Genomic DNA, 57671 nt, shown 5'->3' on the forward strand with positions numbered 1-57671 from the left:
GGGATTTTGGGATTCCCCGCCCAAAAACCGTGTTTTCATTTTCGCTGAAAAGCACGAGCCCCATTTTTCAAAGGTCCTTTTGGGTTCTGCTGCGCCAACATTTACTTAAGCCAACTTGCCGTTAACGTTTATGTGTATGGACCGTTGCGTGTTAAAGCACGAGCCATTAAAGATACAAAACTGCGCTGGAAAATTCCCAAGAATTTTCCAGATGAGGACAGACCCAGCAATGGTTTATACACGGTGTTGTGCATAGTGTTTTTCTATCCGTTTTGTTTATAATTTCGTCCAGTTTTAAATCCGCAATAAGTTAAGAAAATCAACGATATTATTTGGATTAAAAACAAAGCGCTCGATAAAATTTCAAGATTATTTTCTTTCGGTTCAATTTCAGGAATACTTTGTCCAGCACTTAAAGGCGGATAAATTGTCCAACTTGAGGTTTGTCGGATTAGAGCGTCTACTATTGAATCAATTCCGATTAAAACTAATATCAGGAGAATTGTAGAAATCATTAGAATTAAATTTGCCGTCAAATTTTTAAAATTCCGTTTTAATGTTCGGAAGAGATAAACGCCGAATAAAATTAGAACTGAAAATAGTAGGACAAAATGAATGTTCGCTATAACAAAATATGTGTCGTGAATATTAATGTCAACATTTGAGTCCGATTTAAATCCGTCAGTCCCAAAAACAACAAAATTCATAATCAATACAAACACGATTGTTCCAATTAGCCAATAAATTTCAGTTCTTTTCAAATTTCGGTTTAGTTTTAGTTAGTCCGCTTTTAATTCAGAAGGATTTTTCTCGCTTGCAGAATGTTGGTTTACATTATGCACAACGTTTATGTGTATGGACCGTTGCGTGTTTCATACACGAACCAATCCAAATATAAACAAACTTTTGGGCATTTCCATAATATTCCAAATAAAGCACAGACCCAGCAATGGTCTATACACGGTGTTATCTTGCGTTTTTATCTATCCGCAATTTTTGTTTTTCGACGATCTTATAAATTCCGTCGTATTGTTTTTTAAAATTCTAATTTAATAATTTCCATTTAGATTCCATTCCGGTTTTCCGCATTCAGTTTTTAAATATTTTTTCGGATAAATCTAATTTGGTCGGGAAACACAAAGTTTCGGTTTTGCACTTATAAACCAAAAAAAATTTCGATTTAATTTCCGCGTTATTATTCCGTAAGAGTAAATTTCGGCGTAATGCTTTTAAAATAATTTGCAATTGCCTTGCGGCAAGCTCAATGTCTCCCGTGCTGCAACTTAACATTGGAAAGCGGGGAAATTAAATTATTCGTATGAGTGATAATTTCGGCGTAATGATTTTTTAAATTTCTATTTCAGTTTCAGTTTATTTTTGGTATTTCTATGCGTAATGTCTTGAATTTCAGCACGATTTTTGTTAAATGCAAGATAACATGTGTATATATAACATGGGAGTGACGTATATATCGCACTTGTACACCATGTTATTTCGGTTTGTCCTTCACAAATCTAGTTGATTCATATAAAGTATCCAAAGGACTTGTTAAAGTTTTACTGTTTATGCTTAATACCCGTGTGTAGACTTCCGTTGTTTTGGTGCTGGAATGCCCCATAGAACTTTGAATATAGCGGATGTTTACACCGTGTTCCATAAGATGGGTGGCATAACTATGTCGTAAAGTGTGCGGGGTGCTCCAAGGATTACTTTTTGTTTCCTTTACAGCTTTGCGATATACGCGCTGTATGCTCTGAGTGGTGTACTGGCCACCATCTTGACCCTCAAATAACCAATAACTTGGCTTGAACTGTCGATAGTATTCCCGTAAAACATCCAAAAGCAAAGGGCTAAGGGTACAATGCCTATCTTTCTTTCCTTTGCTGTCTTTTATAAAAAGATAACCATCATCACTTCGCACGTCGGCAACCCGCAAACGCACTACTTCGCCTACTCTTAGGCCAGCAGCATAAAGTACATGCAATATAGCCTTATGTTTTATGTTGCGCGGATAATTTAAAATAGCAGCCACCTCTTCCTTGCTCAAGACATCTGGAAGATCCTTGCTCTTTTTGGGTCGGGTGATGTTGTAATATTCCCGTGGCATTCCCAAAGTGTGCTCGTAATAGCATTTGATGGCGTTTATCAATTGGTTTTGCTTTTGTTCACTTATTTTATACTTGCTAATTAAATAATATACAAACCCTTCTATCTGTTCTTTGGTTACTTCACGAAATTCAACAGCTTCAAAATATTGGAAAAACTGTATCAAATTGCTTTGGTAATTACGGATAGTTGCCTGGCTAAAGCCTTTTAGAATCATTTTCTGGTGGTTGCGATCTAGTTCGCTCTGTATTGTTTCCGAAATTTCCACCTGTGGAATAACAGTAGAGGTTTTCGAGGCTTCTTTACATAGTTTTGCGCCAAAAAGCAATTCGATTTTTTTTATATTTTCTGTAGTATTGACAATGCTCCACAGCTTCTGATGGAAATGGTAATAAGTACTGTTGAGCTTTTTAAAAGCCTCTCGCTCCTTAATCATTTCGTAAGGGATGAAGAGCTTGATTCGGCCAGCTTTAGCTTGGGGAATATACATTATAACATGAGTTTTATCCTTCCTTTCCATTAATGACGATTTATAGGTTTACTCAAATTTAGAAAGAAGAACTATTCAAATAGTATAGTAAATGCTTGTAAACGACTATAAACGTATTTAACCGTTAGAAACGGATACGTATATTTGTAAGTATAACAAAGGTTTGTATGGAACATAAATGTAAAATATGTGAAAAGTCTATCAAGGGACGATCAGATAAGATTTTCTGTTCTAGCCAATGCAAAAATCTGTATCATAAAAAACTTCGCTATGCTTCAAAGATTGCTGCAATAGAAATTAACGGTTATCTAAAACGCAATTATGCCATTCTTTTGGAGGAATTGGGAAAGAATAAAAAACAGATAAAAATATATAGAAACTTACTAGAAAAGAAAGGCTTCCGTTTTAAGTACCATACCCATTTTCATATAAACTCAAAAAACAAAATGTTCCACTATATCTATGATCTAGCATGGATGGAATTTTCAGACGATGAGATTCTGATCGTACGCAAGATATAATTCCTCTCACCTAGCACACCGAAAATTAAAAGGATTTATCCATGTAAAAATCGATCTGACTTCTTAATAAAAGTCATTTGATCCCACAAGCATTAAGATAGTTTGTGAGGAGCATCTGCCTTCTAAGCAGACGGTCGAAGGTTCGAATCCTTCTGCGACCACAACCTCGGGAAGCCAATCCCACATTGACATACGGACGATTTCATACATAAAAAAATCAAAAGTGCAGTTAATAATACAGTTAATAATATGGCAAAGAAAATTATACTACCAAACAGGTGCTCAATGAGAACCCCATCCGTAAACCCAAAAGATTGGAAAACAGGCGATTCAACACTAACAAACATACCATTTCGAATGAAGGTCTTTTTGGGTGTTTCGTAAAATATAATCAGCTGTAGGTTAGGTAATTACGATTACTAAAACTTGTGACTTGTCCCTTTTAAGGAGGTGGTCCTGGGTTCGAGCCCCAGCCAGGTCACAAAAAGGATTACTATTTTACAATAAAACCCTGCTAATTTATAATTAGCAGGGTTTTTCGAATTTTAGGATATGATATAATATAAACGGTTCAAAACACTTAACTGATTAACACTTCACTTTCCCAACATCCTTAGACCAAGCTGTATTATCAGAAACCTGACGAACGCACGAATAAAAATCATGAAAAGGAAAATCATGTCATGTTCACCGAGCAGCAGGTTTTCCAGTCACAATCCAATTGCAGGAACCACAAATAAACTTCATTAAATTTTAAACTAATTCAGTTAATCATTTATGAGGCAATTTTGTTGTTTTATGTTCCGTAATTCTTGGCATCTTCTCCCCCGATCAGTACTCATTATCCGCCGCATATCTAAGCTTTGATATAAATGCAATTATAATTCTTTATTCTAACATACGTTATTTTGGTCTTTTAAACAGTGATAGTTGCCTGATAACAGCACGGCTTTCGAACCCACCCGCCAGTGCACCAGTAGTTACCCCCACAGTGCTAATGAATGCAGCCAGGCGTACTAAATCGGTTAATTCTACTGCTTGTTTATTTAAGGTGGGCCACGTTTGTATAAGATCTGAAGGGAAAACATAAAGTTCCATAAACAACATAAGCAAACCGACCATTAAGAATAGCCCTATGCATCCAAGAAATATGCTGAGATAAATAGTTGTATTTGCCACGGCAAGATGTTCTGTCAAAATTCTTTTTTCTTTTCGCGGTAAAAAAAGTGACTGGATGGTAACGAGATAAAAGCTAGCTCCCATAATACTCATTACCGCAAACATAATGGCAACAGAGTTCGGCATATTGATCCCAACATCCCATATTTCGGCAGTGAACAGTAAGATAAATGACGGACTCACGGCTGCGGTTACAAGCTTTGGAAGCGACAGTGGAAGCAAAATCGCCTTATTTCTCAACAGCGGCCTGAATAGTTGTTTGGGATGACGAAATGCCATTAAAAGGTGAAATATAAAACTCTCTAACCCACTTCCACCTCGTAACTCCCGTTCGGGCAGTTGCTTATTTCCCTTTTTCAACTGGTCCTTCTCTGCTTGTGTGAAAGCAGGAACCGTCTTGCGATCTGGTATGAACTCGTATGTGGACATAATTTTAGAACGCCTTTATTGGTATTGCTAAGCCCCACTATCTCTCCTACCAAGTGCAATAATAACGTTGCGGCATTATACCGTACCGATTCATCATTTAAAGAAAGCATCGGCTGTTTTCTCCCTGTTGTCACCAGCTTTCGTGTGGATATCATTGCGATACGAGCTACGGTAGAAATAAAGCCTGCGTCCACTCTGTTTCTTACTGTTGCAAGGGCTACATCTGTTATAACCAGCATCATATCATAGGGGCCTTCGGCCATTCGCAGGCTGGTATCATCCAGAAAGTCTGAAGGCCTCCGGGCCTTGTCAGTGGCTAACTGTGATGGATCCGTGATGTCGAAACTCCACGGAATGCCAGTAGCATCCTGCAATGGAGATTTAACATCTGATATTAACTGCTCGGCAAACAGCTTTAATTCGTCTTTCAATTCCTTTTTACTGTATTCAATTAAAATACCGATATTCATTTCAGGCTCTGGTTGCGGTCCCTTTGCTTCTTTTAATGCTGCTAAAAATCTTCTTCCCGAAGTTAAGGAACGTACAACGTTTGTGGAAGAAATAAAACTGGCCGATCGCAAAATGCGTATGGCGTTCAACAACCGAAACACCCTAAAGGCGGGTATTACTAATGCGAGGAGCGTAATCCAGTTTTGTTGAATATAAGACCATTTGTTTGCCGCGAGGTATAGCTTTAAGAGTTATTCGAAGATAAATATTCCCCAGATTATATAAAAAATAGTGCCTTCAATGGCGCCCAATCCTCTTACCAAATCTATAATAAGCAGGTAAAGCCAAACGAGTGACAAAAGGAACATGGGAATTTCAAGCCCTGCCTCGAGTTTGTATAAAGCCCTGTACTTTTTACGCTTATAGGAAATAGTATGCGCGTTTTTCATCTTTATTAGGTTAGATAGCAAATATTCGTCCGCAGACATTGTGAAGTTGATAGGTCGATTACAATCATTGTCATTATCATTTTTTCAACTTAAGTTGTTATGGCTTTCATACGAAAGCAATACAGAGTTTCCGCCGCAAGTTTCAAGGACAACTGCAAAGATTTGTTCATAGTTTAGCACATTTGCTTCCCGTAGTTTAGTTATTAGTTGTTCTTCTTCAAATTGAACTACGAAACCTTTAGATTGAACTTTGTTGATTGTATTAAGTATGAAATTATTAAAATTCCTAAAAAATAAATAACAATATATCGAAAATTCTTTCTTTCAGGAGATGTTACAAGAAAAGAATTAATTGGAATTAATTAATAAAAACCATTGCGATTATTTTGATTCATCTTCCTCGCTTTCATCTTCGTTTAGCAAAGAATTATTTTCATCTAGACCCACTATAGCTATAATATTGATTACTGTAGAATACAATAAAAGTATCACAGTGACCATCAATCCGCTCAGCACGGATGAGAAGAATAGCGTGGACCAATAAATATATGCAAACCAAGATGTGGGCAGACTATCAGACTCGGCAATGGGAATATTAAAAAGTTGAAAAAGCATCAAAGCACCGACAAACAGTATAGTATCAAATTTAGCTATGGTCAAGACTTGCTCATAGTGCGCCTTTTTAAATTGTGAATCGGTTCCACTACTTATTCCTAACAAGGTTAGTAAAAGTGCCAGAATAGTTGCAGAAGCTAAAACTATGGTATTACACAACATATTGATACCGTCTAGAGAACTTGTGATCAAAGATTTTGCTTCGTATCCAGAAATATCTCCTAATAAAAAAGCTCCTAATCCAGCAAAGATAGTTGTTGCCAAACCTCCGTATAATGAACGTTTGTGTTTAGTGAAAAAGTTTTTCATATTTATAGGGTTTATGGTTCTTGGTTAGAATGTTTAATTGAGAATTTTATAGTTCTTCATTAATATGATTATAGTCTGCAACAAAAAAACTTTATGACAATAACTATAATAAGGTTCCACGTTTTAAAAACTTTTTTAGGTCCGGTTTAGCTATAAGTTTTGAGCTTGGCCTTTTACATTTATTGAATCTAATGAAAAATTATTCATGGAGGTATACTTTCTGTTTTTGTTGGTGAAATTTTTAATGAAAAAGCCGTCAAAAGTGACGGCCTTACTCTTAAATAGATTTCGACATCGCAAAAATTTGTGAAGCCACTAAGATTTATAAACCTTGCATTTTTTTAGCTGAAATTAATAATCGGAAACAAAACAATTCACTTTATAAAAATAAGGAATTATTTCTTTGCCTTCTTATTTAGCCTATCTTCAGCCATATCGTTTAATTTTTCATCTGCGCCGTATTCTTCGTCCAGGGTAGACTGTAATAGCTTTACAATTTTATCGTGGCCTAATTCTTTTGCGTAGCGAACGGCAGTTCCATAACCTGATATCTCGTAATGCTCTACACGTTGTGCTTCAGCAATTAGTCCTGCGTCACGAACTTCTTCACTAGCGTCTTCTTTAATATAACCTTCAGCTTCGGCAATTAAGCCTTTCATGGCTTTACAAGTTTCACCATTAGGTTTGATGTCTAATTCTTCGCATACCTTCTCGAGGCGCTCTTTATGTTTTTTGGTTTCTTCAAGATGGTCCTCAAATGCTTTTTTCAACTTTTTATCGTTAGCATGTTTTGCCATTTTGGGCAAGGCCTCTATTAATTGGCTCTCAGCACTGTACAAATCTTTTAATTGATGTTCGAATAAATCTTCTAAGGTTTTCATAGTTATCTTTTTTTGAAATTAATATCTTAAAAATAGCTTGAATTTATTTTTAAAAAAAGAATTTTATAGCAACCTTAACCTAAAGTGTTAAGATTTCTAAAATCCAAATGCATATAGATTAGGTCATTAAATCAAAAATCGTTTTTTAACATAGTAACTTTAAAAAAGTTTTAAAAGTAATATTGCACAGACACCAAATATTACGTGCGCAATTACTAACTGCGCATAAAACGGTACTCTTTTTAAAGATGGTGGGTTTGGGTGAAGCAAAAATGTAAAATGCCATATAAAAACACCACCTAAGCCACCAATGATTCCTAATAGGATACCGGATAAAATTGAAGTTTCGAAATTAAAATGGTCTTGTAAAATAAGATATAGAAAAATAAAGAAAAAACCAGTACACAAGTGTACCGACCAACCTAGAATGTGTTCTCTCGATATTTTTGATTTTATAAATGGAAGCCTATCTATTAAAATATTCAATAATTGCGGTTCCTCAAATTTACTATTGGTAAAATATGCAAGAACGTAGCTGAAAACGGTCATAGCTAAAGTAGCTAAAAGACCAACAGTTATTATTTGTGATAATAAAGCCATAACAATTTCTATGAGTAATTATGAAATATCAACATCTTCTATTAACCAGTCAGCTAATTTTTTTTCGGAATGGGTTGAATGTAAAACTACTATATCTCCGGTAGTTTCAAAAACCACAGCTCTTACTTCAGATAAATCCAAAACATTGGCTTGTCTCAATTTAGATCGCAAGTCACCTTTTGATAATCTCGCTTTACGTAGATTATCTTCCAAAATTTCACTCCCGCTCATTAATAATAATGGACTATTATCAATAGCTTTTCTAAAGATTTTCCATCTCCTAAAATATGCGGCTCCCAATTGAAAGAGATAAACCATAAACATACCAACAATTCCATCCATTAGACTCACTGAATGGGACAAGGCAGTTGTAGCTATTAATGAACCTACGGCAACGGTCATAGCAAAATCGAAACTAGACATTTTGGAGAGGCTCCTTTTTCCAAAAATTCGTGTAAAAACAATTACAGAAATATATATTCCCAATGTTGAAAGCGCAATTGCTAATAGGGATTCGGGTGTAGATGTAAACCATTTTTCCATTGTAGTGACGATTTAGAAATTATATTATTTTAAAATTTTTCAATAATAGTAATCCTATTCCTGAAAACTGAGAATTATAACCTTCATTAATGATGAATTACAGAACTTACAACTTGTCTAAAACTTCATAATGGATTGGTTTAAAAGTTCCTCCATTACTATCTTCTGCAGAACAAGCTGTAAGACCCACTATCATATCGAACTCAGGTTTAAAAAGAATAAAATCACCCGCTTTCGATAATGGCTTAAGTACAGATAATTTTCCTTTTTCATTGAATTGCACATTCATAAATATGTTGAAAGCAGTTGGAACATCATCGGGTGCGATATTGAAAGACGCTAAGTTTTTGTATAAATTCTCAAAACAGCTGGGATGATATTCTGGATTGTTATACATAATTCGAAATGTATCAGGAGAGCAAGGAGCCAAAAGAATATCATTCCGTCCATTAGTATCTTCAATTATTTCCATCATTTTTCGTGAACGATTGCTCCATAAAAAATTAGATTTCGTTATTAGTATAGATTCTTCAAAATCCATTGTTTTTCCCGCTGAAATTTTTTCGCGAGTATCTTTAGCATTAAAAAGTACCATATCGCACACTTGACCACCTAATGGATCAATAACTTTCAGAAATTGATTTTTCTTAAGAATGAAAGCGCGTCCACTTTGTTTGTCTATTTTTTCAACCATTATCTGTAATAAATTTTCTTTCGTTAATTGTAACGCTGGCTAATTTAATTCGGAACTCAATTGAATATCAGTCGCGACCGCCAACGAAAAACAAAATATCAAAATCTGAAGCCGAATCTTCGTCTAACCGCAATGTATTATTAATAGCTTTCTGTTTTTAGTAGCATTCGGAAATCTTAGATTCGAGAACGTTTTTATTTTCAGTAAATTCACTCATTTACTTCTTAATCCATTCATAGAATGAAGGATTCTAAACCATACTATTTTTAATTCTGGTGAAAAGGACATTTCCAATTTTCTCCTACATTTCTTCCACTGTATTGTAATGCTTCACTAGCTTCTCCAAAATCTTTTAAAACCGGATTCACAGAACCCTGTAATTTTATATCGCGTTTTCTAATTCTATTTTTTACACGTTGATATGTTCCCATTTCCCGTAACTTCTCAAATTGTAAGTGTAGATTGAAAACTAAAGCGGGATATGGAGCTTGCCTAGCCTTTCGAGAGCTATTGGGATGCAATCCTACAATATAAAAAGCCGTACCCAAGATACTAAAACTGAATTTGGTACTTGTAGGGTCATTAGCTACACTAGAATCCCAAGGAGTGCTGTCTAGCTCATTTATGGTTTTCAATTGTGACCATAGTGCTTTTTCGAATGTTATTTCGTCTTCAAAATTTTCACTGGGGAAGATTGCTATAAATGTTTCAAAATTGTTTGATGTAAAGTCATATTTATCAATATAGTTCCTTAAATCTTTTAAAATTTCAGCAGCAGTTTCTTTAGAACCCAAGCTGTTGTATTCCTTAATAGAATATTCATCCATTTTAAATACAGTTTGAGCCATAATACAGGGGTGGCTTTTTTTTAGTATAAAATCCTTAAACTGCGCAATAAGAGAAGGCTTGTCAAGAATTGGTGAAGTTTTCATTAGAAAATTTTTAAATGGTAAGACTCAAAACTAATATTCGTCTTTGCTAAAAACATTTAATTAAATACTAAAATAAAGCCAAAATAATTCAAGTAAAATTCTTCACGTTTCAATTTTGGTCACGCTCACCTAAAAATGGCACTAATAAATAATAACTGATTGAAAATCAATATTTTTAACATTTTTTGTGCTAATTAATTTAAACTTTTCTTAAATATCTAGCTATAGATTTATGATTCCCTTAATTTTAAAGAAATGAATTTTCATAATTTAATTATGACTACTAAAAAATGTTTTTGTGGAATTCTTAAAAATCCCTTTTCGAAACCCAGAGAAATAAATGGAGTAGATCATAATAATAAATTTTTAATGTCGAATAACAATTAGGATTTAACAATTCAATATTTCGATAAAATGAAAAAAAATAATCAACTAAAAATATGAAACAGACAGAAGAAATTTCGGAAAAGATTAATGCATTGATTGAAAAAAACAATGATGCCTATAAAGGTTTTAAAAAAGCTTCAGAAAATGCGGAAAGTAAACATCTAAGAGATTATCTCATTCAACAAGCAAGCGAGCGCCAAGCTTTCGCAAAAAAACTAACAGGAAGTTTAATGATGTATAATCCCGACTTCGACGTAGACACGACCGGAAGTGTTACAGGTTCCCTACATAGAACCTGGATAGATGGTAAAGCAGCACTTTCCATGGATGATGATGAGTCGATTCTAGAAGAGTGCATTCGCGGTGATAAAGCAAGTGTTGAAGAATATCAAGAGTTTTTGGAGGACTATCCTTCAACATCAACAGAAGTAAGCAATACAATCCGAGAGCAATTACATAACATCAAATCTACTTTAGAAAGAGTTTCACGTCTAGAAGATTTACATTAAAAATTAACAGTAACCGTATTTTGAAAAAATCGGTATTTTTTATTAACCAATAATTCTAAAATTATGAGAAATCAGTACATTGAAATTATTAATGACAAAAACAAATTTTCCCGAATTTCTTGGGGTGCTGTTTTTGCTGGTGCATTAACGGCATTAGTGGTCCTATTTTTATTAAATCTTCTAGGATTTGGTATCGGATTAACCACAATAGATCCCATGACAGAGAATAATCCGTTTGACGGTTTAGGAACTGGAACCATTGTATGGTGGGCAATCGCAAATGTAGCGGCTCTTTTTATTGGAGGAATGGTGGCAGGAAGAATGTCTGGGCTCCCTTCAAATTCAGATGGTGGTTTACACGGCTTTTTAGCGTGGGCCTTATATACCCTACTTTCAATATTCTTCGTAACTTCTACCATCGGCAGTATTTTTAACGGTCTTGCTAATACCACTCAAGCCATTTTTAGTGATTCTACGGGCAAGAATATTGCGCAAGAATTAAAATCTGCCCAAGATAAAGGGCAAGATGATACTACATTTTCTTTAGACCAGTTAAAGCGTGAGGCATTTCAGTTAATCAATAAAGCTGAAAAATATAATATCTTACCTAATGATGCTTCTGAAGAAGTTAGATCTACGCTTAACCAAACGCAACGAGAGAGTCAACAGTTTCTAAACGATCTAAATTTAGATGAAAATATAGATGAGTTTTTTAATGAACTAACTGTGGATCTTGACGAAAATGGAGATTTATCCATTTCTGCTGGAAGCGCAGATAATCTACTAAATCGTGAAAAAATTAAAGATTATCTTGCTCAGAACACTGAATTAAGCGAGGCTGAAATAAACGGTGTTATTGAAAAATGGGATCGTAAAATCAATAAAGCTGTAGATAAAGCTGAGCAGTATTATGCCGAGGTTAAACGAGAAGCTATTGAAGCCGCAGATAAAACAGCAGATGCTGTAGGTAAATTTTCAATCATTGCATTTTTCTTACTTCTTTTAGGCGCAGGTGCCGCATTTGGTGGAGGAGCAACAGGTTCTCCCATACTCACTGTAGATGAAGAGCATAGAGAAGATATGATGGAAGACAGTCAATCGTAAAATTAATCAATAATTTAAAAAATTATATATGTCACTTTTAACAATAATACTCAATATTTTATTACCACCCGTAGCTGTATTTATGAAGCATGGCTTAGGAGGAACATTCCTTCTAAATTTGTTGTTAACGCTTGTGGGATGGTTGCCAGGAGTAATTCACGCTTTTTTAGTAAATGACTAACAAAGCAATATACCCGGCTCAGTATCTACCTGTAAATCCTTTATATCACTAGAGTTTAGAGTTATGGATTTATTAATGCTCTTGGGAATGTTAGCTGGTATATTAACCACGAGTGGAATTATTCCACAGATTTATAAGGCACACCGAACAAAAAAGACTAATGATGTGTCTAAAGGAATGTTGTACACACTAATTTCTGGAGTATTACTTTGGACTATTTATGGAATAATTAAAAACGACATTCCAATTATTGCAACAAATTCATTATCCTTTATATTAAATGGGTATATGTTGTTTTTACTCTATAAATTAGAACCAAATAATACAGCAAGAAATGATTTATAAAAAAGTTTTTTTCGTTCTGGAATAATGTCCAAAATAGATTTGTCAAATTTTACGGTGAGAATATTAAATCCTATATTTGTAATTCGAAAGTAAAATTTGACATATTTAGTTGAACGATAGTTCACAATTCGTCAGTACGAATTGAAAAATTTAGCAGATGACCTGTTTGACTGGGCTAATAAGTTTAGATTCAAACCTCAGCAGGTCAAAAAAAGTTAAGCCTCCGTGGTTTAACTTTTTTAATTTAGAGCATTTCTGAAAACGCTTTAAACGCTTTCAAAGGTTAAGTATCCACCCGGGTGCTGGAATTGGTAGACAGGCATGGTTGAGGGCCATGTGTCCTTTGGGCGTGTGGGTTCAAGTCCCATCCCGGGTACTATTTTTATTTATGTTTAAAGAATTTTACTTTTATCTAAACAAATTCACTTCTTTTTAGTACTTTCACCCGGTAACATTAAATTATTCTTCTGTGGTCAAAAATCAATTTGGCATTAAGGATCTCGAAAATCTTTCAAACGTCAAAGCCCATACCATAAGGATATGGGAGAAAAGGTACAATCTTTTGGAACCGGACCGTACTGATACTAACATCAGAAAGTACGATCTGGAAAACCTCAAAAAGTTGTTGAATATTGCCTATTTGTATAACTCCGGACACAAGATTTCAAAACTTGCAAGTTTAGATTCAAGACAGATTCAGGCACTTATCAAGGAAAGCATTAATGAACTCGATTCTGAATATATGCTTAATATTTTCAAATCAGCTATGTTTGAATTTGATGGAGAGCTTTTTGACACTACCATAGAGAAATTGCTGGAGAAGAAATCCTTCGGAGAAATATTTGCAGAGGTATTTGTCCCTTTACTTAACGAAATGGGGATTCTATGGCACGCCGGGACCATAGATCCATCGCATGAACATTTTGTTTCAGAAAAAATAAAACACTCCATTATCCAGCATTCCATCAAGCAAAAGGAAAATGCTTCGGAAAAAAATGACCAAGTATTTGCGCTTTATCTTCCATATCAGGAAATTCATGAAATTGGACTGCTATATGCTAATTACGAACTAATTTCCGCTGGTTTTACTACCATATTTTTAGGTGCTAATATTCCTTTGGACAGCTTGAAATACGTTCTCAAAACAAGAACAAAAGTTATTTTCGTAACATATTTCACAGTGCGCCCGGAAAAAGACAATCTTGAAACCTATGTGAATGAATTCCAAAATGAAGTGTCTTCAAAAGAACCCTCTGAACTTTGGGTATTGGGGAGAAAGGTGGGGAGAAAGGTGGGGAAAAAGATGAAAAATACTGAAAACATCAAGTTTTTTAAAGACTTAAAAGAATTTACCGATCAGGTTAAAAGTTTAACTAACGTTTGATAATCAAAACATTTAGCTCTCTCTTTTTCAATTGAAAATTTCCTAATATTATTGGCAATAGTTAAAATCTATAAGAGTCCTGAAAAAATAGATTCTGTAAATTTCTTTTTTGTTTAAATAAAATGTAAATTTGTTAAACATTATGAAAAAAAACATTGCGGTTATCGGTTCTGGCTTTTCGTCTCTTGCTGCTTCGTGCTATTTGGCACAAGCTGGAAATAAAGTAACCATTTACGAAAAAAACCAAACAATTGGAGGCAGGGCCAGACAATTCAAAAAAGATGGATTCACTTTTGACATGGGACCCACTTGGTACTGGATGCCAGATGTTTTTGAACGGTTTTTTCAAGACTTCGGAAAAGCGCCATCAGATTTTTATGAACTTGAAAAGTTGAATCCTGCTTACCGTGTGTATTTTGGAGCTGATGATTATATAACTATTGAAGACACTCTTGAGAAAATATGTGCCGCCTTTGAAAATGAAGAATCAGGAAGTTCAATAAAACTGCGCAAATTTATGGATCAGGCATTGGATAACTACAATATTGCAATCAAAGATTTGGTATATAGACCAGGGGTTTCGCCATTGGAATTGGTGACGGCAACAACTATGAAAAAGATAGGACAGTTTTTCAGCACTATAAGTAAAGATGTTCGACGTGAGTTCACCAATCCCAAATTGATTTCAATCTTAGAATTTCCAGTTTTGTTTTTAGGAGCAAAGCCTTCCAACACTCCAGCATTTTATAGTTTTATGAATTATGCAGATTTTGGACTTGGCACCTTTCACCCAAAAAAGGGAATGTATTCTGTGATTGATGGAATAAAAACACTAGCCGAAGAACTTGGAGTCACTATAAAAACTAATCAGAATGTAGAAAAGATAAGTGTTGAAAATGGAAAAGCTTCTGCATTAATCGTTAATGGTGAAAAAATAAATGTTGACGTAATTCTTAGCGGGGCAGATTATCATCACACCGAAACACTACTCGATAAAAATTACAGGCAATATTCTGAAACTTATTGGGAACATAAAACTTTCGCTCCCTCGGCACTACTCTTTTACGTTGGCTTTGATAAAAAGATTGAAAATGTAGATCATCATACTTTGTTTTTTGATGTAGATTTTCAAAAGCATTCTCAAGAAATATACGATTCACCACGTTGGCCGGAAGAGCCGCTTTTTTATGCTAGTTTTCCTTCAAAAACAGATTCTTCCGTTTCGCCTCTGGGCAAAGAAGCAGGGATATTTTTGATTCCGTTGGCGCCAGGACTAGATGATATTCCCGAAATACGTGAGGAATATTTTGAAAAAATAATGGTCCGTTTTGAAAAAATCACCAACCAAGAGATTAAAAAATACGTTATATTTAAGGAGTCTTATTGTATAAAAGACTTTGTTGACGACTATAATAGCTATAAAGGAAACGCTTACGGACTCGCCAACACACTGATGCAGACTGCTTTTTTAAGACCAAAACTGAAAAGCGGTAAAGTAAAAAATCTATTTTTTACGGGACAACTTACAGTACCCGGACCCGGAGTTCCCCCAGCGTTAATTTCTGGAAAATTAGTAGCTGGATTAATTGAAAAAGAAAAGAAAAATTGAAAGAGCTTTTTGACATAGTATCCAAAAAATGCAGCAAAAATGTTACTGAAACCTACAGTACCTCCTTTTCGTTAGCTACGCGAATGCTTGGCCCCTCCATTCGCCAAGATATTTACAACATTTATGGTTTTGTTCGTTTTGCAGATGAGATTGTGGATTCCTTTCACGATTACGACAAAGAAACACTGTTTAAACGCTTTGAAAATGCACTTGAAGAAGCATTGCAAGACCGCATTAGCCTTAACCCCATTCTAAATTCATTTCAGGAAACGGTTTTCAAATACAATATAGATAAAGATTTGATTGATGCATTTATGTCCAGTATGCGATTGGATCTCACAAAAAGCGTTTACAGCACTACCGAAGAGTTCAATGGTTATATTTACGGTTCGGCTGATGTGGTTGGGCTTATGTGTTTGAAAGTATTTGTAAAAGGTGATGCCGATAAGTACAATCAACTAAAAGAGCCTGCAATGAATTTGGGTTCTGCTTTTCAAAAAGTGAATTTTCTGCGAGACTTAAAAGAAGATTTCGAAAATTTAAGCCGAACTTATTTTCCAAATACCAATTTAAATGCCTTGGATGAAGATTCAAAAGAGAAGATAATTCAAGAAATAGAAGAAAACTTCAACCGCGGATATCTAGGTATTTTACAATTACCGCACGATTCAAAACTAGGTGTTTTCGTGGCTTACAGATATTATAAACGCTTGCTGAAAAAACTTCAGCAAACTCCTGCAACAGAAATTAAAAATGCCCGGATACGTGTTCCAAATGTCGAAAAAATTGGACTTTTAACACGCAGCTACGTAAAATATCAATTAAATTTGGTAAAATAAAGGGCGCTCGAACATGGACGACCCATGCGGGATGATTCTAAAATTTTCTTATGCTAAAATTCAGACTCAAAATCTCTAATCCCAAATTAACGAATTAACATATATTAATGACGACGGTTTTCTGGATATTAATTCTTATTACTACATTCTGCGCAATGGAATTTATGGCGTGGTTTACCCATAAATTCATTATGCACGGCTTTTTGTGGAAATTACACAAAGATCATCACCACAAGGATCACGGCAGTTGGTGGGAACGAAATGATTATTTCTTCATTTTTTACGCCTTGGTTAGCATAAGCTGCTTTATAGGTTGGAGCTATTATGGTTTTTGGGCAGGGCTACCTATTGGCCTAGGTATTTTTGCTTATGGTCTCGCCTATTTTTTTGTACACGATATTTTTATTCATCAGCGTTTTAAAATGTTTCGAAATGCCAACAATTGGTATGCTCGTGGTATTCGGAGAGCACACAAAATACACCACAAACATTTAGGAAAAGATAAAGGAGAATGCTTCGGAATGCTATTTCCGCCATTGAAATATTTTAAAAAATAAATTATGTGGCATCTATATCTCCTATTGGACATTGCCTCGCTCAGTGTCCCGTTTCTTTTTAGCTTTCACCCAAAATTAAAGTTTTATAAACTTTGGAAATATTTCTTTCCAGCCACATTTATAATGATGGCTTTTTTTATACCGTGGGATATTATTTTTACCCAAAACGGAATTTGGGGATTCAATGAAATGTATCTCTCTGGAATCACCATCGCTAACCTTCCACTGGAAGAGTGGCTCTTTTTTATATGCATTCCTTATGCCTGTCTTTTCACACTTTACGCTTTTAAAAATTTACTTCCGAAATTTTCTTTTTCAAATAAGGTTACGGCCATAGTTTATTATAGTCTGCAAACAGTTCTAATAGCTACTTTACTTTATTTTTACGATCGTTGGTACACGGCTATTAACTTTGGTTACGCCATTGTTTTGCTAGCTTTGGTTTTTAATTACAAACGTGAATGTTTGAAAGTTTTCTTTCCTGTTTTTGCCATTCTTTTAATTCCTTTTTTTATTGTGAACGGCTTCTTAACCGGCAGCTGGATTCATGAACAAGTAGTATGGTACAACGACGCCGAAAATTTGGGAATAAGAGTTGGCACGGTACCAATTGAAGACAGCATTTATGCAATGACAATGCTGCTTACCATCTTTGTTTTGATGGAAAAATTCAAGGAAAAATATCCTTCTAAGCCGATAGAAAATTAACTGGGTTCTGCTGAAAAAAATCGGCAAATTAACAGGAATATTAATTCATATACAATAGATTGGGGAATGTAAATCAATTGCGATTTTGCATTACTTTTAATCCTAGAAATCACATTTGTTATGATACATCCTAAAACAGAATTGAAATTTATTAGCAATGAAGTTGGATACGGCGTTGTTGCCACAGAATTTATGCCCGCTGGAACTATAACGTGGGCTTTAGATGATTTAGACCGTGAGTTTACTCCAACCAAACTAAAGAAAATGAATCCGCTTTACCAAAATATTTTAGAAACCTATTGCTACAGAAACAAAAAAGGAAATTTTGTTCTCTGTTGGGATTATGGTCGCTATGTGAACCACAGTTTTAAAAGCAATTGCATATCTACTGCTTACGACTTCGAAATAGCAATACGCGATATTCAACCCGGTGAAGAATTAACAGATGACTACGGCTATCTAAACGTATCAGAACCTTTTAAAGGAATAGATGAGGGAACCAGAAGAAAAACAGTGTATCCGGATGATCTTTTGAATCATTACCAAATTTGGGATAAACAGCTTATTAAAAACTTCCCCGATATCCTTAGGGTTGAACAACCTTTAAAATCTTTGATTGCTCAAAAATTGTGGAATGATATAACCGCTATTGCGGAAGGAAAAAAAGAGATGAAATCTATTAAAGAAAATCACTTCCCACGATAATTATCAACCAATTATTCACCCAGTAGTTGATCAAGAAGCTTTCTCATTTTTTCACTGTTCCAATCGGCTGCGCCTTGTTCATCTATAACTATTTCTCCAGTTTTTGAAATGAGATAAGTAGTGGGCAGCACAAACGACTCCAACTTTTTGGGTGCTTCAAAAGTTTGAAGAAAGATGGGCAAAGTATAACCATTCTTCTCCATAAATTTTTCAACCTTTTCAGATTTTTCTGAAGTAACAAAATAGAAATCTACTTGGTCGCCATAGGTATCGTATAGTTTTTGGAATGAAGGCATCTCCGCAACGCACGGAGGACACCATGTTGCCCAAAAATTTACGATAGTTACTTTTCCCTGAGATTGTGAAAAGTTTACTCCTTCTGCAGTTAATTGTTGTAAACTCCAATCGTAATCATGAAGTGTTTCCCGCTCGGCTTCCGCCTTTTCCGATGGCGAGAATGAAATTATACGTTGCACAAACACTTGAATAGGCATACGCGTTTGCGGAAAAATCAGCAAAGCCAAAAATGCAACAAACAAGATGTTGCTCCAGTGTTTCTTTAGAAAACTTTTCATAATTGAATGGTATAAAAAAAACCTAACAGTTTAAATTGCTTCATAACTGTTAGGTTTTAATATTTCAAAAGCGGTTAAGCGTTTTGCTTCTTAATCAAATTCAATGCAGAACCTTCACGATACCACCTTATTTGTGCATCGTTGTAAGTATGGTTCACTTTAATAGTGTCTTTATTGCCATCTTTATGAACAATTTCTATAGTTAACGGAGTGTTTTCTGCAAAATCTGCAATATCCACAAAGTTGAAAGTATCGTCTTCCTGAATTAAATCGTAATCTGCTTCGTTAGCAAATGTAAGACCTAACATTCCTTGTTTTTTAAGGTTTGTTTCGTGTATTCTTGCAAAAGACTTTACCAAAACTGCTGCAACCCCCAAAAATCGAGGTTGCATAGCTGCGTGCTCACGAGAGGAACCCTCACCGTAGTTATGGTCTCCCACAACGATGGTTTTAATTTCCTTCGCTTTATATTCACGTTGTACATCTGGCACACCGCCATATTCACCAGTGAATTGGTTTTTTACAAAATTTGTCTTTTTATTAAAAGCGTTTATAGCTCCAATTAATGTATTGTTAGATATATTGTCCAAATGACCACGGTAACGCAACCAAGGCCCAGCCATAGAAATGTGGTCTGTGGTACATTTTCCGAAAGCTTTAATCAACAATTTTACACCTTGCAATTCAGAATCCTTAATAGGAACAAATGGTTCCAATAATTCAAGACGTTCGCTGTCTGTGGCAACTTTAACCTCAACAGAACTTCCGTCTTCCTTTGGTGCCAGATAACCATTGTCATCCACTTCAAATCCTTTTGGAGGAAGTTCTAGACCAACTGGTATATCTAATTTTACCTCTTGTCCATCTTCATTCAAAAGTGTGTCGTTCATTGGGTCAAAATCCAAACGTCCAGAAATTGCGATTGCCGCAACCATCTCTGGAGAACCTACAAACGCGTGTGTATTCGGATTACCATCGGCTCGTTTTGAAAAGTTTCTATTGAAAGAATGCACTATTGTATTTTTTTCATCGCCCTTTCTGTCACTTCTATCCCATTGACCAATGCACGGTCCGCAAGCGTTTGTGAAAATTGTTGCACCAAGATTTTCGAAAACATCTAAAAGTCCATCACGTTCGGCAGTAAAACGTATTTGCTCTGAACCGGGATTTATTCCGAAGTCACTTTTTGGTTTTAATTTTTTATCTATGGCCTGTTGCGCAATAGATGCAGCTCGCGTTAAATCTTCATAGGAAGAGTTGGTACAGCTACCAATCAATCCCCAATCTACCTTTAATGGCCAATCGTTTTTCCTTGCTTTTTCACCCAATTCACCAATGGGAGTTGCCAAATCTGGCGTGAATGGTCCATTTAAATGTGGACGCAAGGTGTTTAAATCTATCTCAATAACTTGGTCAAAGTATTTTTCTGGATCTGCATAAACTTCATCGTCGCCTGTTAAATAAGGTCTGATTTTATTTGCTTCATCTGCAATATCCGCGCGGTCTGTTGCTCTTAGGAAACGCTCCATGGCATCATCATAACCAAAGGTTGAAGTGGTTGCACCTATTTCGGCACCCATATTACAGATGGTTCCTTTTCCAGTACATGAAAGGTTCTTCGCACCAGGTCCAAAATATTCAACTATAGCTCCGGTCCCTCCTTTTACGGTTAGGATGCCGGCCACTTTTAAAATTACATCCTTGGATGCCGTCCAGCCGTTTAGTTCGCCAGTTAATTTAACACCGATTAATTTTGGAAATTTTAATTCCCAAGGCATTCCTGCCATAACATCAACAGCATCTGCACCACCAACGCCAATAGCTACCATTCCCAAACCACCTGCATTTACGGTGTGGCTGTCGGTACCAATCATCATTCCGCCGGGGAACGCATAATTTTCAAGAACTACTTGGTGAATAATTCCAGCTCCGGGCTTCCAGAAACCGATTCCATATTTGTTTGAAACAGATTCCAAAAAATCAAAAACCTCGTTACTGGTTTCGTTCGCGCGCTTTAAATCTGGCACAGCGCCCTGTTTGGCTTGAATTAAGTGATCACAGTGAACAGTAGTTGGCACCGCAACTGTTTTTTTACCAGCTTGCATAAACTGCAAAAGCGCCATTTGTGCGGTTGCGTCTTGGCAAGCTATTCTATCTGGAGCAAAATCCACATAATCCTTTCCACGTTGGAACGCTTTATCTGGGTTTCCATCCCAAAGGTGGGAGTAAAGTATTTTTTCAGAAAGGGTGAGTGGTTTTCCCGTGATTTCGCGTGCTTTATCTACACGTTCTGCCATCTGGGCGTAAACCTTTTTAATCATATCAATATCAAAAGCCATAGTAGTATTTTTAGTAAATGCGAAATTACAAAAAATAATAATATTTAAAAAATATTTAATGAAAATGCTTATTTAGTGAATATAATTCACTAAATAGTAATTATTGTTGCGTATAATTATCAAATTGGTAATTATAGATAACTAATTTTAAGAATTTCAAAATATTTCCGATCGGATAATTTGAAAACGTGAAAGGAAAAAGTGAATAGGGTTTAGTACAAGCTTTTAATAATCTCTTCAATGCTTAGGCCTTCTGCTTCTGCTTTATAGTTTTTAATCAATCGGTGGCGAAGTATTCCGATTGCTGCTTTTTGAACATCTTCAATATCTGGAGAAAATTTACCGTGAAGTGCGGCATTTGTTTTTGCAGCCAAAATTAAGTTCTGTGAAGCTCGCGGCCCAGCTCCCCAATCAATATAGTTTTTCACGGTATCAGTGGCAGTTGAACTATTGGGGCGGGTTTTACCAACTAGAGTAACGGCGTATTCCACAACGTTATCTGCTACAGGAATTCTTCTAATTAACTGCTGAAAATCTATAATTTCTTGTGCTGTGAAAAGTGGATTTACCTTTTGCGTTTCACCGGCCGTAGTTTGTTTTACTACTTCAACTTCTTCAGAAAAGGAAGGATATTCAAGATTAATAGCAAACATAAAACGGTCCAGTTGCGCCTCTGGCAGCGGGTAGGTTCCCTCCTGCTCTATTGGGTTTTGAGTGGCAAGTACAAAATATGGTAAATCTAATTTATAGTGATGGCCCGCAACAGTAACAGCACGTTCCTGCATTGCTTCTAAAAGCGCAGCTTGGGTTTTTGGCGGTGTTCTGTTAATTTCGTCTGCAAGAATAATGTTAGCGAAGATTGGTCCTTTTATAAATTTGAACTCGCGATTTTGATCAAGTATCTCAGACCCCAAAATGTCACTAGGCATCAAATCTGGCGTAAACTGTATTCTTTTAAATTTTAGCCCAAGTGCTTCTGCAACGGTGTTCACCAAAAGTGTTTTCGCAAGCCCCGGAACTCCAATAAGTAATGCGTGTCCTCCAGAAAAAATAGCGAGCAATACTTGTTCAACCACTTCATCTTGACCTACTATTACTTTTTTTATTTCCTTTTTAAGAGCGTTATATTTTGAAACCAGTTGCGAAACCGCTGCTACGTCTGACATATTTTTCTATATTATTTTTTTAGCCAATTTCCTGAAAACTCACAATCTTGATAATCTTCATTAATGCTAATATAGGTATCTTTTATTTTTTCATTTTGCCACTTATTTATGACATTGATTTGTTTTTCACGCAACGCCAATTGCTTGATACGTTCGTAATCTTTGGCATAATCGGCTTTGTGCTCTTCGTATTTTTTTGTTACGGTAAGTATTTTTAAACTACTCTTTCCGGTTCGGTCCCTATCTGTGAAAATTTCCGAAACCTCGCCTTCTTTTAAATTATAAACTTGGGCACTGAGAGTAGGATCCATTTTGGTAAGATCAAACTTAGTATCAAAATTTACTGGATTTATTAATTGTCCTCCATTATTACGAGTTTCTTTGTCGTCTGAGAACTTGCGAGCTGCTTCTGCAAAAGTAGTTTCACCAGAGCTAACCTTCGTTTTTAAATCTTCAATCTCAGCTTGTGCGGCTTCTATTGATTTTTGAGAAACCTCAGGAAACATTAAGACGTGGCGTACATCTACTTCTTGCCCACGGATTTTTTCAACATAGAGAATGTGCCAGCCAAATTCAGTTTCAAAAGGTTCACTAACTTCACCTTCTAAAAGTGAAAAAGCCTGATCCTTAAACTCTTTTGCCCAAGGAGAATCTCTTGTCACGCCTGTGTAGAGACCTCCTTTGGAAGCCGAGCCAGGATCTTTAGAGTACAAAACTGCCTTAGTTGAAAAACTTGAGCCATTGTCTAAAACATCTGCACGCATTGCATTTAGTTTGTCAATAACCTCATCGATTGCTTTTTTGGTTACTTCGGGATCGATAACTAATTGGGCTATTTCTATTTCGGCACCAAAAACAGGACGTTCGTCTTCTGGGATTGAAAAGAAGAAGGTTCTTACCTCTTCAGGAGTTACTTCCACTTTTTCAATTACCTTTTGTTGCATTAAACTTGCTAGCTTTATACTTTTGTTTGCTTCAAAAAGATCTTTCCTAAGTGATGCAATATTATCCTTTCTATAGTATTCCGCTACTTTTTCCTCACTTCCCAATTCGCTTATCATATACTGCAATTGTTGTTCTATCATGCCATTAATTTCGGCATCAGGGACTAAAATACTATCCTGTTTCGCTTGGTGTGCGTACAATTTATCTTCCATCAATTTCCCCATCAACTGGCAGCGGGTAATATCTTCAATAGACATTCCTTGAGATTGCATTTCAACATAGGCTTTGTCAATATCGCTATCTAAAATAACGTATTCACCAACAACGGCACTCACGCCTTCAGCTTTGTATCTTTTAAAGGGTTTTAATGTGTCGCGCTTTACTGTTTGTTTTACAACCAACGAGTCATTACTTTTTGCAACTCCCGTGCTGTCTGGTTCCACAACTGTCTGAGCCTGCAGCATTGCGGTTGAAAATAGCAACATCAATAAAAATTTACTCATTTTTATAGATTTCAAAATTATTTGTTTCAATAGCATCTTTTGTAATATCTGTTTCTAGTTTTTTTATTAATTCAAGCTTTCTTTTGTTCAAAATTATTTGTTTCAAAGTAGGCTGAATGTATGAAAGTGGTGCTATATCAGTGGGATTGAGCACATTTTCAATTTTCACCAAATATACTCCTAATGAATCTTGCAGCTGTGTAAAATTGGATTTTTTTAACACTTGTTCGCTGTTGTCTCTTATAACGGGCAAATTAGATAGCAAAACCTCTTTTTTGACCCAAACGGAGTCATTAAAGTTGGAAGAAATAAATTGATAATCTTGGCTTTGTAATGACATTTGATCCTTTTCGTTATAGCGGTTCAGTTTATCGCGAACAGATGCAAGACCATCATAATTTACGGGAAGCTGCACGTAACGCAATTTTACAAGTAAATCTTTTAGTTTGAAGTTTTCTTTGTTATTTTCATAATAATCTTCGTATTCCTGTGTTGAGATTGCGCTGTCCAACTGTTTGCCAACAATTACATTTTTGTATGCTTCTGTGAGCAAATCATTTTTATATTCCTGCACAAGTCTGTTGTATTCATTTAGCTTGTCTGCAGAGATGTTAATTTTGGCTTGGTCAATAAGTAGTTGCTGCGTAGCCCAACGGTTTATATAATTGTTGATTATTAAGGTGCTGTCTTCAGCAGAAGTCTCTTCCGTTACTAATTTTTGCAAGTCTGCTTCGTATAAAAATGTATTGTTTACACGCGCTATGGCGTTTTCCTTTGTTTCGGTTTTAAAATAATCACATGAAACCAAAAAGACACTAAGCAAAATTATATGAAGAATCCTGTATATCACCTAAGCTCTTTTTTCACGCGTTTTAAGGCTTTCTTATTTACTTCAACTGTATATTTTGAGCGTAGACCCTCTATCCAGTTTTTTTCAAGCTCATTTTGATAGTCGCTCAATACTCTTCCTTTTACATCTTCCAAAGACTTTAGACCGGAAGGCAACATTTCTTTAATATTAACGACGACAAAAGAGTCGCTAATTTCGTAAATTCTTGATGCTCCGTTTTTCATCTCAAGGTTTTTTGGCAGTTTGTCATCGTCAACTTCAAAGAGACCTGGGGTAATAAAGACATTCACTTTATTTTCTGTATTGAGATCGGCTTTAATTTCTTCTGTAGTTTTGCCATCAGCAAGCATTTTTTGGATTTGCTGTGCCGTCATTTCTGAAGTAGCTGAGTATATATCCACGTTTACGCGTTCTTTCCATTGATACTTCTGTTTTGTTTTGTTGTAAAAATCTTTTAGACCTATAGAATCAATTTTTGCCTTTTCCCAGATATTTTCGTTCATCACATCAAAAATTAAAAGACCGTCACGGTATTCTGTAACTATTGCCGCGTAATCTTCGTTTTCATCTTCAAGTTCCATTTTGAAATAATCTTTTAAAATTTCTGTTTCAAATTCATCGTAAAAAGCTACTAGCAATGCTTCCTTTTGTTTAAAAGGTTTAGTGGTCTTTTGGCGTCCTGCTATAAATGTTGCAAATTCCGTAAAGGTGGCATCTTTATCACCAATGGTAAAAAGCACTTTATCATCTTCAGCAGGAACTGGATTTCTTGCCCAGCCTCTTCCTAATACGTCATCTGTAACGAAGGTGTCAAAATAAGGCAAATAGCTAACCTCTTTCTTGAAGCCATACTTGTCTTTAATTTTTTTATTTATTGCGTTGGTTACAACCTTGGAACGATCTCCTTCACCCGCTTTTTTCTCAAGTTCTTCTCTTTGGTCTTCAAAACTTTCCATTGGCAGTTTTTCGTCTAGACGTATTATGTGCCAACCAAAATCTGTTTTTACAGGCTTGCTCATTTCGCCAACCTTGTTGAGTCCATAAGCTGCATTCTCAAATTCTGTGGCGCGAAGATCACCCTTAGAGAATGGTTTCAGCTTGCCTCCCTGTATTGCGGAATTTTTATCATCAGAAAATTGCTGGGCAAGACTTTCAAAAGATTCTCCCTGTTTTGCCATGGTGAAAAGTTCATCGATACGCTGTTCCGGATCAAAATCGCGAGCTCCTTTTTTATCAGAGATCATAATATGTGATACTGAAATTTTTGGCATTTTTGCTCTTCTGTCATTCACCTTCACAATATGGTATCCAAATCGTGAGCGCACTATTTCTGAAATATCGTCCACCTTAGTGTTGTATGCTGCATTTTCAAAAGGATAAACCATGGAGAATACTGAAAAATAACCTAAGTTTCCTCCAGTTTCCTTGGCTCCAGGCTCTTCTGAATTAGTTTTTGCAAGTTGCGTAAAATCTTCGCCCTTCAATGCCTTTTCACGGATTGATTTAATTTTATTGTATGCTATCAAAGTATCTTGAGGCACAGCTTCATAATCTACAAGTATTAAAATGTGAGAGGCATCTATTTCCACTTTACCGCGCTCATAGGCTTCTCTGGCCAAAGTCTCTGTCACTTTGTTATCAAAAAGATAATTTCTGGAGAGTTGGTCACGATATCTTGAAAGTTCATTTTGATAGGAACGCTTATCCGCAAGACCTTGGGCTTGGGCTGCGGCTATCTTCAACTTGTAATCTATAAAAAGATTGAGATACCCGTCAATATCCTTTTGTGATTCGTCTTGTACCAAATTGAGGTTTTTCTTATAAACTCGCTTAAATTCATTCGCATAAACGGGACTGCCGTCTATGGTCATTAAGACTTCTTTTTTGTTTTGAGAAAAAACAGTTGTGGCGCTCAAAAAGGCCAAAATGAATACGGAAATAAAATTTTTCATCATTTGTTGAATATTTATTTTTATTGAAGCGACCCACCTATGCTAAAGCTTTTGGTGGACAAAGGTGCAAAAATAGCAAAAAGCTACGGTAACACACATCAGAAAAGCAAACGAATTTTATATAATTATAGTGTTTTACCATCTCAAAAGTATTCCTGAAAACCCGTAACTTGCAAAAGTTTTTCAAATGAAGAAAATCACCTCGCTTTTTGCGAGTCTATTTTCTTCAGAATAATATATAAATGGCTGAAAGAGTAAAACTTATATGGGATTTTCGAGGTCCAAACGCACAACATATTGCCGAACACCACGCAAAACATCTCGATGAATTTGCCGAAACGGAAACATTGCAGCACAGTTTTACAGGGCACGAACAAATTACCCCCATGCACCATATAGCCTTTATGGTTGTTGAAAAAACCTTGATGAATACCTTGCGGGAAACCCTAAAACCAACGCGCGGCCAAATGTATGATGACTAATTTTTTTATAAATCCTGAAAATAACTGTCTATTTATTTGCGATATTTATAGTAATATTGCCCTCTGAATATTTAAAACTAATAACATGAAACTTTTAAAAATTGTAGTATTCTTTATAGGTCTTTCAACCTTCGCACAAGGAAAAGTGGGCGCAGTGGATGTTGATTACATTCTGTCAAAAATGCCCGAAATGGAAGCCATAAATACTCAAGTGCAAACCTATGGAAAGCAATTGGACATTGACCTAAACAAAAAAATAGACGAATACAAAATACTTGTAGAAGCCTATAAAACTGGCGAGGCTACTTTTACCCCAGAACAAAAAAAGACAAAGCAGAATGAACTAATAACCTCAGAAGCCGACATCCAAAAATTTCAGCAAAACGGCGCCAAGCTTATGGACATTAAACAACAGGAATCCTTAAAGCCTCTCTACAAAAAAATTGGTGAAGCACTGGACAAAGTAGCTAAAGAACAAGGCTATACTCAAGTAATGCAGACCAATCAAGATTTAGTTTACCTTGACCCAAATTATGATCTTACCACCCCAGTCCTTACTGAATTAGGCATTACAATTACGGCCGATGAAGAAGGGAAATAATACACAGCTTAGTTTATAGAATAAAACGTGGGGCTTTTGAAGTCTCACGTTTTTTTATCCTTCTATTTATCAAAAAACTTTATTTGAAGTAATTCAAAAAATTTACTTATGAACCTCAATAAAAATTTTGCCCAAAAAAATGATGGGTATTATGAAGAAGAGAATATAAAAAATATCTTTTCAATTCTAGGCAGAATGGTCTATCAGCCCAAAAAAGCCAAATTCTTGATTAATGGTTCTAAAATATCCATGAATCTCGATGAAGTGGGTGGCGCAATTCCCACTGCGGAACCTTATAGAATCACGCTTCATTTAAGTAGAAATAACTTGGAAAGTATAGAAATATATCCAGTCACTTTTTTAGAAAAAATAATTCGAAAGCTATTTCCCTCCAAAAATAAGAAGTTGAAAAATAAGTTTATATTTCAGGGAAGTGAAAAATTTATCGAACAATTAGTGAAAGAAAAATCACTGCTGGAAAATCTTCAGAAACAAAAGGTTTATATCCGTATCCCGAAGAAAAACACTTCAAAAATAATATTGACTCCACCCCACGGAATTGAAGATGAAGCACAGCTTGAAAGATTTATCGAAATCTTACAATGCATAGAGCAACAAATTAAGACCAAAGATGTCTCAAGAAATTATTGAACAAATAAAAAATAATCCTTTTGGGGAAATAGATGAATCTATTTTCATAGACAATCAGGAGTATCAAATTACCTATCAATGGAAAAGGAGAATCAGTATTAGCATTCGCCGTAAACAATCATTGATAACTGATACAGCTGTTTTCGAAATTAGAAAATTACCAATAATGAGTATGATTGTTCGTTCTCCGCAATACAGTTTACGCGGAGAGAAAACCGAACTGACAGAGAAATTACTTTTAAATCAATATACGCGTGCGCTTCTTTACTTTCCAACTTCAAAAATTAGTTGTCAGAACCATCAAATTTCATACACCGCAAAATTGAGAAGAAAAGACAGTGACCAATTAGAGACCATAATTGAACACTTTAGAGCGTTGTTAACTACACTATGAAAAGTTCAGCTTTTTTTAATTAAAAAAGCACTGGAAAAATCCAGTGCGTTTAAAGAAATATTTTTTGAACCTCTATCTACTATAATTAGGCGACTCCTTCGTAATAGTTACATCGTGCGGATGACTCTCCGTAATGCCTGAAAACGTTATTTTCACAAACTTTCCGTTCTCTTTCAGCGTCTCCACATCTTTCGCACCACAATAGCCCATTCCAGCGCGAAGTCCGCCAATAAACTGTGTCATGCTTTCCACCAAATCTCCTTTATAAGGCACACGACCCACAATTCCTTCGGGAACCAGTTTCTTAATATCGTCTTCCACGTCTTGAAAATATCGGTCTTTGGAACCATGCTTCATCGCTTCCACGGAACCCATTCCCCTATATGATTTAAATTTTCTTCCTTCGTAAATAATTGTTTCCCCAGGAGACTCTTTCGTTCCAGCTAATAACGAACCCAACATAACACAATCAGCCCCAGCAGCAATAGCTTTTGGAATATCTCCGGTATATCGAATTCCCCCATCAGCAATAACGGGAACACCGCTACCCTTTAAAGCAGCAGCAACTTCTAGCACCGCTGAAAACTGTGGAAAACCAACTCCTGCAACCACTCGGGTTGTGCAAATTGACCCAGGTCCAATTCCTACTTTAACAGCATCGGCACCAGCATCTACTAAATATTTTGCAGCTTCGGCAGTTGCAATATTACCCACCACAACATCTAAATCTGGGAATCTTTGCTTAACTTTTTGTAAAACTTCTACCACACCTTTTGTATGTCCATGGGCAGTGTCTATAATCACGGCGTCAACCTGTGCATTTACCAAGGCTTCTGCCCTTTCCACAGCATCTGGGGTTACACCAAGTGCGGCGGCAACACGAAGTCTTCCGTATTTGTCTTTATTGGCATTGGGTTTTTGGGTAAGCTTTGTAATATCCCTAAAAGTAATTAGTCCCAAAAGTTTTCCTTCATCGCTTACTACTGGAAGTTTTTCAATTTTATTCTGCTGAAGAATTATCTCGGCCTCCTTTAAAGAGGTGCCCTGAGCAACGGTAACTAAATTTTCCGAAGTCATAACTTCGCTCAGCGGACGTTTCAAATCCTTTTCAAAACGAAGATCACGGTTTGTAACAATTCCTATAAGTTTTCCAGCTTCATCAATAATGGGTATTCCACCAATGCTGTATTCACGCATTGTTTTTTGGGCATCGCCTACTGTGCTTCCCTTTTTTAAAGTTACAGGATCGATAATCATCCCGCTTTCGGCACGTTTCACTTTTCGTACTTCGGCGGCTTGGTCTTCAATGCTCATGTTTTTATGAAGCACTCCTATTCCACCTTCCCGCGCAATAGCAATAGCCATAGCGCTTTCGGTCACTGTATCCATCGCAGCGGAAACAATGGGAACGTTCAATGTAATATTCCGTGAAAATTTTGTGGCGATAGAAACGTCGCGTGGTAAAACTTCAGAATAGGCAGGCACTAATAGTACGTCATCGTAAGTAAGGCCTTCTCCAAGAATTTTATTATCGTGTGCAGTCATTGCAATTAAATTAACTTTCGAAGAACCGAAAGTGGTTAACTATTAATTGCGTGCAAATGTACATTTTTTAATTTTGAATTCAGAATAATGAATTATGAATTCTTTACAATTTCACCTGCAACGTAGCATACCAAGTCCTTGGTTGGCTAGGAAGGATTCCTGGGCCGGGATAACCTGTAGCTCGGCGGGTAAAATAGCTATTGTCCAAAACATTGTTTATTCCACTCTCAAGTTTGAAACGGCCAAAAGTGTACGACAGCGAAAGGTCTAATATATCATACGCAGGTATCTCGCCCACAATGCCGCTTTGGCTTTCAAAATCTCGTTCGCTATTTGTGGCATCCGTAAATTGCTTGCTCAAATATGTATATTGCAGACTTCCCAAAAAGTTTTTGTACCCAAAGCCAAGACCCGTTTTTAGGTTGATGGCGGGAATAAACTCTACCTTGTTTCCTTCCACATTATTTTCTTCGGAAGAAGTGTATTCGCTATCCGTAACTGCAAGATTTACGAAATAATTCATTCGGAAATTTCTATTTCCAGAAAAAGTTTCTAGTATGTTCCAATCTACAAAACTCTCCAATCCGTATGTAAAAGCATCGCCAATATTACCGCGGAAACGCTCCTCTTGAATATCGCTCACCTCGCGAACTATAACCCCCAACCTATCCTGATAACGTAAAAAGAAACCACCAACATCATATGAAACAAATTTGCCCAATCTTCCGCGAGCGCCTAAATCAAAAGTAAAACCCTGCTCATCTGTTATATTTGGATCCACCACCAAAGATGGATTGGTAATTCTGATATCGTTAAAGGTAACAGAGCGATAATTCTGACTTACATTCCCGTAAATCTCTACAGATTTCGCGGGTTTGTAACTTAAACCCACTCCCAATAATAGAAATGCACGGTCAAAATCGCGGTTGTCTGCAATGTCTTCATTCAAAATAGGATTGCCAGCAATGTCAAAATTTATCTTTTTGTATTCGCCTTCGCTTCGTGTTTTTATATATTCAAAACGGAAACCCGGCGTTACCGAGAATTTGGTTGAAAAATTAAAAATGCTTTCGCCAAAAGTAGCAAAATTTAGGTTTGGAAATTCAAAATCACTTTGACGTGGATAATTCGGAAATGCTTCGGAAGCAAAATTAAAATCTGCATCGTTTCCATTAGTCCCAGCACCTTGGCGCTCGTTGTTATTTGACTGATAATATTTCCCACCCAAAAGCAATACGTTTTCATTTCCGAATAAATTATAGTGCGTCAAAATTCTAGCTTCCGCACCCCAATTGTTGAAATTTCCTGAAATCAGTTCGCGTGGCGCATCTAAATCATCCTGCTGCGAAACCCTATTTTCTCGAAAACCAACCGATTTCCTGTAAGCATCCAAAGCAAAAAGATTCAAACTAAAATCGGTTTTTTCAGAAAAATTATGATCCAAACGAAGCGAATAAAGTTTCCAATCTACCTTAAACCAATTCCGCGTTCGGTTGCTGAAGGTTGGGTCTTCCTCAAACTGTTTATCTGTTAACCCTCCCGGTTGCTGGGCAAGGTAATGCAGATAACTCATTTCAAAAGCAAGCTTCGTTTTTTCTGAAAATTTATAATCTATATGGGCATAGGCGTTTTGTGAATCAAATTGCGAGTTTGGCCTAAAATCATCTCCCGTTTTAAAGTTGTAATATGCGTAATAGCCAAACTTACCAACGGTGCCACTTAGGCTATTAAAACTGTTGAAAAGCTCATAAGATCCCAAGGATTGTCGTGAAATCCATTCTATCTTTTTCTTTGTGTTGGGTTGCATCAGTTTAAAATTTATTAAACCGCCAAACTGTGTTCCATATTCAAGCGAAGCCGCACCGCGAACTACTTCAATCTCACTTATAGCATCTGCTGGCGGCGTGTAATAACTTTCGGGATAACCCAAAACATCTGCAGAAATATCATACCCATTTTGGCGCGTATTGAAGTTTGCAGTTCTGTTTGGATTCAAGCCACGACCGCCAATATTTAACTGCAATCCGCCATCGTTATTTTCATAAATATTTAAGCCAACTACCTGTGCATAAATCTGTCGCGCATTGTTTGTCGCCGTGTTTGTGGTAAGATTTTCCATCACCACTACTTCAGTCTTTTTTCCTGCGTAAATAGCCGTGCCTTCTACTTGTTTCAAATTTCTTAAAGCGAAAATCTCCTCTTTTCGTCTGGTTATAAGCACTTCGGAAAGCTGCTCTCCCAATAATTCCAGTTGAAATGAAATTGTTGTGTTTTCAGAAATAGTAAGTTGCTTTTTAAAAACTTCGTATTCCAAATTGTAAACTGCAAATTCATACGTTCCCGCAGGAATTTCAGTGAATTCATAATTTCCTTCGGCATCGCAAACTTTAGATTTTCCGAGGTCTAAAATATACACTTCTGCAAAAGCGATGGGAGCGTTTGTTTCTTTCGAAATCACTTTCCCCGAAACGGTAAATTGTGCAAAAGCTGAAAGATTCACACAAAAAAATAGTAGCACTAAAGCGTTTTTAAGCATTTTGAAAACAGTATTGTCCAGTTAAAAATTATATGATGTCCCTACGGGACATTTATTTACTTGTGTTTTTTTTTACCAATATTTTGCCCCGCTGGGGCAGAATGGCTTTAGACATTTTATGTGGGTAATAAAATAGATACCCATTGAAAGCTCAGTCCTGTAGGGACTTCATATAATCAAGTTTTACGTTTGATTTTACACTTATCGAAAAACAATGATTTAAAAAAATTTTAAAATAGTTTGACATTTTTTTGTCTTACAGCGAATCGGTCTTACGTCTTCACTAAAATCCTTTGATAGTATTGTTAAATGGTAAAATCCAATCTTTTCTTCGGAAGGATTCTTTCTCTTTCATTAAATCCACATTTGGGTTTATGTATGGTTGGCTCAATCTTCCATTCAGCGCTACATAACTTTCTGCGTACACAGCAACGTTTTTATGGCCTTGCGAAGCAAAATGATCCCCCAAATAATGTGCGTATTGCAATATAAAATCGGGCTGCGTGCTCATCTGCTTTTCTTGGAAAGGTGTTAAAAAATCGGTATTGTCCACTAAAAATTGTTCTCCGGTTTCTGTGTTTTTTATTTTGAATTGCGCATACCCAGCCTTCTCCATCAACATTACCCGCCACGAAAAACGATAGCCTTCCTCCGTCCAAAAAAGTTCGTTGGGATACGCCAAATAGCGCCACGGAAATAATAGTTGGATTACAAAAAACAAGGCCAGAATAGGTAAAACAAGGTTTCGTTTGAAGCGGTAAGTTTTCATTTGCGAAATAGCGACCATTTTCGAATAATCTATTCGCAATAACTTCGAAATAAAACGTATAATCCGTTGGTGAAAACCTGCTTCAAAAAAGATAAGCGAGCTGACAATCATTATAAACGGGAACATCCCAATAGGAAATAAAACGCGCGTCAACACGTGAAAAACAACCACTAATGCAAAAGCAAACCAACGCGTAGGTTTGTAAAGAAGTAAAAAAGGGATTGCCAAATCGTAAGCAGCGCCGCTCCAACTGAAGACGTAATGTAGCCATTGCTGTTGCATCAAATCTCCCAAAAAAGGAAGATCGTATTTTGAAGGAAGCCATATTTTTAAAGGCATTGCTTTGAAGAGCCAATCGCTGTTCAGCTTTGCCAAACCTGCGTAAAAATAAACGATGCCCAGCATTAACTTAATGCTGTCGATGGTCCATTTTGGAATTTCTCTAAATGCTTTGGAAGGATTTTTAAAAGCATCCACAGAAAAGTATGCATTCGCTGGTAAAAAAATCATTAAAAAACCTACGCAGCTTATAAAATAATAATGATTGAGGTAAGTGGATTTATCCATCAACTCAATGTAAGTGAAGCTCAAAAAGAAAATGATTATTGCCAAGCGGTATTTGTAACCCAAAGCAACGAAGAGCGAGGCAATCCCGCAGATCAAAAAAATCAGGTATGTATAATCTCCAATCGGTTTTACCCATTCAAAACCGTAATAGCTGAAGAAAAACTTTGGTTGAATGTATAATTTTTCAATCCAGCCATTTGCCCAAAAACGAACAATGCTTAAAAACATCATAAAACCAAAAAGAACACGAAAGACCGCGAGGGGCGCGGCCTGTGTGGTTCTGTTTAGATAATTGGATATTGATTTCGACATAATTTGAAAACTCGACGTAATTCAGAGAAAGGGATTAGGGATTAGGGATTAGGGATTAGGGATTAGTATAACGAATAGCATCCGTCATCCCGCTTCAGTCATCCAGCCATTTTTAATCCCCGTCTGCGTCTACGTAATCTATGCTTACGTCCAAAGCCTGAATCATATCAACTTTTAACAGTATAACGATGCGTTGTAACTCATCATAAGTTGCAAGCATTTTTGAGTTATCGGTTTCAACTTGTTGCGCTAGATTTCCATTTAATTCGTTCGCTTTAGTTTTTGCAACTTCAAATTGATTGTTGATTAAAGCGCTGAGATTTTCACCATTTTTTATGGTGTTTAAATAATCAAGATATGTTTTGAAGCTCTGTCCGGTGGAGTTTCCATCAAAACTTTTTCCGTTGAAAAAATCACGGCTAGCGTCAATGGCTTCCAGTAAAAGTTCTTTTGAAATGTCTTTTTTATAAAACGCCTCCACATTTTGCGGTAAAGTTCCGGTTGAAAAAACGCCTGCCGGAATACCTACTTTCCCAGCGCGAAGGGCTTTTTCAAAATAAAAAATATAATCGTTAGTAAGTTTATCCACAGCACCGGAAGCGGAAGAACTTGTGTTAGCCACAAAAGCATCGCGGTATCCGCCCGTCCAGCTTGTGAGCACTTCATTGCTTAAAGACGAAATAGTTTCAGATAAGGTTTGAAGATAATTTTTATAACCTTCCGCGTTACTGTTTGTAGTGTAAAAAGCTACAATTTCAGCATCTGTTTCCGCTAAACCATTCAACATATAATCTAGAGCCGGAAAGCCTTGTTTGTCAATTGTAGATGGTAATGAAAAATCATAAAGCCCACTGTCTATAAAACTTTCTATTTGAGCAGCGTTCGCGGGATACACGTTTAAACGATTTCTGAAACGCAACTCTTCGGCCTTTCCGATTTCAAACATAGAGACATTTTGGAATGAAATGTAAGCATCCTTCCAAACTGATCTAAGTGCTTGCAAATTAGCTTCTGTTGGATTTGCATTAAATTCCACAGTCTTTGCATTTAAAGAAATAGCTTTCGTATTAAAGCTGTCATACGCCGGAATTATAATATTGTCCGCCCAATTAACGAGCATTGCGCTACGGTCAAAAGTATCGGTTGCCTCTTGCGGACTTTCATTATCACTTGAACACGCAATAATTGATGCGGCCACTAAAAGCAGTAGAACTCCTAATTTTAAATGTTTCATATTAATTATTTATAAATCAAGACGAACCGACCTATATATTGCAAATCGGCTTGTCTTTAAATTCAATTATTTAATTGGTCGCGGCCTGCGCTACCGTAAAGTCAAATTTTGCCGCCATGGCTTCGGAAACTTCATCTAAAGTTTCAGGGGCAATATCCCAAAATCCGTTATCTGTTGAATTCAAAAGCATACTCAAAAGTGTATCAACTTCAGCTCTTGTGAAAAGTGGAGTAGCGTTTTCAGATTTTCTTGTGAAACGAAGGCTATACACAAAGCCATAAGCTTCGGACAATGCGTGAAATGCTCCTTCGCGATTGCCATCTGCGATTTTATTTTTTCCTGCTTGTAAATAATAAATACCACGAGCGGCAATTACTATTGAAACTTTTTCACGGATAATAGCGGCTTGTGCATCGCGAACTTCGTAATTTTTCGCAACAATGGCAGCACGACCTAATTTGAAAGCATCCCAAATATCTGCGGCTATTGTAGCAAAGTCTGCATTGTCATTAACACGACCTACATATTCATTCAAAAATTTATCATCTTCACCAATAGTTAAGTTTGGGTTTTCAGGATTTGCGGAAGTTCCATAAAGGTAACCGTACGCCTCATCCCATTTATGCTCCATGGTTGTGTATGGTTTGTTTGTTTCAGTAACACCATTATCGTTATTTTGGCGGTTTTCACTTTCATCAAGCACAGCCGCACTTAGATAATTATTCAGCATTTGGTCTGCCATTAAAGCTCCCAAAAGGCCTTTTGCAAAAGCTTGGTTATACTCTAAACCCTTTGCATTTACGTAACGTGTTTTGCTGCCATCAGCAATCTGTCCTGCTACTCCAGAAGTTGCTACAATCATTCTATTTGCGAAAACCTCATTGATTTGTGAAGAAATATAACCATCAAAAGTGGCTTTGATTTGTGTGCTTTCAGAGGCGTTTGCCGAGAAGTAATCGTAGGAAGCTGCACTTTTGCTTCTCAAGTTTTTATCTGAAGCGTTTAAATTTGCATCAGAAAAATCAATATCGCCCGCTTGGTGATTGAACATCGCCAATAATGAAGCTTCGGTTGTGTTATCAAAATCAGTAAAGGCATTTGAAGTTTCCCCCGCCATCAAAATTCGGCTTTTTTGACCAGAGAAATCAACAGTTGACTCACTGCCACGCATAAATTTATAGGTGGCTGGAGCTTCTACGGTATTTTGGACTATAGGTTGATCGTCATCAGACGAACATGATACAAAGAATAATGTTGCCACTAAACTTCCTGTGAGGAATAAATTTTTCATTAAATATTATTTAGACTGAATTAAAATAGATTGATTTTTCAGCAAAAATAATAGGGATTATGAAAACCCACAAGTTTATTTAGAATTAATTTAAATAGATTTCAAAATTTTAGTTTGAAGAAACCTCCAATTGGTGTTTGTACTGAAGTCTCGCAACACCTGCCCATTGCAAAAGAAGTTTTCTATCTTCTTCGGAAAGATTACCGTGGATAATTGCATAGGACTCTAAAGGCATTTCGCCATTTTCCACCATTTCAACAAGTTCTTCCAGCTTGTGCTCCTTCTTTTTCACTGTATAATTTTTCCAAGCAGATACGTTAAAATGTTCCTTTCCCTCTTCAATATGATCGGCCAACCATAGTGAAGCTGGTGCAATCTCTGCATACCACGGATATTGGGTTTGGTCGCTATGGCAATCGTAACAGCTCTCTTTTAATATAGAGGCTACTTTTACAGAAGGCTTGGTTTCTGCTTCAAATAATGCAACACTTTCGTAACCACCGTTATTTTTTTCTGGACGTATAAATTGAATTGCCACCAAAGCAACTAGTGCCAATACAAGAACTATTTTTATAACTTTATTCAAAATTTAATTTTTTTGCGAAGTTAAATAGAAAATAATTGCCTTTCGAATATCGGCAGCAGTTTCGGTTTCTGTCGGAGTATAAATTTTTATAATTTCTTTATTATCAGTAGTTAAAAAAGGGATGTCCAATCCTTTCAGCAAAAAGTCGCTAAAAGCTACACTATATGTTTTATTGTCACTAATTGCTTTACCGGCTGCTTGCCATTCGCCATCTTCACTTTGAGAAAATTTGTAGCGTTGAAGATATGCCCCTTCTCCACTTTGCGATTTTCCGTATTCCAGAACCTCCTTTAAAAGACTGCCCTTTAAATCTACCTTCAAAACACTACCTCCAAAGGGAAGTACTCTAAAAATATCGCTACTGGTAATATCGCCCACCAACCTATCGTCTATTCTTATTGAGCCGCCATTTACAAGAGCGCCATCAACTCTATCATTATAGGCGTAGGCCATAGAACGGGTTATCAGCTCGCCCATATTAGTTTGTTTGCTTCGGTTTGCGGTATCAGTTCCATCTAATGGCGATGAAGCACTGAAAATTACTTCGTCAGGTCTCTCAATTACTTCTTTTAGCTTTTCATCCAAAAGCTCTGTCCATTTGCTTACTACTCGCTCCACCTTAGCAGAGGATGCTATTTTATCTGTAACCATCATCAATTCAGAATTAACATGAAGGTACTTTGTCCGCAAATTGTAAATAAGGGTATGCACATAAACACTTTTTGCATTGGCATCTGCTTTTGCAATAATGGTTCTACCTTCCTTCTCGAGCATATTATAATGCTCGTGGCCACCCATTATTAAAGGAAGCGACCTTATACGACTGGCAATTTCTTTATCTTCTTCTATGGAAACGTGCGTAAGCCCAACTACAAAATCTGACTTTTGAATCGCCAAACCGTAGGCTCTTTCTGCATTTTCGTATATATCTCCGTAGGAAACATAATCTTTTGGATTGGAAGGAATGGTTACACCAAATACCCCAAATTTCATTTTATTGCCATCCGCATCAACAGCATTAAATGTTGAATAATCTGATGTGGGTACGGTAGAATATTCCCATTTGGTAGCAAAAGGCATAAGCCCCTTTACGGTTACATGGCGCACATTTGCCGTTGTCCAAGTGAAGTTTGACTCATTCAATCTTTTCTGAAGATCTTTTTCACTCAAATCGAATTCATGGTTTCCGAAGGTTACTAAATCAATATTCATAGCGTTTAGCACATCTATCATCTGTTTTCCATTAATGCGTTCGCCGTCTACTTTTAGCGTTCCTATTAAGGATGGATTTAAAAAATCGCCCGCCAGAAATAAAAATGTATTCGGAAATTGTTCTTTAATAGAATCGCGAATATGTGCTACACGCGCCAATCCCCCATATTCCCCGCCGTTTAAGGGAGCAATTTCATAGACATCGTTAATTTGAACAAATTTAATGGTAATAGCGCCTGCACCTTTTATTGGATCTTCCGGATAGAGTTGAAGAATTTCACAGCTCGTAAAAAAATAGCCCACAACAGCTAAAAGTAAAAAGTTTTTCATTTAATGGTATTTAGTAAAAATTTTAGTTGCTTCATTGTGCGCACTTTCAAAAGACATTGGGTTTATTCCGTTCGAAATCTTTTCAGTCGTAAAATAGCTGAGCATTTTTTCGGTAGGCATATTTCCCGTTAATTCATCTTTTGCCATAGGGCAACCACCAAAACCTTGAATGGCACCATCAAAACGGTAACAACCTGCCTTAAAGGCGGCGTCAACTTTTTCGTGCCAAGCGTGAGGAGTGGTGTGCAAATGCGCGCCGAATTCTATGTGGGGATATTTGGGGATCAAGTTAGTAAATAAATATGAAATAATCTCGGGTGTTGAGGAACCTACTGTATCGCTTAGCGAAAGTATCTTCACTCCCATGCCCGACAGTTTCTCCGTCCACTCACCTACTATCTCTTCATTCCACGGGTCACCATACGGATTTCCGAAGCCCATACTAAGGTAGGCAACTACTTCTTTATTATTTTTATCGGCAAGATTTAATATTTCCTGAAGTATTACCAAAGACTCTGAAATGGTCTTGTGCGTGTTCCGCATTTGGAAGTTTTCAGAAATTGAGAATGGATAGCCCAAATAATCAATTTCTAGATGTTTCACGGCATCTTCGGCGCCGCGCAAGTTTGCGATTATGGCTAGCAGCTTACTATTTGTAGCCGAAAGATCTAGTTTAGACAGTACTTCCGCAGTGTCCTGCATTTGGGGAATCGCCTTGGAAGAAACGAAACTTCCAAAATCAATAGTGTCAAAACCACAGCGCAAAAGCGATTGTATATACTTCACTTTTTGTTCCGTGGGAATCCATTCTCTGATGCCTTGCATAGCATCGCGTGGGCATTCTATAATTTTTACTTGCTGCATTGTTTCAAAGATAGTTTTTGAAATAGGAATTACGAAATTAGAAATGGGAAATATTTATGAAGTGAAATAGAAATGTGAAAAATTATGGCAAAACAATAAAAACAGCAATCCCAACAAAAACAAGTATTTGAAGCCATTTCAAAACAACACCCATACTTTTCCATTCTAAAATCAAAGATGAAATACGCCCTGCAGCAAATGCAATCGTGCTAAATGTAATAAAGGAAACAATCATAAAGGTGATTCCCAAAATATAAAATTGAAGTACAGTGTTTCCTTCTTTGTCCCAAAGGAAACCTGGGAAAAACGCCAAAAAGAAAATCATCACTTTGGGGTTTAACAAATTCATAACAACACCCGTTTTGAAAAGCTGTGTATATGTTTTTTTCGGAGCATTTTCAGCTATCGAAATATGCTCGTCACTTTTATAGACTTTGTACGCCAAATAAAGTAAATAGCAAGCGCCCAAAACTTTTATTCCGTAGAAAATTTCTTCTGAAGCAGTTATAATTGCAGAAACTCCAAATGCCAAAAGTGTAGTGTGAACTATACAGCCACTAATCAATCCAGCGGTAGTAGCAATGCCGCTTTTGGTGCCGTTTACCAAAGACTGCGTAAGCACATAAATATTGTCTGGCCCCGGAGAGATGGCTAAAGCAAGTGTTGCGACGGAAAATGAAATTAGGGTTTCAATCATTTCCGCTTTAAAATCGTCTTGTTTATTTGCTTAATCAAGTCCGGACCTTCGTAAATAAAACCTGTGTAAAGTTGCACAAGACTTGCGCCGGCATCCAGTTTTTCCAAAGCATCTTCTGCTGTATGGATACCACCAACGCCAATAATTGGAAACGCTTTATTGCTATTTTCCGAAAGAAAGCGAATAACTTCAGTAGCTCTTTTATTTAAGGGTTTTCCGCTCAAACCTCCCATTTCGCTTTTATTTGCGGAAGAAATTCCGTCTCGGGAAATAGTGGTGTTTGTTGCGATAACGCCATCAATTTTAGTTTCCGAAACAATTTCGACTATATCTAAAAGTTGTTCATCAGTTAAATCTGGAGCGATTTTCAGAAGAATCGGCTTGCGCTTTTCTTTTGAATTATTTCGATTTTGTAGTGTTTGCAACAAATCTGTTAACGGTTTCTTTTCCTGCAAGGCACGAAGATTTGGCGTGTTTGGCGAGCTTACGTTTACCACAAAATAATCTACATAATCAAAAAGTGCTTCAAAGCAAATTATGTAATCATTAACCGCTTCTTCATTGGGGGTGATTTTGTTTTTGCCTATGTTCCCGCCAATAAGAACTCGGTTTCCTCGGCTCCGCTCGGACACCGAATTTTGGTCGCCGAGCGGAGCCGAGGAGTTTTCCTTCAATCTTTCAACAGCTTCTTCTACGCCACCATTATTAAAACCCATTCGGTTTATGATTGCGGAATCTTCTTTTAAACGGAACAAGCGCGGTTTGTCATTCCCAGCTTGTGGTTTTGGGGTAACAGTTCCTATTTCAATAAAACCAAAGCCGAAATTTGAAAGCTCTTTATAAAGTTTCGCATCTTTATCAAAACCAGCGGCAAGTCCCACAGGATTTGGAAATTTCAGCCCAAAAAGTTCACGCTCCAGTTTTGGGTTTTCAATTTTATAAATACTTCGGAAAAGACTTCCGAAGCCAATTTTATGAAAAAACCGAATCAAAGAAAACGTGAAATGGTGAATTTTTTCGGGATCAAAACTGAAAAAGAGTGGACGGATTATGGTTTTGTACATGGTTGAAAAATGTTTGGCAAAAATACATTAAACTATGTATTTGTTATTTTGAATATGCTTTATTTTGCATAGTAAAAGAAAAATTATGATTGAAAAACAACACATTATTGAACGCTTTAAAAGTTATGTTACTATAGACACCGAGAGTGATCCAGATAGCGACACAACACCAAGCACCAAAAAACAATGGAATCTCGCAAATAAACTTGCTGAAGAACTAAAGCAAATAGGAATGGAAGATGTAAGCATAGACGAAAACGCTTACATAATGGCTACTTTGCCTTCAAACGTGAAACATCACGTTCCTGTGATTGGTTTTGTTTCACATTTTGATACTTCACCAGATTTTACGGGCGCTAACGTGAAACCTCAAATTATTGAGAACTACGATGGAAAAGATATTGTTCTAAATAAAGAAAAAGACATTATTCTTTCTCCAGATTATTTTGAAGATTTGTTGCTCTACAAAGGACAAACGCTAATAACAACGGACGGAACAACACTTTTGGGCGCTGATGACAAAGCTGGAATTACCGAAATAGTTTCCGCAATGGAATACCTAATTAAGCATCCCGAAATAAAGCACGGAAAAATCCGCGTAGGTTTCACACCCGATGAAGAAATTGGTCGCGGCGCACATAAGTTTGATGTTAAAAAATTTGGTGCAGACTGGGCCTATACAATGGATGGCAGTCAAGTGGGCGAACTTGAGTATGAAAACTTTAACGCAGCCGGCGCGGTGGTTACCGTAAAAGGAAAAATAGTACATCCCGGTTATGCAAAGGGAAAAATGGTAAACAGTATGTACATTGCTACAGACTACATAAACTCGCTACCAAGACTGGAAACCCCAGAGCATACTGAAGGACGCGAAGGATTTTTTCACCTTCACGGCATAAAAGGATCTGTGGACGAAACCAAAATCCAATACATTATCCGCGATCACGACCCAAAGCATTTTGAAGCTCGTAAAGAAATGATTCAACAATTAGCCGACGAACTGAACGAGCAATTTGAAATGGAGGTTATCACTGTTGAAATTAAAGACCAATACTTCAATATGCGCGAGAAGATTGAACCTGTAATGCACATTGTAAAAATCGCAAAACAAGCAATGGAGCAAGCTGGAATTGAACCATTGATAAAACCAATACGCGGTGGAACTGACGGTTCTCAATTAAGTTTTATGGGGCTTCCGTGTCCAAATATTTTTGCCGGTGGTCACAACTTTCACGGAAGATATGAGTATGTTCCCGTTGAAAGTATGCAAAAGGCGGTAGAAGTAATAGTGAATATAGCCCAAATAACTGCTCAGGATCTTTCAAAATTCAAAAAGGAAGAAGAGTAAATTATAAAAATAGGTTACAAAAAAACTCCCTCAACTATTAAGTAGTGAGGGAGTTTTATTTAAAAAAGGAACAATTTACTATTTCTTCTCCTTTACCGGAGCGTTCATTTTTGCTGTCCTTTCCATTGAAATGGCAGATCTTTCAAACTTCATTTTGCCTGCACCACTTTCAATGATGCAAGTTCCGTCGTCATTAAGCTCAAGAACTTTGCCGTGCAAACCACCGTTGGTTATTACTTTATCGCCCTTTTTAAGTTGTGCGGCAAACTGTTTTTCCTGTTTTGCTTTTCGCATTTGGGGACGTATCAAAAATAGATACATCACCAAAAACAATAATATTATTGGTAAAAAACTTTGAATTTGTTCCATAGCAATTTTTAGTGATCCAAAAAACTAATTATTTGGATGTTGGGGTTTTTATTGGGGCTACTGCACCTCCTGCTTTAGGATTTACAAAAGCTTTAATAGTTAAAGTTTCTGTTCCTGCTTTAGTGTTAGTTGTAATAGTCACAGTTTTGCTCACTTGATTTTGACCACTACCGTTGAATTTTACTAACATCTCACCAGATTCGCCCGGTGCAATTGGTTCTTTAGTATATTCTGGAACAGTACAACCACAGCTACTTTTAGCGTTTACGATCATTAAAGGACCTTCGCCTGTGTTTTTGAATTTAAAAACGTGCTCTACGTTTGTTCCTTGATCGATTGTTCCAAAATCGAATACACTTTCTTCAAATGCAATTACAGGAAATTTCCCTGATTCGGCATCTCGATCTGCTGCCGTTGCAACATTCTCTTCATTTACTTTATCCGCAGCATTATCCTTACAAGAGGAGAAAGCGAAAACAGATAGAATAGCAACTATTAAAACTGATTTTTTCATAATAATTATATATTTTATGTTTTTAGCACGCCAAAAATAGGTATTTTTTTGCTTTTATTGAAGCCCACGACCAATTTTGTTTAGTTTACCGTCTTCGGAAAATTCCTTCACTATTTTATCCAGAATTCCATTCACAAAAATGCTGCTTTTAGGTGTGGAATATTCCTTGGAAACTTCCAAATATTCATTGATCGTAGCGCGGACAGGAATTGAGGGAAAGTATAAAAACTCTGCGATGCCCATTTTCAAAATAATAAGATCCACATCGGCAATTCGCTCTTTGTCCCAGTTTGGGGTTTTGCCTTCTATCTGTGCATTCAACTTGTCTTCATTAAGAATTACCTTTCGGAAAAGTTGCAATGCGTATTCTCGGTCCTCATCGTTCTTATAAAGGTCGGGGACTAAAAGCGCCGAGGCATTTTTTTCTGAAAGCTTATTGAGCATTTTCACGATAGCGGTATTGACTATTGGAAAATCGTCAACCCAAGTTAGTCGTTTATCCTCTAAATAATCATAAAGTTTATCATTGGGGGCAACTACTTCTTTGAAAACTTTAATTATGAAATTTTGATCTTCTTTGTAAGTGGTCTCATTATTTAAAAGATAATCTTGGTACCATTCCAATTGACGTAATTCGTTAAAAAGAATAGTTACATATTCGCTGTCCATCTGCCAATAGTTCAGTTTTTTCTTCTCAATGATATCAGAAAAAGTAGAATTTCCCGCAATTACCTTAAGTAATTTGTTGTTCACAAAGTTGCGGCTGGGGTCTTTTTCAAGTGCGGTGGCAAGATGCTTCTTTTGCGAGCGGTTAAGAAAACTATCGGCCTGTTCCTGAAGTGCCACAAGTAGTTGCAACATCAATAAATAAAGATCCTGCATCTGATCTATACTGTGGAGCAGAAATTTTTCCTGTGAATCTATATTCGGGTTTTCACGCTGGTTATGGGCGTAAACGGACTGCAACACTTTTACTCGGATATGTCTTCTTGTAAGCATATTTTTTTGAAAGAACTGGTTTTTAAGAAACAACGCACAAGTATTTTCTTGTGCGTTGCAAAGATAGTGTTTTAAGAAAAAGGAATTCTACTTTTCGTTTTTTCTCGCATCAATTCTGGCTTGAGCTACATTGAATGCTGCTTGATGGGTTGTAATATTTTCTGTATCTGCTTTTTTCAATATTTCCAAAGTAGTATTGTATATATTTTCTGTCTTGCGCATTATTTCCTTTCGGTCATAATTTTCAAGTTCTGCGTAAACGTTTATAATTCCACCGGCATTTATTAAGAAATCTGGAGCGTAAACAATGCCTCTTTCACGAAGCATTTTTCCGTGTTTCTGCTCTTCGGCTAATTGATTGTTGGCAGCACCGGCGATAATTTTTGTGTTCAATTGATTTATGGTGAAATCATTCACAGTTGCACCTAAAGCACAGGGAGCGTAGATGTCCATTTTTTCTGCATAAAGATTGCTGCCGCCATAAATTTCAACGCTGTATTTGTCACGCACTTCCTCCAAACGCTCTTGGTTGATGTCCGCAATATATACTTTAGCACCTTCATTGCTCAAGTTTTCAACCAACGCCTCACCTACATTCCCAATTCCCTGAACATAAACTACTTTATCTTCAAGAACATCGCTTCCAAATTTATATTTTGCGGCCGCCTTCATTCCCATAAAAACGCCGTAAGCGGTAATCGGGGAAGGATTGCCCGCACCACCCTTAGATTCTGAAATACCCGTTACGTACGGAGTTACGGTTCTAACCAAATCCATATCTGAAGTTGCCATTCCCACATCTTCTGCAGTAATGTATTTTCCACCTAAAGAGTGTACAAACTCTCCAAATTTCAACATCAACTCTGGAGTTTTTTGAGTTTTTGCATCACCGATCAAAACGGCTTTCCCGCCACCAAGGTTCAAACCAGTGATTGCGCTTTTGTAGGTCATTCCGCGTGAAAGACGAAGCACGTCGTTCAAAGCTTCCCACTCGCTAGTATAGTTCCACATTCTGGTACCGCCCAAAGCTGGCCCCAAAACAGTATTATGAATTCCAATTATTGCTTTTAATCCAGTATCTTTGTCGTTGCAAAAAACGATTTGCTCGTGATTATCAAAGGACATTTGCCCGAAAACCGGATCCATTTTATGAAGTTCGTTTGTATTAATTACCTCAGTTACCATAGCTTTTTTAATTATTTTATACATCCTTTAAAAAGGCGGTGCAAAAGTAGCTCTTTGTTGTCAATTCCGCAAAGCATCGTTTGTTAATTTAGAAATTTTAAAAAATTAGTCTATTTCCCATAAATGAAAGAATTAAAGTATCTCAATAAATATTTTCTGAAATATAAAGGGCGCTTATTATTGGGTGTTTTTATAACGATTATTGCAACCGTTTTTAAATTGGTAGTGCCAATGAAGGTGGGTGATTCGGTAACTGCTGTGAAACAATATCTTAATGGGGAAATAACAGATATTGCCATTGTGAAGCACGAATTGCTTATCAATATTTTACTGCTTTTGGGCGCTGCATTGCTTTCTGCGTTTTTCACATTTATAATGAGACAGACGTTTATCGTGGTATCACGCTATGTGGAATACGACCTTAAAAATGAAATATTCCAACATTACGAAAAACTATCGCTAGGTTTCTACAAACAGAATCGCACCGGCGATTTGATGAACCGTATTAGCGAAGATGTTTCCAAAGTACGCATGTATGTAGGCCCTGCGCTTATGTACGGCATTACAACCGTTACACTATTTATCGTGGTGATAAGCTATATGTTTTACAAAGCGCCAATTTTGACGCTTTATGCAATTGCACCATTGCCTATTCTCTCTATCGCAATTTACAAACTAAGTGTACTTATAAACCAACGTACTACAATTGTACAGCAATATCTCTCGAGACTTACCACGTTTACCCAAGAAAGTTTCAGCGGTATTGCGGTTATAAAAGCTTACGGAATAGAGCCGCGAACCAATACCAATTTTGAAGAACTTGCCGATGGCAGCAAAGTAAAAAATATTGATTTGGCAAAAGTACAAGCACTGTTTTTTCCACTTATGATGCTTTTAATAGGTGTGAGCAACATCCTTGTTATTTATATTGGAGGAACGCGTTACATTAACGGGCAAATTGCAGAGTTTGGAACAATCGTTGAATTTCTTATATATGTGAATATGCTTACTTGGCCCGTTGCTGTGGTTGGGTGGATAACTTCAATGATACAGCAGGCCGAAGCTTCACAGAAACGTATTAATGAGTTTTTGGAAACGGAACCTTCCATACAAAATTTGGTGGAAGAAAGCACGCCGGTGGATGGAAATATTGAATTCAATAATCTATCGTTTACATATCCCGACACTGGTATAACTGCATTAAAAAACGTTTCCTTCACCGTAAAACCCGGAGAAACTTTGGCCATTATTGGAAATACAGGTTCTGGAAAATCAACCATCCTAGAATTAATAGGAAGACTTTACGATGTAAAAGAAGAAATGCTGAAAATTGACAACACAGCAATACGAGATTTACACCTGGAAGATTTACGCGACAGCATTGGCTATGTGCCACAAGACGCATTTCTTTTTAGTGATTCGTTGCGCAACAATATTCGTTTTGGAAAAGAAAACGCCTCTGATGAAGAAGTTATCGAAGCCGCAAAAAATGCAGCAGTCCATAAAAATATTATCGGTTTTAAGAATGGATACGACACTGTTTTGGGCGAACGCGGTATTACACTGAGCGGCGGCCAAAAACAACGGGTTTCCATTGCTAGGGCAATAATAAAAGATCCACAGATTTTACTTTTTGACGATTGCCTATCGGCTGTTGACACGGAAACTGAAGAAGAAATACTTCAAAACCTACATAAAATTTCAAAAAAGAAAACCACTATTATTGTGAGCCACCGAATTTCTTCGGCTAAAAACGCCAATAAGATTATTGTATTAAACGAGGGCAAAATTATTCAGCAGGGAACTCATAATGAATTGGTAAATTCCGAAGGCTACTATAAGGAACTCTACGCAAAACAGCTTTTGGAAAAAGAAAAGTAAATTTACTTTGGCTGGTTTGGTTTTTTTTTGGATTTTTGGCAGAACGTTAGCAAAAAACAGAAATTATGAGTGACCACTATACGATGGAGCAAGAAGAGATTTTTTCAAAAGTAATGCGCGCCGGAAGACGCACCTACTTTTTTGACGTAAGGTCCACAAAAGCAGGGGATTTTTACCTTACTATTACAGAGAGTAAAAAGTTTACAAATGATGATGGTTCTTATCATTATAAAAAACACAAAATCTACCTTTACAAAGAAGATTTCAGCGAGTTCAAGGATACCTTGGAGGAAATGATAAACTACGTAATTGATGAGAAGGGCGAGGAGGTAATAAGCGAACGCCACCAAAAAGATTACAAAAAGGAAACGGATGAAACGCCACAAGCTGCCGAAACAACTTCAGAAAATGGCGAAACAGACACCAGCAGTTTCACAGATATAGAATTTGACGATATTTAAATTTCAATTTTAAAACACAAAACCGGCGCGGGCAAAACCGTTGCCGGTTTTTTTTATTACCGTACTGGCTGTAGCTCATTTACTTTGCTTATTTTTCATTTCTGAAATCCTCGAACCCGCAATACTTCAATGGTCAAGAAACTATACCAACCTTTCAATCCAAGTCTTGATTTTTTAGGTTTGGATCACATTGTTGTTGGCAGTGGAATGGGCGGACTCACTGTCGCTACTTGGCTTGCGAAAGCCGGAAAAAAGGTTGCTATTTTTGAAAGGCATTACGTTCCCGGTGGTTTCACGCACAGTTTTAAAAGAAAGGATGGGTTTCAATGGGATGTTGGGGTTCATTACGTTGGTAATATGGCAGAAGATTCTTCGCTTCGTGGTTTCTTCGACTTTTTGACTAATGGAAAACTGGAATGGGAATCTATGGGTGAAGTCTATGATGTTGCAAATATTGACGGCGCCGAATATAAATTCAAAGCTGGAAAGGAAAACTTCAGAAAACAGCTCATAAACTATTTTCCTAAAGAAGAAAAAGCGATTGATGCTTATCTAAAATTAATTCAGAAAGCTAACAAACGTGGTAGTGCCTTCTTTTTTGAAAAAGTATTCGAACCTTGGTTCAGTAAATCTGTTGGTTGGATTTTCAGAAAAAGATATTCAAAATTTTCAGAAAAAACCACTTGGAATGTTTTAAATGAAATAACCAAAAACGAAAGATTGATCGCCGTGCTTTGTGCACAATGTGGTAATTACGGATTGTCTCCAAAAAACAGCAGTTTCGCGGCGCACGCAATGGTAATCGGGCATTTTTTGGAAGGCGGCTACTACCCTATTGGCGGAGCAGATCAAATTTGCAAAAAAACCCTCGAAGTTTTTACAGCAAATAGCGGAAAGGTTTTTATAAACGCTGACGTTACTAAAATTGTCACGGAAAACAATCAGGTTCAAGGAATCCAACTAGGTGAAAAATTCATCCCTTGCAAAAGTGTGATCAGCAACGTAGGCGTAAACAATACTTTTAATCATTTACTTTCGGAAGCAGATCGGAAATTTTGTGATTTCAGTTTAAAAAATGTGCAGCCCGCCAGCGCACATATCTGTCTGTATTTGGGTTTGAACCAATCCAGTGAAGCTTTAAAGCTTCCAAAGCACAATTTATGGTATTACAAACACGACGGCATCGATGAAATTTTTGAGGAAGCTACTTTGGAAAACGCTCCCGAAAATTTTGCATATATCTCCTTTCCTTCCGCAAAAGATCCAAACTGGCAAACCAAAAATCCCGAAACGTCAACCATTCAAGCTATTTCTGTGGGAAATATGGATTGGTTTGAAAATTATATAGACACCAATTGGATGAAACGCGGCGATGAATATCTAAAACTAAAAAAGAATTTTGAAACAGAAATGCTGAAGGTTCTCTTCAAATTTTTTCCTCAAATTGAAGGAACCATTATAGCTTCTGAAGTTTCAACCCCACTTTCCACAGAAAATTTTACCAATTATAAAAGCGGCGAAATCTATGGATTGGCACATTCACCGGAACGCTTTACGCTTCCTTTTCTAAGACCGAAAACTAAAATTAAAGGATTGTTTTTAACCGGGCAGGACATAACGCTTGTTGGTGTAGCTGGTGCTATGCTTTCAGGATTATTGTGTGCTACGGCTATATTAAAATTGGGGTCGTGGAAAATATTTAAAGCAATTAAAACCTCTAAGAATTCTTGAGGTTCGTCGGCTCAACGAGTTGATCTGCTTACTTAAGATCAAAATAAAACCTATATTTGCCACTTTTTTAAACGAACCAGATGTTAACAAAAACAATCAAGAACTTTACCCAAAACCCAAAAAACGATATCCTTTCAGGATTAACGGTAGCATTGGCTTTGATACCAGAGGCGGTTGCTTTTTCCTTCGTGGCGGGTATTGATCCTCTGGTAGGGCTTTACGGAGCGTTCATTATGGGACTTATAACTGCGCTGTTCGGCGGTCGTCCAGGGATGATTTCTGGAGCCACGGGCGCAATGGCGGTGGTAATGGTGCATTTGATTCAAAAAGGAAACGAAGTTGGATTAACATTGGCCGAACCCGTTGAATATCTTGGCCTGCAATGGCTTTTTATAACACTTTTGTTTGTTGGCGCCATTCAAATTATGGCAGGGGTCTTTAAGCTAGGGAAATTTGTTCGGCTTATTCCGCATCCAGTTATGATGGGGTTTGTAAACGGGTTGGCAATCGTAATTTTTCTTTCACAATTAGGACTTTTTAAAGAAAGTCGCGGTACTGTTCCACAATGGCTCACCGGAGCAGATTTGTGGATTATGCTCATACTCGTAGGGCTTACAATGGGCATTATGTTTGGATTGCCAAAACTAACAAAGAAAATTCCCGCTGCGCTTATTGCCATTGTTGTTGTTGCGGCGATTACCATTTTTGGAAATCTCGACGTTAGCACCGTTGGTTCTTTTATCCGCGATGGAGGTGGAAGTGGTCTAAAAGGCTCACTCCCCGTTTTTCAAACACAGATTTTTGGATTTATTGATACTTTAAGTGGTCATTGGGATATAATAATTTCAACAGCATTTTTATTGGCCGCAGTTGGTTTGATTGAATCATTGATGACGCTGAATCTAATTGACGAAATGACCGAAACCCGAGGCAGCGGCAATCGTGAATGTGTTGCACAAGGAGGCGCAAATATTTTAAACGGATTTTTCGGCGGAATGGGTGGTTGCGCAATGATCGGGCAATCTATTATTAATGTAAGTTCTGGTGGTCGCGGTAGGCTTTCCGGAGCTACGGCAGCAATCGCTCTGTTATGTTTTGTGCTTTTCGGCGCGCCTTTAATTGAACAAATTCCTATAGCAGCTCTGGTGGGTGTAATGTTTATGGTGGTTATAGGCACCTTTGCTTGGAGTAGTTTTAGGATTCTTCACAAAATCCCTTTGGCAGATGCAATTGTTTTAATTACAGTTTCTGCAGTTACCGTTTGGCAGGATTTGGCAATTGCAGTGCTAGTTGGCGTAATTATGAGCGCTCTTGTTTTTGCTTGGAAAAGCGCCACAATGATTCGCGCTCGTAAACGTATTAAAGAAGACGGCACGAAGGTTTATGAAATTTGGGGACCTTTATTTTTTGGTTCCACAACGGCTTTTAACAGCAAATTCGATGTTTCGGATGATCCAAGTTCTATCGAAATTGATTTTATAGAATCTAAAATTTCGGACCATTCTGGAGTTGAAGCAGTGCGGAATATTGCAAATAAATATATGGACGGTGGCAAGCAAGTGAAACTCACCCACCTCAGCCCGGATTGCAAATCACTTCTTTTAAAGTGGAATCCTGAATTTGACGCAATTATTGAAGATTCAGTTGAAGATCCGCGTTATTACGTGGTTACCGATACTTTGGATGCGGATACCTAATTATCGATTCTTTCGCGAAAAATAGAAATCAACTTTTTTGGCTTCACCATTTACCGTTCCTTCAATCCAAGCGTGGAGAGAGTCTTTAACAGGATTTGAATAGGTAATACGTTCAGGAAAATCGTGGTCTTTATTTTCGAAAGTGAACTGTCCGTTTTCCGAAGAAACCATTTTAAAAGTAACAGGATTTTCATTGTTTTGATTGACTGTTACCACAGCCAAAAACAAATTTTCTCCTTTTTGTTCAAGCGCCATAGTTTCAGCAAAAACGGTTTCTTTTCCTACTTGCGTAAAACTAAAAGCCGTAAAGCTACTTTCATTTTCTCTCGACCAAGTTTCTTGCGAAAACTCTTCTCCCGATTCATTGGTCCAAGTTCCTAAAAGCCATTGTAATTGGTCTATTTTTTCAAATTTATTTACAGCGGTTTCAGTTTCAGAATTCTTTGTTTCGGAATTATTTTTACAGGAATTTAGCAGTAATGGAAGCAATATAAAAAGCAAATACTTTTTCATAGCGGTCAGGTTTAGTTCGGCGAAGGTATCAAAAAAAGTTTTTAATTATAATATTCTTAATCCATTCTCCACTTCTTTTCCAGGTTGCAAAAGCGTTACGTTTTTCCCTTCCACAGCGGCCAAAACAAGACATTCGCTCATAAAATTTGCAATTTGTTTCTTCGGAAAATTAACTACTGCAACCACTTGTTTTCCTATCAGTTCCTCTCTTGAATACTGTGTAGTTATTTGCGCTGAAGTTTTTCGCTGTCCAATTTCACTTCCAAAATCTATTAAAAGTTGATAGGAAGGGTTTCGAGCTTCAGGAAAATCGTTGGCTTCAAGAATTGTCCCCACGCGCATTTCGACCTTTTCAAAATCTTGCCACGATAGTTTATTCGTCATGACGGATGGTGAGTTTTTTTATCATTTCAGGAGAAATTTCGCCTTGGTCGGCACCATAAGCATCAACAAGCAGACCTTTTCTCCCATCTTGGGTTTCAATCAAAAAAAGAATGGTATTGTCGCCAGGGTTGGTCATTCCTTCAAAGCGATAAAACTTAATGACGTCCAGTTCGCCGGCATTCCATTGCTTTTTAAGATTTTTAGATTCTATGCCTTCGCCCACCAGATTGAAGTCTTCCGTAAAACCGTGTTTTTGTAAATCTGCAATGGCCACGGATAGTGATGAATATGAGTTTTTCATAATAGTTGGTTTTAATTCTTAAAGTTAATGGAGATATTCTGCAACGGCAAAGTTTTATACATTCTTTAATAGAAGAGGTTTAAATGTTTAAGAGTTTAGATGTTGAGATGCATACATTTCAATTACCCAATAACCACTCAAAAATTGTAACTTTATACCATAGTTTATAACAAATATAGAAAATAAGAAAATGGCTAGAACAGAATCCAAAATGCTTCCATTGGGAACCAAAGCGCCCGATTTTACACTTATTGATTCAGTTACCAACAACCCTGTTTCGCTAAAACACATTCGCGGTAAAAAAGGCACTGTGGTTATGTTTATTTGTAACCACTGCCCATTCGTGAAGCATGTGAATGAGGAACTTGTGCGCGTGTGCAACGATTATCGCGTTACTGGTTTTGGATTTGTAGCTATTAATAGTAATGATGTAATAAACTATCCCGAAGATTCTCCTGCGGAAATGTGGCGTACTGCAAGAAAACATAACTACCCTTTTCCTTATTTATTTGATGAAACCCAAGAAGTGGCAAAAGCTTACGATGCGGCGTGCACTCCAGATTTCTATCTTTTTGATGAAGAATTAGAGCTTGTGTATCGCGGACAATTAGACAATTCGCGACCGGGGAATGGTATTCCTGTAAACGGACGTGATCTTCGTGAAGCCATGGACCTTATACTCAACAACAATCCCCAGCGAGAAGACCAAAAACCGAGTATTGGGTGTAACATTAAATGGAAAGATTGAATTCGGGATTTGTTAATTTGGAATTTGGGATTCGAATTATCAAATCCAAATCCCAAATTAAAGTTTCACTTCCACCCTTCCCTATTTAGCAAGTTCTCAATATGTGCATAATGATGGTTGCTATGCCAGGCATAACTGCCAACTGTTTCTGCCAAAGTGTAATTACGATTTCTGGCTGGATGGTGAAACTCTTTCAACAATTGCTCTTGCGATAATCCTTTTATTAAATAAACCCATTTCGCGTGCAAGGCGATTATTGCCGTTAATGACAACTCAATCGGCGCATTTTTGGCGTCAGTAGTTTCCGCCCAAGCTTTTTCGTCATAAGCCTTTATTGTTGGGATAGCTTCTGTCAATGCCCACTTAAAACGTGTATATGCATTGTGATGGCTGTCATAAACGTGATGGATTGTTTGCCGCACCGTCCAACCTTCGGGTCTGTAGGGAGTCTTCAACTGGTTTTCTGAAAGGGTACTCACCAAATTATTTAACCTATTCGGAAAATGTTCCAAAATGGAAATCCAAGCTTGCTGTATTTCGATAGTAATATTTGAAGGGCAATCGAATTTACCGATTGGGTATTTTAGTTTTTCAATTTCCATTAGTGAATTGGTGAGTAAGTGAGTCTGTGAATCAGTTAAATAAATAATATTCGTGAATTTAGAATTATAGCAAACTAATTCCTCATCGCTAATTCCTAATCCCTATTTCACATCCATCAATTCCACATCAAAAATCAGGGTAGCGCTTGGTGGAATAACCCCGCCAGCACCGCGCTCGCCATAGGCTAGGTGCGAAGGAATCACAAAACGGGCTTTGTCTCCAACCTGCAACAATTGGATACCTTCGTCCCAACCTTCAATTACGTTGCCCATTCCCAATGGAAAATCAATGGGTTGTTTTCTTTTATAGGAAGAATCAAACTCAGTTCCATCGGTTAATGCGCCTTTGTAATGTACGGAAACTGTCTTTCCCTTTTCAGCTTTTTTACCGCCGCCTTTTTGGATAATTTTATACAGAAGTCCGCTCTCGGTTCTATCAAAACCTTCTGAAACTTTTTTAAGATCTGCTTCTTCTTTTGCTCTTATTTTTTCAATTCGCTGTTCCCTTTCGCCTGTAAAACTTCTGAAAGCTTCTACCGCATTCCAATTTTTGGCTTCTTCGCCTACTCGGATTATTTCAACTTTATTCATAGTATCGCCCTGTGCAACGCTATCAACTACGTCTTGTCCTTCCACTACATTTCCGAAAATTGTGTGCTTGTTGTCCAACCAAGGTGTTGCAACGTGAGTGATAAAAAACTGGCTTCCGTTACTTGCAGGTCCAGAATTAGCCATAGAAAGTACTCCCGGAGTATCGTGACGAAGGTCTTGGTGAAATTCATCTTCAAAGTCGTAACCAGGTCCGCCGGAGCCTGTCCCTTTTGGGTCGCCGCCCTGAATCATAAAATCTGGAAGTACTCGGTGAAACTTCAACCCATCGTAATAGGGCGTTCCTTGTAGTTTTGCTGCGTTTTCCAAATTGCCTTCAGCCAAGGCCACAAAGTTTCCAACCGTTCCCGGTGTTTTATCGTGTGTAAGTTTTATAAGGATTTCTCCTTTTTCAGTAGTTATTTTTGCGTAAATTCCGTCTTGCATTTTTTTATTTTTTAAATTAAAAGCAAAGGTACTTAATTCTGAATTCAGAATTCTGAATTCAGAATTGAAAAAATGTAACAAATCCCAAACCCATTCGTCAAATAAACAACCATCCCGATGGTTTTCGGGACCAAAAACAACTGCGTGGAAAATATTCTCACAATAAACAACCTCACCAAGAAATTCGGCTTGCTAACCGCCGTCGATAACCTTTCATTTACCATTGAGAAAGGCAACGTTTACGGCATCCTCGGCCCAAATGGCAGTGGTAAAAGCACCACCTTGGGCATTGTGCTGAACGTGGTAAACAAAACTGCTGGCGATTTCCAATGGTTTAACGGCCAAATTGATACGCATAACGCTTTAAAAAAAGTAGGTGCCATTATTGAACGACCTAACTTTTACCCATATATGTCGGCATTTCAAAACCTGCAATTGGTCTGTAAAATAAAAGAGGTTTCCGAAGAAAAGATTACCGAGAAATTGCAGCTCGTTGGATTGATTGAGAGAAAAGACAGCAAATTCAGCACCTTTTCCTTGGGAATGAAACAACGTTTGGCAATTGCTTCTGCATTACTGAATGATCCTGAAATTTTAATTCTCGATGAACCAACCAACGGACTCGACCCGCAGGGCATCCACCAAATTCGAGAAATAATTAAAACGATAGCTTCACAGGGAACCACCATTTTGCTGGCTTCGCATTTGCTGGATGAAGTGGAAAAGGTCTGTACGCATGTGGTTATACTTCGGAAAGGCGTAAGCCTTTATTCCGGAAGTGTGGAGGCGATGAACGCCAGCCATGGTTTCTTGACGATGCAGAGCGACAATATGAAAATGCTTCAAAATGCTTTGGAAGGAAATCCCGCTTTTGGAACGGTAAAACGTGAAGGAGATTATCTAATTGTTTACCTAAACCAGCCAATGGATGCTGCAGAAGTAAACAAGCTTCTTTTTGAAAAAGGCATCACCCTTTCGCACCTTGTAAAACGTAAGGAAAGCCTTGAAGAACAATTTCTGGAACTTACAAAACAAAACTAACCACAATGCTACGATTATTAAATATAGAACTTCAGAAATTACGCTATAACCGTGCAGCTAAGGTTATTTCCATCATATATTTTGTGCTCATCACCTTTATTGCTTTAATTGCTTCCATTGAATTCAACTTTGGTGATTTTCACTTTCGTGTTGCCGATCAAGGAATTTTCAACTTCCCTTATATCTGGCATTTCAATACCTATGTGGCAGCAATCCTGAAATTGTTTTTGGCTATTGTGATTGTTTCGATGATGAGCAATGAATACAGCTATAGAACCTTAAAACAAAACTTAATTGACGGGCTCAGCAAAAAGGAATTTGTAATATCAAAATTCCTTACAGTATTACTTTTTGCGGGAATTTCCACAGTATTTATCTTTTTAGTATCTCTAATTTTAGGCTTAAGTTTTTCAGACTATAATGAACTAACCATCATTTTTAGCGGTATGGAATACATAGGCGCTTATTTCATAAAACTGGTTGCATTTTTCTCTTTCTGCCTTTTTCTTGGCGTTTTGGTGAAGCGTTCTGCCTTTGCCCTTGGCTTTTTAATTGTTTGGCAAATCGTGGAATGGTTATTTTACGGTTTGATGAAATGGCAATTTTTTAAAGACACAGAAATAGCCGACAATGTTTCACAGTTCTTTCCGCTCAATGCTATGGCAAACCTCATCAAAGAACCATTGAGCCGTTTGGGAGCCATTCAGTCTGCAGCCAATCAGCTGGGTGAAAATTTCACGAAAGACTATCATGTAACTTGGCTCAATGTATTGATTGTTTTAGTCTGGACAGCACTATTCATATACTGGTCGTACGCAATTCTGAAGAAAAGAGACCTTTAAAAAACACTGTGCGCCGTTGATATTTTGTC

At 37.0% G+C, this 57671-nt stretch carries 58 protein-coding genes and 2 tRNA genes; 24 read left to right on the forward strand and 36 right to left on the reverse strand.

Going from position 1 to position 57671, the window contains the following annotated elements:
- Positions 1–263: 263 nt before the first annotated feature.
- A complete protein-coding gene (locus tag ESV24_RS15380; RefSeq protein WP_146743181.1) occupies positions 264–761 on the reverse strand; it encodes a hypothetical protein in 498 nt (165 codons plus the stop codon).
- Positions 762–1489: 728 nt separating this feature from the next.
- On the reverse strand, positions 1490–2626 hold the full coding sequence (locus ESV24_RS12505; protein WP_111816790.1) for a tyrosine-type recombinase/integrase: 1137 nt from the start codon (positions 2624–2626) through the stop codon (positions 1490–1492).
- A gap of 588 nt (positions 2627–3214) precedes the next feature.
- Here ESV24_RS12505 and ESV24_RS12515 point away from each other — a divergent pair.
- A tRNA-OTHER gene (locus ESV24_RS12515) sits at positions 3215–3278 on the forward strand.
- Positions 3279–4020: 742 nt separating this feature from the next.
- On the opposite strand, the gene ESV24_RS12520 is transcribed toward ESV24_RS12515, so the two are convergent.
- The 9 genes from ESV24_RS12520 to gntA all read right to left on the reverse strand — a co-directional run bounded on the left by ESV24_RS12520 (position 4021) and on the right by gntA (position 10198).
- Positions 4021–4725 carry a hypothetical protein gene (locus ESV24_RS12520; protein WP_146743180.1) on the reverse strand — a complete coding sequence of 235 codons (705 nt, stop codon included), beginning with the start codon at positions 4723–4725 and terminating at the stop codon, positions 4021–4023.
- Positions 4653–5306 carry a hypothetical protein gene (locus ESV24_RS12525; RefSeq protein WP_146743179.1) on the reverse strand — a complete coding sequence of 218 codons (654 nt, stop codon included), beginning with the start codon at positions 5304–5306 and terminating at the stop codon, positions 4653–4655. Before ESV24_RS12525 ends, ESV24_RS12520 begins: the two co-directional genes overlap by 73 nt.
- Positions 5307–5426: 120 nt before the next feature.
- Positions 5427–5624, reverse strand: a complete 198-nt coding sequence (locus ESV24_RS12530; protein ID WP_146743178.1) for a hypothetical protein — start codon at positions 5622–5624, stop codon at positions 5427–5429.
- A gap of 381 nt (positions 5625–6005) precedes the next feature.
- Positions 6006–6548 carry a hypothetical protein gene (locus ESV24_RS12535; RefSeq protein ID WP_111816785.1) on the reverse strand — a complete coding sequence of 181 codons (543 nt, stop codon included), beginning with the start codon at positions 6546–6548 and terminating at the stop codon, positions 6006–6008.
- A 395-nt stretch (positions 6549–6943) separates the two neighbouring features.
- Positions 6944–7429 (reverse strand): YciE/YciF ferroxidase family protein, encoded by a 486-nt coding sequence (locus tag ESV24_RS12540; protein WP_111816784.1) that lies wholly within the window; start codon positions 7427–7429, stop codon positions 6944–6946.
- A gap of 159 nt (positions 7430–7588) precedes the next feature.
- Positions 7589–8029 (reverse strand): hypothetical protein, encoded by a 441-nt coding sequence (locus ESV24_RS12545; RefSeq protein WP_111816783.1) that lies wholly within the window; start codon positions 8027–8029, stop codon positions 7589–7591.
- A gap of 18 nt (positions 8030–8047) precedes the next feature.
- Positions 8048–8572: a DUF421 domain-containing protein gene (locus ESV24_RS12550; RefSeq protein WP_111816782.1), complete on the reverse strand. Its 525-nt coding sequence runs from the start codon at positions 8570–8572 to the stop codon at positions 8048–8050.
- Positions 8573–8678: 106 nt separating this feature from the next.
- The gene (locus ESV24_RS12555; protein ID WP_111816781.1) at positions 8679–9266 is read right to left on the reverse strand and encodes a DUF1989 domain-containing protein; all 588 of its coding nucleotides are present in this window, start codon (positions 9264–9266) and stop codon (positions 8679–8681) included.
- A gap of 266 nt (positions 9267–9532) precedes the next feature.
- On the reverse strand, positions 9533–10198 hold the full coding sequence (gene gntA / locus ESV24_RS12560) for a guanitoxin biosynthesis heme-dependent pre-guanitoxin N-hydroxylase GntA (protein ID WP_111816780.1): 666 nt from the start codon (positions 10196–10198) through the stop codon (positions 9533–9535).
- Between the two features lie 440 nt (positions 10199–10638).
- Here gntA and ESV24_RS12565 point away from each other — a divergent pair, with 440 nt between their 5' ends.
- The 11 genes from ESV24_RS12565 to ESV24_RS12615 all read left to right on the forward strand — a co-directional run bounded on the left by ESV24_RS12565 (position 10639) and on the right by ESV24_RS12615 (position 18526).
- Positions 10639–11094 carry a ferritin-like domain-containing protein gene (locus tag ESV24_RS12565; RefSeq protein ID WP_111816779.1) on the forward strand — a complete coding sequence of 152 codons (456 nt, stop codon included), beginning with the start codon at positions 10639–10641 and terminating at the stop codon, positions 11092–11094.
- 63 nt (positions 11095–11157) lie between these two features.
- Positions 11158–12198, forward strand: coding sequence for a TIGR04086 family membrane protein (locus ESV24_RS12570; protein ID WP_111816778.1), 1041 nt, complete (start codon positions 11158–11160; stop codon positions 12196–12198).
- 28 nt (positions 12199–12226) lie between these two features.
- Complete coding sequence (locus tag ESV24_RS12575) at positions 12227–12379, forward strand: YqaE/Pmp3 family membrane protein (protein WP_111816777.1); 153 nt, start codon at positions 12227–12229, stop codon at positions 12377–12379.
- 63 nt (positions 12380–12442) lie between these two features.
- The gene (locus ESV24_RS12580) at positions 12443–12724 is read left to right on the forward strand and encodes a SemiSWEET family sugar transporter (RefSeq protein WP_111816776.1); all 282 of its coding nucleotides are present in this window, start codon (positions 12443–12445) and stop codon (positions 12722–12724) included.
- Positions 12725–13017: 293 nt separating this feature from the next.
- Positions 13018–13100 (forward strand) — tRNA-Leu (locus tag ESV24_RS12585).
- Positions 13101–13193: 93 nt separating this feature from the next.
- The gene (locus tag ESV24_RS12590) at positions 13194–14108 is read left to right on the forward strand and encodes a MerR family transcriptional regulator (RefSeq protein ID WP_111816775.1); all 915 of its coding nucleotides are present in this window, start codon (positions 13194–13196) and stop codon (positions 14106–14108) included.
- Positions 14109–14250: 142 nt separating this feature from the next.
- Positions 14251–15717, forward strand: coding sequence for a phytoene desaturase family protein (locus tag ESV24_RS12595; protein WP_111816774.1), 1467 nt, complete (start codon positions 14251–14253; stop codon positions 15715–15717).
- Positions 15714–16556: a phytoene/squalene synthase family protein gene (locus ESV24_RS12600; RefSeq protein ID WP_111816773.1), complete on the forward strand. Its 843-nt coding sequence runs from the start codon at positions 15714–15716 to the stop codon at positions 16554–16556. Before ESV24_RS12595 ends, ESV24_RS12600 begins: the two co-directional genes overlap by 4 nt.
- 107 nt (positions 16557–16663) lie before the next feature.
- The gene (locus tag ESV24_RS12605; protein WP_111816772.1) at positions 16664–17113 is read left to right on the forward strand and encodes a sterol desaturase family protein; all 450 of its coding nucleotides are present in this window, start codon (positions 16664–16666) and stop codon (positions 17111–17113) included.
- Positions 17114–17116: 3 nt separating this feature from the next.
- A complete protein-coding gene (locus ESV24_RS12610) occupies positions 17117–17821 on the forward strand; it encodes a lycopene cyclase domain-containing protein (protein WP_111816771.1) in 705 nt (234 codons plus the stop codon).
- A gap of 120 nt (positions 17822–17941) precedes the next feature.
- Entirely contained in the window at positions 17942–18526 is a 585-nt protein-coding gene (locus ESV24_RS12615; protein WP_111816770.1) for an SET domain-containing protein, read from the forward strand.
- Positions 18527–18537: 11 nt separating this feature from the next.
- Here the strand turns inward: ESV24_RS12615 and ESV24_RS12620 are convergent, their stop codons facing one another.
- The 6 genes from ESV24_RS12620 to ESV24_RS12645 form a co-directional block, all read right to left on the reverse strand.
- On the reverse strand, positions 18538–19101 hold the full coding sequence (locus ESV24_RS12620; RefSeq protein ID WP_111816769.1) for a TlpA family protein disulfide reductase: 564 nt from the start codon (positions 19099–19101) through the stop codon (positions 18538–18540).
- Between the two features lie 74 nt (positions 19102–19175).
- Positions 19176–21440, reverse strand: coding sequence for an aconitate hydratase (locus ESV24_RS12625; RefSeq protein WP_111816768.1), 2265 nt, complete (start codon positions 21438–21440; stop codon positions 19176–19178).
- Positions 21441–21652: 212 nt separating this feature from the next.
- Entirely contained in the window at positions 21653–22606 is a 954-nt protein-coding gene (locus tag ESV24_RS12630; RefSeq protein WP_111816767.1) for an AAA family ATPase, read from the reverse strand.
- 11 nt (positions 22607–22617) lie between these two features.
- A complete protein-coding gene (locus ESV24_RS12635) occupies positions 22618–24054 on the reverse strand; it encodes a peptidylprolyl isomerase (protein ID WP_235004048.1) in 1437 nt (478 codons plus the stop codon).
- Entirely contained in the window at positions 24047–24904 is an 858-nt protein-coding gene (locus ESV24_RS12640) for a peptidyl-prolyl cis-trans isomerase (protein ID WP_111816765.1), read from the reverse strand. The genes ESV24_RS12635 and ESV24_RS12640 overlap by 8 nt, the downstream gene beginning before the upstream one ends.
- Positions 24901–26859 (reverse strand): peptidylprolyl isomerase, encoded by a 1959-nt coding sequence (locus tag ESV24_RS12645; protein WP_111816764.1) that lies wholly within the window; start codon positions 26857–26859, stop codon positions 24901–24903. The genes ESV24_RS12640 and ESV24_RS12645 overlap by 4 nt, the downstream gene beginning before the upstream one ends.
- A gap of 239 nt (positions 26860–27098) precedes the next feature.
- On the opposite strand from ESV24_RS12645, the gene ESV24_RS12650 reads away from it, so the two are divergent.
- The 4 genes from ESV24_RS12650 to ESV24_RS12665 all read left to right on the forward strand — a co-directional run bounded on the left by ESV24_RS12650 (position 27099) and on the right by ESV24_RS12665 (position 28984).
- On the forward strand, positions 27099–27338 hold the full coding sequence (locus tag ESV24_RS12650; protein WP_111816763.1) for a hypothetical protein: 240 nt from the start codon (positions 27099–27101) through the stop codon (positions 27336–27338).
- Between the two features lie 85 nt (positions 27339–27423).
- Positions 27424–27939, forward strand: a complete 516-nt coding sequence (locus ESV24_RS12655) for an OmpH/Skp family outer membrane protein (protein ID WP_111816762.1) — start codon at positions 27424–27426, stop codon at positions 27937–27939.
- 108 nt (positions 27940–28047) lie between these two features.
- Positions 28048–28590 (forward strand): hypothetical protein, encoded by a 543-nt coding sequence (locus ESV24_RS12660; protein WP_111816761.1) that lies wholly within the window; start codon positions 28048–28050, stop codon positions 28588–28590.
- The gene (locus tag ESV24_RS12665) at positions 28571–28984 is read left to right on the forward strand and encodes a hypothetical protein (RefSeq protein WP_111816760.1); all 414 of its coding nucleotides are present in this window, start codon (positions 28571–28573) and stop codon (positions 28982–28984) included. The genes ESV24_RS12660 and ESV24_RS12665 overlap by 20 nt, the downstream gene beginning before the upstream one ends.
- A gap of 72 nt (positions 28985–29056) precedes the next feature.
- Here the strand turns inward: ESV24_RS12665 and guaB are convergent, their stop codons facing one another.
- From guaB to ESV24_RS12715, 10 genes are all read right to left on the reverse strand, one after another.
- A complete protein-coding gene (gene guaB / locus ESV24_RS12670) occupies positions 29057–30529 on the reverse strand; it encodes an IMP dehydrogenase (protein WP_111816759.1) in 1473 nt (490 codons plus the stop codon).
- 103 nt (positions 30530–30632) lie between these two features.
- A complete protein-coding gene (locus ESV24_RS12675) occupies positions 30633–33065 on the reverse strand; it encodes a TonB-dependent receptor (RefSeq protein WP_111816758.1) in 2433 nt (810 codons plus the stop codon).
- 283 nt (positions 33066–33348) lie between these two features.
- The gene (locus ESV24_RS12680; RefSeq protein WP_111816757.1) at positions 33349–34713 is read right to left on the reverse strand and encodes an HTTM domain-containing protein; all 1365 of its coding nucleotides are present in this window, start codon (positions 34711–34713) and stop codon (positions 33349–33351) included.
- Between the two features lie 112 nt (positions 34714–34825).
- Positions 34826–35947 carry an imelysin family protein gene (locus tag ESV24_RS12685; RefSeq protein ID WP_111816756.1) on the reverse strand — a complete coding sequence of 374 codons (1122 nt, stop codon included), beginning with the start codon at positions 35945–35947 and terminating at the stop codon, positions 34826–34828.
- 70 nt (positions 35948–36017) lie between these two features.
- Positions 36018–37238: a DUF4856 domain-containing protein gene (locus tag ESV24_RS12690; RefSeq protein WP_111816755.1), complete on the reverse strand. Its 1221-nt coding sequence runs from the start codon at positions 37236–37238 to the stop codon at positions 36018–36020.
- 109 nt (positions 37239–37347) lie between these two features.
- Positions 37348–37824, reverse strand: a complete 477-nt coding sequence (locus tag ESV24_RS12695) for a heme-binding domain-containing protein (protein WP_317046810.1) — start codon at positions 37822–37824, stop codon at positions 37348–37350.
- A 3-nt stretch (positions 37825–37827) separates the two neighbouring features.
- Entirely contained in the window at positions 37828–39366 is a 1539-nt protein-coding gene (locus ESV24_RS12700; protein WP_111816753.1) for a bifunctional metallophosphatase/5'-nucleotidase, read from the reverse strand.
- Positions 39367–40230 (reverse strand): hydroxymethylglutaryl-CoA lyase, encoded by an 864-nt coding sequence (locus ESV24_RS12705; RefSeq protein ID WP_111816752.1) that lies wholly within the window; start codon positions 40228–40230, stop codon positions 39367–39369.
- 82 nt (positions 40231–40312) lie between these two features.
- Positions 40313–40927, reverse strand: a complete 615-nt coding sequence (locus tag ESV24_RS12710; RefSeq protein WP_111816751.1) for a LysE family translocator — start codon at positions 40925–40927, stop codon at positions 40313–40315.
- On the reverse strand, positions 40924–41991 hold the full coding sequence (locus ESV24_RS12715; RefSeq protein WP_111816750.1) for a quinone-dependent dihydroorotate dehydrogenase: 1068 nt from the start codon (positions 41989–41991) through the stop codon (positions 40924–40926). The genes ESV24_RS12710 and ESV24_RS12715 overlap by 4 nt, the downstream gene beginning before the upstream one ends.
- An 85-nt stretch (positions 41992–42076) precedes the next feature.
- Here ESV24_RS12715 and pepT point away from each other — a divergent pair, with 85 nt between their 5' ends.
- The gene (gene pepT / locus ESV24_RS12720) at positions 42077–43339 is read left to right on the forward strand and encodes a peptidase T (protein WP_111816749.1); all 1263 of its coding nucleotides are present in this window, start codon (positions 42077–42079) and stop codon (positions 43337–43339) included.
- Between the two features lie 78 nt (positions 43340–43417).
- Here pepT and yajC read toward each other — a convergent pair whose 3' ends face one another.
- The 4 genes from yajC to ESV24_RS12740 form a co-directional block, all read right to left on the reverse strand.
- Positions 43418–43708, reverse strand: coding sequence for a preprotein translocase subunit YajC (gene yajC, locus ESV24_RS12725; protein WP_111816748.1), 291 nt, complete (start codon positions 43706–43708; stop codon positions 43418–43420).
- A 28-nt stretch (positions 43709–43736) separates the two neighbouring features.
- On the reverse strand, positions 43737–44222 hold the full coding sequence (locus ESV24_RS12730; protein WP_111816747.1) for a DUF1573 domain-containing protein: 486 nt from the start codon (positions 44220–44222) through the stop codon (positions 43737–43739).
- Between the two features lie 54 nt (positions 44223–44276).
- The gene (nusB, locus tag ESV24_RS12735) at positions 44277–45221 is read right to left on the reverse strand and encodes a transcription antitermination factor NusB (protein ID WP_111816801.1); all 945 of its coding nucleotides are present in this window, start codon (positions 45219–45221) and stop codon (positions 44277–44279) included.
- Between the two features lie 87 nt (positions 45222–45308).
- A complete protein-coding gene (locus ESV24_RS12740; RefSeq protein WP_111816800.1) occupies positions 45309–46406 on the reverse strand; it encodes a Leu/Phe/Val dehydrogenase in 1098 nt (365 codons plus the stop codon).
- Positions 46407–46529: 123 nt separating this feature from the next.
- On the opposite strand from ESV24_RS12740, the gene ESV24_RS12745 reads away from it, so the two are divergent.
- The 4 genes from ESV24_RS12745 (at position 46530) to ESV24_RS12760 (ending at position 52176) form a co-directional block, all read left to right on the forward strand.
- Positions 46530–48287, forward strand: coding sequence for an ABC transporter ATP-binding protein (locus ESV24_RS12745; RefSeq protein WP_111816746.1), 1758 nt, complete (start codon positions 46530–46532; stop codon positions 48285–48287).
- Between the two features lie 65 nt (positions 48288–48352).
- Positions 48353–48748, forward strand: coding sequence for a PUR family DNA/RNA-binding protein (locus ESV24_RS12750; RefSeq protein ID WP_111816745.1), 396 nt, complete (start codon positions 48353–48355; stop codon positions 48746–48748).
- Between the two features lie 129 nt (positions 48749–48877).
- Positions 48878–50479, forward strand: a complete 1602-nt coding sequence (locus tag ESV24_RS12755) for a phytoene desaturase family protein (RefSeq protein WP_111816744.1) — start codon at positions 48878–48880, stop codon at positions 50477–50479.
- A gap of 80 nt (positions 50480–50559) precedes the next feature.
- Positions 50560–52176 carry a SulP family inorganic anion transporter gene (locus ESV24_RS12760; RefSeq protein WP_111816743.1) on the forward strand — a complete coding sequence of 539 codons (1617 nt, stop codon included), beginning with the start codon at positions 50560–50562 and terminating at the stop codon, positions 52174–52176.
- On the opposite strand, the gene ESV24_RS12765 is transcribed toward ESV24_RS12760, so the two are convergent.
- Genes ESV24_RS12765 through ESV24_RS12775 form a run of 3 tightly spaced genes read right to left on the reverse strand, consistent with a single transcriptional unit; the run spans position 52177 to position 53374 of the window.
- The gene (locus ESV24_RS12765) at positions 52177–52689 is read right to left on the reverse strand and encodes a DUF6265 family protein (RefSeq protein WP_111816742.1); all 513 of its coding nucleotides are present in this window, start codon (positions 52687–52689) and stop codon (positions 52177–52179) included.
- 45 nt (positions 52690–52734) lie between these two features.
- Positions 52735–53073 carry a tRNA-binding protein gene (locus tag ESV24_RS12770; protein WP_111816741.1) on the reverse strand — a complete coding sequence of 113 codons (339 nt, stop codon included), beginning with the start codon at positions 53071–53073 and terminating at the stop codon, positions 52735–52737.
- Positions 53063–53374 (reverse strand): phosphoribosylpyrophosphate synthetase, encoded by a 312-nt coding sequence (locus tag ESV24_RS12775; protein WP_111816740.1) that lies wholly within the window; start codon positions 53372–53374, stop codon positions 53063–53065. Before ESV24_RS12775 ends, ESV24_RS12770 begins: the two co-directional genes overlap by 11 nt.
- 190 nt (positions 53375–53564) lie before the next feature.
- Here ESV24_RS12775 and ESV24_RS12780 point away from each other — a divergent pair, with 190 nt between their 5' ends.
- On the forward strand, positions 53565–54122 hold the full coding sequence (locus tag ESV24_RS12780; RefSeq protein WP_111816739.1) for a thioredoxin family protein: 558 nt from the start codon (positions 53565–53567) through the stop codon (positions 54120–54122).
- 65 nt (positions 54123–54187) lie between these two features.
- On the opposite strand, the gene ESV24_RS12785 is transcribed toward ESV24_RS12780, so the two are convergent.
- Both ESV24_RS12785 and ESV24_RS12790 read right to left on the reverse strand, forming a co-directional pair.
- On the reverse strand, positions 54188–54724 hold the full coding sequence (locus tag ESV24_RS12785; protein WP_111816738.1) for a YfiT family bacillithiol transferase: 537 nt from the start codon (positions 54722–54724) through the stop codon (positions 54188–54190).
- A gap of 102 nt (positions 54725–54826) precedes the next feature.
- On the reverse strand, positions 54827–55759 hold the full coding sequence (locus ESV24_RS12790) for a peptidylprolyl isomerase (protein WP_111816799.1): 933 nt from the start codon (positions 55757–55759) through the stop codon (positions 54827–54829).
- Positions 55760–55903: 144 nt separating this feature from the next.
- On the opposite strand from ESV24_RS12790, the gene ESV24_RS12795 reads away from it, so the two are divergent.
- Together ESV24_RS12795 and ESV24_RS12800 are read left to right on the forward strand one after the other, a co-directional pair.
- Positions 55904–56800, forward strand: coding sequence for an ABC transporter ATP-binding protein (locus ESV24_RS12795; RefSeq protein WP_111816798.1), 897 nt, complete (start codon positions 55904–55906; stop codon positions 56798–56800).
- Positions 56801–56805: 5 nt separating this feature from the next.
- On the forward strand, positions 56806–57642 hold the full coding sequence (locus ESV24_RS12800) for an ABC transporter permease (RefSeq protein WP_111816737.1): 837 nt from the start codon (positions 56806–56808) through the stop codon (positions 57640–57642).
- Positions 57643–57671: the final 29 nt, after the last annotated feature.

It is taken from the genome of Aequorivita lipolytica, from assembly GCF_007997135.1.
Taxonomy (GTDB): domain Bacteria; phylum Bacteroidota; class Bacteroidia; order Flavobacteriales; family Flavobacteriaceae; genus Aequorivita; species Aequorivita lipolytica.

Excerpts from the sequence above, each read along its gene's own strand:
- ESV24_RS12505 (WP_111816790.1), bottom strand. The coding sequence starts at position 2,626 with ATGGAAAGGAAGGATAAAACTCATGTTATAATGTATATTCCCCAAGCT.
- ESV24_RS12520 (WP_146743180.1), bottom strand. The coding sequence starts at position 4,725 with ATGTCCACATACGAGTTCATACCAGATCGCAAGACGGTTCCTGCTTTC.
- ESV24_RS12530 (WP_146743178.1), bottom strand. The coding sequence starts at position 5,624 with ATGAAAAACGCGCATACTATTTCCTATAAGCGTAAAAAGTACAGGGCT.
- ESV24_RS12535 (WP_111816785.1), bottom strand. The coding sequence starts at position 6,548 with ATGAAAAACTTTTTCACTAAACACAAACGTTCATTATACGGAGGTTTG.
- ESV24_RS12540 (WP_111816784.1), bottom strand. The coding sequence starts at position 7,429 with ATGAAAACCTTAGAAGATTTATTCGAACATCAATTAAAAGATTTGTAC.
- ESV24_RS12545 (WP_111816783.1), bottom strand. The coding sequence starts at position 8,029 with ATGGCTTTATTATCACAAATAATAACTGTTGGTCTTTTAGCTACTTTA.
- ESV24_RS12550 (WP_111816782.1), bottom strand. The coding sequence starts at position 8,572 with ATGGAAAAATGGTTTACATCTACACCCGAATCCCTATTAGCAATTGCG.
- ESV24_RS12555 (WP_111816781.1), bottom strand. The coding sequence starts at position 9,266 with ATGGTTGAAAAAATAGACAAACAAAGTGGACGCGCTTTCATTCTTAAG.
- gntA (WP_111816780.1), bottom strand. The coding sequence starts at position 10,198 with ATGAAAACTTCACCAATTCTTGACAAGCCTTCTCTTATTGCGCAGTTT.
- ESV24_RS12565 (WP_111816779.1), top strand. The coding sequence starts at position 10,639 with ATGAAACAGACAGAAGAAATTTCGGAAAAGATTAATGCATTGATTGAA.
- ESV24_RS12570 (WP_111816778.1), top strand. The coding sequence starts at position 11,158 with ATGAGAAATCAGTACATTGAAATTATTAATGACAAAAACAAATTTTCC.
- ESV24_RS12575 (WP_111816777.1), top strand. The coding sequence starts at position 12,227 with ATGTCACTTTTAACAATAATACTCAATATTTTATTACCACCCGTAGCT.
- ESV24_RS12580 (WP_111816776.1), top strand. The coding sequence starts at position 12,443 with ATGGATTTATTAATGCTCTTGGGAATGTTAGCTGGTATATTAACCACG.
- ESV24_RS12595 (WP_111816774.1), top strand. The coding sequence starts at position 14,251 with ATGAAAAAAAACATTGCGGTTATCGGTTCTGGCTTTTCGTCTCTTGCT.
- ESV24_RS12605 (WP_111816772.1), top strand. The coding sequence starts at position 16,664 with ATGACGACGGTTTTCTGGATATTAATTCTTATTACTACATTCTGCGCA.
- ESV24_RS12610 (WP_111816771.1), top strand. The coding sequence starts at position 17,117 with ATGTGGCATCTATATCTCCTATTGGACATTGCCTCGCTCAGTGTCCCG.
- ESV24_RS12615 (WP_111816770.1), top strand. The coding sequence starts at position 17,942 with ATGATACATCCTAAAACAGAATTGAAATTTATTAGCAATGAAGTTGGA.
- ESV24_RS12620 (WP_111816769.1), bottom strand. The coding sequence starts at position 19,101 with ATGAAAAGTTTTCTAAAGAAACACTGGAGCAACATCTTGTTTGTTGCA.
- ESV24_RS12625 (WP_111816768.1), bottom strand. The coding sequence starts at position 21,440 with ATGGCTTTTGATATTGATATGATTAAAAAGGTTTACGCCCAGATGGCA.
- ESV24_RS12630 (WP_111816767.1), bottom strand. The coding sequence starts at position 22,606 with ATGTCAGACGTAGCAGCGGTTTCGCAACTGGTTTCAAAATATAACGCT.
- ESV24_RS12635 (WP_235004048.1), bottom strand. The coding sequence starts at position 24,054 with ATGAGTAAATTTTTATTGATGTTGCTATTTTCAACCGCAATGCTGCAG.
- ESV24_RS12645 (WP_111816764.1), bottom strand. The coding sequence starts at position 26,859 with ATGATGAAAAATTTTATTTCCGTATTCATTTTGGCCTTTTTGAGCGCC.
- ESV24_RS12650 (WP_111816763.1), top strand. The coding sequence starts at position 27,099 with ATGGCTGAAAGAGTAAAACTTATATGGGATTTTCGAGGTCCAAACGCA.
- ESV24_RS12655 (WP_111816762.1), top strand. The coding sequence starts at position 27,424 with ATGAAACTTTTAAAAATTGTAGTATTCTTTATAGGTCTTTCAACCTTC.
- ESV24_RS12660 (WP_111816761.1), top strand. The coding sequence starts at position 28,048 with ATGAACCTCAATAAAAATTTTGCCCAAAAAAATGATGGGTATTATGAA.
- ESV24_RS12665 (WP_111816760.1), top strand. The coding sequence starts at position 28,571 with ATGTCTCAAGAAATTATTGAACAAATAAAAAATAATCCTTTTGGGGAA.
- guaB (WP_111816759.1), bottom strand. The coding sequence starts at position 30,529 with ATGACTGCACACGATAATAAAATTCTTGGAGAAGGCCTTACTTACGAT.
- ESV24_RS12675 (WP_111816758.1), bottom strand. The coding sequence starts at position 33,065 with ATGCTTAAAAACGCTTTAGTGCTACTATTTTTTTGTGTGAATCTTTCA.
- ESV24_RS12680 (WP_111816757.1), bottom strand. The coding sequence starts at position 34,713 with ATGTCGAAATCAATATCCAATTATCTAAACAGAACCACACAGGCCGCG.
- ESV24_RS12685 (WP_111816756.1), bottom strand. The coding sequence starts at position 35,947 with ATGAAACATTTAAAATTAGGAGTTCTACTGCTTTTAGTGGCCGCATCA.
- ESV24_RS12690 (WP_111816755.1), bottom strand. The coding sequence starts at position 37,238 with ATGAAAAATTTATTCCTCACAGGAAGTTTAGTGGCAACATTATTCTTT.
- ESV24_RS12700 (WP_111816753.1), bottom strand. The coding sequence starts at position 39,366 with ATGAAAAACTTTTTACTTTTAGCTGTTGTGGGCTATTTTTTTACGAGC.
- ESV24_RS12705 (WP_111816752.1), bottom strand. The coding sequence starts at position 40,230 with ATGCAGCAAGTAAAAATTATAGAATGCCCACGCGATGCTATGCAAGGC.
- ESV24_RS12710 (WP_111816751.1), bottom strand. The coding sequence starts at position 40,927 with ATGATTGAAACCCTAATTTCATTTTCCGTCGCAACACTTGCTTTAGCC.
- ESV24_RS12715 (WP_111816750.1), bottom strand. The coding sequence starts at position 41,991 with ATGTACAAAACCATAATCCGTCCACTCTTTTTCAGTTTTGATCCCGAA.
- pepT (WP_111816749.1), top strand. The coding sequence starts at position 42,077 with ATGATTGAAAAACAACACATTATTGAACGCTTTAAAAGTTATGTTACT.
- yajC (WP_111816748.1), bottom strand. The coding sequence starts at position 43,708 with ATGGAACAAATTCAAAGTTTTTTACCAATAATATTATTGTTTTTGGTG.
- ESV24_RS12730 (WP_111816747.1), bottom strand. The coding sequence starts at position 44,222 with ATGAAAAAATCAGTTTTAATAGTTGCTATTCTATCTGTTTTCGCTTTC.
- nusB (WP_111816801.1), bottom strand. The coding sequence starts at position 45,221 with ATGCTTACAAGAAGACATATCCGAGTAAAAGTGTTGCAGTCCGTTTAC.
- ESV24_RS12740 (WP_111816800.1), bottom strand. The coding sequence starts at position 46,406 with ATGGTAACTGAGGTAATTAATACAAACGAACTTCATAAAATGGATCCG.
- ESV24_RS12745 (WP_111816746.1), top strand. The coding sequence starts at position 46,530 with ATGAAAGAATTAAAGTATCTCAATAAATATTTTCTGAAATATAAAGGG.
- ESV24_RS12750 (WP_111816745.1), top strand. The coding sequence starts at position 48,353 with ATGAGTGACCACTATACGATGGAGCAAGAAGAGATTTTTTCAAAAGTA.
- ESV24_RS12755 (WP_111816744.1), top strand. The coding sequence starts at position 48,878 with ATGGTCAAGAAACTATACCAACCTTTCAATCCAAGTCTTGATTTTTTA.
- ESV24_RS12760 (WP_111816743.1), top strand. The coding sequence starts at position 50,560 with ATGTTAACAAAAACAATCAAGAACTTTACCCAAAACCCAAAAAACGAT.
- ESV24_RS12765 (WP_111816742.1), bottom strand. The coding sequence starts at position 52,689 with ATGAAAAAGTATTTGCTTTTTATATTGCTTCCATTACTGCTAAATTCC.
- ESV24_RS12770 (WP_111816741.1), bottom strand. The coding sequence starts at position 53,073 with ATGACGAATAAACTATCGTGGCAAGATTTTGAAAAGGTCGAAATGCGC.
- ESV24_RS12775 (WP_111816740.1), bottom strand. The coding sequence starts at position 53,374 with ATGAAAAACTCATATTCATCACTATCCGTGGCCATTGCAGATTTACAA.
- ESV24_RS12780 (WP_111816739.1), top strand. The coding sequence starts at position 53,565 with ATGGCTAGAACAGAATCCAAAATGCTTCCATTGGGAACCAAAGCGCCC.
- ESV24_RS12785 (WP_111816738.1), bottom strand. The coding sequence starts at position 54,724 with ATGGAAATTGAAAAACTAAAATACCCAATCGGTAAATTCGATTGCCCT.
- ESV24_RS12790 (WP_111816799.1), bottom strand. The coding sequence starts at position 55,759 with ATGCAAGACGGAATTTACGCAAAAATAACTACTGAAAAAGGAGAAATC.
- ESV24_RS12800 (WP_111816737.1), top strand. The coding sequence starts at position 56,806 with ATGCTACGATTATTAAATATAGAACTTCAGAAATTACGCTATAACCGT.